This window comes from Paragemmobacter kunshanensis (assembly GCF_011059185.1).
Classification (GTDB): domain Bacteria; phylum Pseudomonadota; class Alphaproteobacteria; order Rhodobacterales; family Rhodobacteraceae; genus Paragemmobacter; species Paragemmobacter kunshanensis.
Window position 1 is genome coordinate 106,049 of record NZ_JAALFE010000010.1, and the last position, 53,010, is coordinate 159,058.

The 53,010-nt window shown below is 65.6% G+C and carries 54 protein-coding genes (1 of these 54 running past the window's edge); 24 read left to right on the forward strand and 30 right to left on the reverse strand.

The window, feature by feature from the left end; all coding sequences use genetic code 11:
* From G5V65_RS11790 to G5V65_RS11825, 9 genes are all read left to right on the forward strand, one after another.
* A protein-coding gene (locus tag G5V65_RS11790; protein WP_165050272.1) for a polyamine ABC transporter substrate-binding protein crosses the window boundary here: on the forward strand, positions 1 to 944 show its 3' portion. The gene continues 160 nt to the left of window position 1, outside the view; 944 of the gene's 1,104 nt are visible here — the last part of the coding sequence; its start codon lies beyond the left edge, outside the window; it ends in the stop codon at positions 942 to 944.
* A 2-nt stretch (positions 945 to 946) separates the two neighbouring features.
* Positions 947 to 2,044, forward strand: a complete 1,098-nt coding sequence (locus G5V65_RS11795) for an ABC transporter ATP-binding protein (RefSeq protein ID WP_165050274.1) — start codon at positions 947 to 949, stop codon at positions 2,042 to 2,044.
* A gap of 4 nt (positions 2,045 to 2,048) precedes the next feature.
* Entirely contained in the window at positions 2,049 to 2,549 is a 501-nt protein-coding gene (locus G5V65_RS22830; protein WP_343162844.1) for an ABC transporter permease, read from the forward strand.
* Positions 2,549 to 2,968 carry an ABC transporter permease gene (locus G5V65_RS22835; protein WP_343162845.1) on the forward strand — a complete coding sequence of 140 codons (420 nt, stop codon included), beginning with the start codon at positions 2,549 to 2,551 and terminating at the stop codon, positions 2,966 to 2,968. Before G5V65_RS22830 ends, G5V65_RS22835 begins: the two co-directional genes overlap by 1 nt.
* A complete protein-coding gene (locus G5V65_RS11805) occupies positions 2,965 to 3,804 on the forward strand; it encodes an ABC transporter permease subunit (RefSeq protein ID WP_165050277.1) in 840 nt (279 codons plus the stop codon). The genes G5V65_RS22835 and G5V65_RS11805 overlap by 4 nt, the downstream gene beginning before the upstream one ends.
* Positions 3,797 to 4,666: a dimethylsulfonioproprionate lyase family protein gene (locus G5V65_RS11810; protein WP_165050280.1), complete on the forward strand. Its 870-nt coding sequence runs from the start codon at positions 3,797 to 3,799 to the stop codon at positions 4,664 to 4,666. Before G5V65_RS11805 ends, G5V65_RS11810 begins: the two co-directional genes overlap by 8 nt.
* 130 nt (positions 4,667 to 4,796) lie before the next feature.
* A complete protein-coding gene (locus G5V65_RS11815) occupies positions 4,797 to 5,156 on the forward strand; it encodes a cupin domain-containing protein (RefSeq protein ID WP_165050282.1) in 360 nt (119 codons plus the stop codon).
* A 469-nt stretch (positions 5,157 to 5,625) separates the two neighbouring features.
* Complete coding sequence (locus G5V65_RS11820) at positions 5,626 to 6,075, forward strand: hypothetical protein (protein ID WP_165050284.1); 450 nt, start codon at positions 5,626 to 5,628, stop codon at positions 6,073 to 6,075.
* 145 nt (positions 6,076 to 6,220) lie between these two features.
* Positions 6,221 to 7,282: a YeeE/YedE family protein gene (locus G5V65_RS11825; RefSeq protein ID WP_165050287.1), complete on the forward strand. Its 1,062-nt coding sequence runs from the start codon at positions 6,221 to 6,223 to the stop codon at positions 7,280 to 7,282.
* A 3-nt stretch (positions 7,283 to 7,285) separates the two neighbouring features.
* On the opposite strand, the gene G5V65_RS11830 is transcribed toward G5V65_RS11825, so the two are convergent.
* From G5V65_RS11830 to G5V65_RS11890, 13 genes are all read right to left on the reverse strand, one after another.
* Positions 7,286 to 8,233 (reverse strand): MBL fold metallo-hydrolase, encoded by a 948-nt coding sequence (locus tag G5V65_RS11830; RefSeq protein ID WP_394352239.1) that lies wholly within the window; start codon positions 8,231 to 8,233, stop codon positions 7,286 to 7,288.
* A 5-nt stretch (positions 8,234 to 8,238) separates the two neighbouring features.
* The gene (locus G5V65_RS11835) at positions 8,239 to 9,144 is read right to left on the reverse strand and encodes an MBL fold metallo-hydrolase (protein ID WP_165050291.1); all 906 of its coding nucleotides are present in this window, start codon (positions 9,142 to 9,144) and stop codon (positions 8,239 to 8,241) included.
* Between the two features lie 68 nt (positions 9,145 to 9,212).
* Complete coding sequence (locus G5V65_RS11840) at positions 9,213 to 10,478, reverse strand: NAD(P)/FAD-dependent oxidoreductase (protein ID WP_165050293.1); 1,266 nt, start codon at positions 10,476 to 10,478, stop codon at positions 9,213 to 9,215.
* 60 nt (positions 10,479 to 10,538) lie between these two features.
* Positions 10,539 to 11,243, reverse strand: a complete 705-nt coding sequence (locus G5V65_RS11845; protein ID WP_165050295.1) for a c-type cytochrome — start codon at positions 11,241 to 11,243, stop codon at positions 10,539 to 10,541.
* Between the two features lie 5 nt (positions 11,244 to 11,248).
* Positions 11,249 to 12,388, reverse strand: a complete 1,140-nt coding sequence (locus tag G5V65_RS11850; protein ID WP_165050297.1) for a c-type cytochrome — start codon at positions 12,386 to 12,388, stop codon at positions 11,249 to 11,251.
* On the reverse strand, positions 12,372 to 13,667 hold the full coding sequence (soxC, locus tag G5V65_RS11855; RefSeq protein ID WP_394352238.1) for a sulfite dehydrogenase: 1,296 nt from the start codon (positions 13,665 to 13,667) through the stop codon (positions 12,372 to 12,374). Before soxC ends, G5V65_RS11850 begins: the two co-directional genes overlap by 17 nt.
* A 25-nt stretch (positions 13,668 to 13,692) precedes the next feature.
* Positions 13,693 to 15,387, reverse strand: a complete 1,695-nt coding sequence (gene soxB / locus G5V65_RS11860; RefSeq protein ID WP_165050300.1) for a thiosulfohydrolase SoxB — start codon at positions 15,385 to 15,387, stop codon at positions 13,693 to 13,695.
* Positions 15,388 to 15,509: 122 nt separating this feature from the next.
* Positions 15,510 to 16,373: a sulfur oxidation c-type cytochrome SoxA gene (gene soxA, locus G5V65_RS11865; RefSeq protein ID WP_165050302.1), complete on the reverse strand. Its 864-nt coding sequence runs from the start codon at positions 16,371 to 16,373 to the stop codon at positions 15,510 to 15,512.
* A gap of 28 nt (positions 16,374 to 16,401) precedes the next feature.
* Positions 16,402 to 16,731, reverse strand: coding sequence for a thiosulfate oxidation carrier complex protein SoxZ (gene soxZ / locus G5V65_RS11870; protein WP_165050304.1), 330 nt, complete (start codon positions 16,729 to 16,731; stop codon positions 16,402 to 16,404).
* Between the two features lie 23 nt (positions 16,732 to 16,754).
* Positions 16,755 to 17,174 (reverse strand): thiosulfate oxidation carrier protein SoxY, encoded by a 420-nt coding sequence (gene soxY / locus G5V65_RS11875; protein WP_165050306.1) that lies wholly within the window; start codon positions 17,172 to 17,174, stop codon positions 16,755 to 16,757.
* A 29-nt stretch (positions 17,175 to 17,203) separates the two neighbouring features.
* Positions 17,204 to 17,677, reverse strand: coding sequence for a sulfur oxidation c-type cytochrome SoxX (gene soxX / locus G5V65_RS11880; RefSeq protein ID WP_165050308.1), 474 nt, complete (start codon positions 17,675 to 17,677; stop codon positions 17,204 to 17,206).
* A gap of 102 nt (positions 17,678 to 17,779) precedes the next feature.
* On the reverse strand, positions 17,780 to 18,355 hold the full coding sequence (locus tag G5V65_RS11885) for a SoxW family protein (protein WP_165050311.1): 576 nt from the start codon (positions 18,353 to 18,355) through the stop codon (positions 17,780 to 17,782).
* Positions 18,356 to 18,371: 16 nt separating this feature from the next.
* A complete protein-coding gene (locus G5V65_RS11890) occupies positions 18,372 to 19,109 on the reverse strand; it encodes a cytochrome c biogenesis CcdA family protein (RefSeq protein WP_165050312.1) in 738 nt (245 codons plus the stop codon).
* A gap of 66 nt (positions 19,110 to 19,175) precedes the next feature.
* On the opposite strand from G5V65_RS11890, the gene G5V65_RS11895 reads away from it, so the two are divergent.
* The 3 genes from G5V65_RS11895 to G5V65_RS11905 all read left to right on the forward strand — a co-directional run bounded on the left by G5V65_RS11895 (position 19,176) and on the right by G5V65_RS11905 (position 21,174).
* Complete coding sequence (locus G5V65_RS11895; RefSeq protein WP_241250540.1) at positions 19,176 to 19,616, forward strand: thioredoxin family protein; 441 nt, start codon at positions 19,176 to 19,178, stop codon at positions 19,614 to 19,616.
* A gap of 128 nt (positions 19,617 to 19,744) precedes the next feature.
* Positions 19,745 to 20,077, forward strand: a complete 333-nt coding sequence (locus G5V65_RS11900) for an ArsR/SmtB family transcription factor (RefSeq protein ID WP_165050314.1) — start codon at positions 19,745 to 19,747, stop codon at positions 20,075 to 20,077.
* Between the two features lie 53 nt (positions 20,078 to 20,130).
* On the forward strand, positions 20,131 to 21,174 hold the full coding sequence (locus G5V65_RS11905) for a YeeE/YedE family protein (RefSeq protein ID WP_165050316.1): 1,044 nt from the start codon (positions 20,131 to 20,133) through the stop codon (positions 21,172 to 21,174).
* Between the two features lie 20 nt (positions 21,175 to 21,194).
* On the opposite strand, the gene G5V65_RS11910 is transcribed toward G5V65_RS11905, so the two are convergent.
* Both G5V65_RS11910 and G5V65_RS11915 read right to left on the reverse strand, forming a co-directional pair.
* The gene (locus G5V65_RS11910) at positions 21,195 to 21,893 is read right to left on the reverse strand and encodes a hypothetical protein (RefSeq protein ID WP_165050318.1); all 699 of its coding nucleotides are present in this window, start codon (positions 21,891 to 21,893) and stop codon (positions 21,195 to 21,197) included.
* 2 nt (positions 21,894 to 21,895) lie between these two features.
* Positions 21,896 to 22,621 carry a cobalamin B12-binding domain-containing protein gene (locus G5V65_RS11915; protein ID WP_165050321.1) on the reverse strand — a complete coding sequence of 242 codons (726 nt, stop codon included), beginning with the start codon at positions 22,619 to 22,621 and terminating at the stop codon, positions 21,896 to 21,898.
* Positions 22,622 to 22,843: 222 nt separating this feature from the next.
* On the opposite strand from G5V65_RS11915, the gene G5V65_RS11920 reads away from it, so the two are divergent.
* Positions 22,844 to 23,077: a hypothetical protein gene (locus tag G5V65_RS11920; RefSeq protein ID WP_165050323.1), complete on the forward strand. Its 234-nt coding sequence runs from the start codon at positions 22,844 to 22,846 to the stop codon at positions 23,075 to 23,077.
* 24 nt (positions 23,078 to 23,101) lie between these two features.
* Here the strand turns inward: G5V65_RS11920 and G5V65_RS11925 are convergent, their stop codons facing one another.
* From G5V65_RS11925 to G5V65_RS11965, 9 genes are all read right to left on the reverse strand, one after another.
* Positions 23,102 to 24,328, reverse strand: a complete 1,227-nt coding sequence (locus G5V65_RS11925) for a flavin-containing monooxygenase (RefSeq protein ID WP_165050325.1) — start codon at positions 24,326 to 24,328, stop codon at positions 23,102 to 23,104.
* 112 nt (positions 24,329 to 24,440) lie between these two features.
* Positions 24,441 to 25,382, reverse strand: coding sequence for an ABC transporter permease (locus G5V65_RS11930; RefSeq protein WP_165050328.1), 942 nt, complete (start codon positions 25,380 to 25,382; stop codon positions 24,441 to 24,443).
* Positions 25,379 to 26,428 (reverse strand): ABC transporter permease, encoded by a 1,050-nt coding sequence (locus G5V65_RS11935; protein ID WP_165050330.1) that lies wholly within the window; start codon positions 26,426 to 26,428, stop codon positions 25,379 to 25,381. Before G5V65_RS11935 ends, G5V65_RS11930 begins: the two co-directional genes overlap by 4 nt.
* Positions 26,418 to 27,935 (reverse strand): ABC transporter ATP-binding protein, encoded by a 1,518-nt coding sequence (locus G5V65_RS11940; RefSeq protein ID WP_165050332.1) that lies wholly within the window; start codon positions 27,933 to 27,935, stop codon positions 26,418 to 26,420. The genes G5V65_RS11935 and G5V65_RS11940 overlap by 11 nt, the downstream gene beginning before the upstream one ends.
* Positions 27,932 to 29,230 carry an amidase family protein gene (locus G5V65_RS11945; protein ID WP_165050334.1) on the reverse strand — a complete coding sequence of 433 codons (1,299 nt, stop codon included), beginning with the start codon at positions 29,228 to 29,230 and terminating at the stop codon, positions 27,932 to 27,934. The genes G5V65_RS11940 and G5V65_RS11945 overlap by 4 nt, the downstream gene beginning before the upstream one ends.
* Positions 29,231 to 29,251: 21 nt before the next feature.
* Positions 29,252 to 30,235, reverse strand: coding sequence for a BMP family protein (locus G5V65_RS11950; protein ID WP_165050336.1), 984 nt, complete (start codon positions 30,233 to 30,235; stop codon positions 29,252 to 29,254).
* A 32-nt stretch (positions 30,236 to 30,267) separates the two neighbouring features.
* Positions 30,268 to 31,560, reverse strand: a complete 1,293-nt coding sequence (locus G5V65_RS11955) for an amidohydrolase family protein (RefSeq protein ID WP_165050338.1) — start codon at positions 31,558 to 31,560, stop codon at positions 30,268 to 30,270.
* 315 nt (positions 31,561 to 31,875) lie between these two features.
* Positions 31,876 to 32,565 carry a GntR family transcriptional regulator gene (locus tag G5V65_RS11960; RefSeq protein ID WP_165050340.1) on the reverse strand — a complete coding sequence of 230 codons (690 nt, stop codon included), beginning with the start codon at positions 32,563 to 32,565 and terminating at the stop codon, positions 31,876 to 31,878.
* A complete protein-coding gene (locus tag G5V65_RS11965) occupies positions 32,562 to 33,908 on the reverse strand; it encodes a formimidoylglutamate deiminase (RefSeq protein ID WP_165050342.1) in 1,347 nt (448 codons plus the stop codon). Before G5V65_RS11965 ends, G5V65_RS11960 begins: the two co-directional genes overlap by 4 nt.
* Positions 33,909 to 33,986: 78 nt before the next feature.
* Here G5V65_RS11965 and hutI point away from each other — a divergent pair, with 78 nt between their 5' ends.
* Genes hutI through hutU form a run of 3 tightly spaced genes read left to right on the forward strand, consistent with a single transcriptional unit; the run spans position 33,987 to position 38,382 of the window.
* Positions 33,987 to 35,168, forward strand: a complete 1,182-nt coding sequence (gene hutI / locus G5V65_RS11970) for an imidazolonepropionase (RefSeq protein WP_394352240.1) — start codon at positions 33,987 to 33,989, stop codon at positions 35,166 to 35,168.
* Complete coding sequence (gene hutH / locus G5V65_RS11975; protein ID WP_165050347.1) at positions 35,158 to 36,687, forward strand: histidine ammonia-lyase; 1,530 nt, start codon at positions 35,158 to 35,160, stop codon at positions 36,685 to 36,687. Before hutI ends, hutH begins: the two co-directional genes overlap by 11 nt.
* Before the next feature lie 12 nt (positions 36,688 to 36,699).
* Positions 36,700 to 38,382, forward strand: coding sequence for a urocanate hydratase (hutU, locus tag G5V65_RS11980; RefSeq protein ID WP_165050349.1), 1,683 nt, complete (start codon positions 36,700 to 36,702; stop codon positions 38,380 to 38,382).
* A 36-nt stretch (positions 38,383 to 38,418) separates the two neighbouring features.
* Here the strand turns inward: hutU and G5V65_RS11985 are convergent, their stop codons facing one another.
* Entirely contained in the window at positions 38,419 to 39,372 is a 954-nt protein-coding gene (locus G5V65_RS11985) for a PHP domain-containing protein (protein ID WP_165050351.1), read from the reverse strand.
* A 396-nt stretch (positions 39,373 to 39,768) separates the two neighbouring features.
* On the opposite strand from G5V65_RS11985, the gene G5V65_RS11990 reads away from it, so the two are divergent.
* Positions 39,769 to 40,053, forward strand: a complete 285-nt coding sequence (locus G5V65_RS11990) for an ArsR/SmtB family transcription factor (RefSeq protein WP_241250549.1) — start codon at positions 39,769 to 39,771, stop codon at positions 40,051 to 40,053.
* On the opposite strand, the gene G5V65_RS11995 is transcribed toward G5V65_RS11990, so the two are convergent.
* The 3 genes from G5V65_RS11995 to G5V65_RS12005 are packed head-to-tail and all read right to left on the reverse strand — an operon-like array spanning position 40,054 to position 43,252.
* Positions 40,054 to 40,791 (reverse strand): SDR family oxidoreductase, encoded by a 738-nt coding sequence (locus tag G5V65_RS11995; protein ID WP_165050355.1) that lies wholly within the window; start codon positions 40,789 to 40,791, stop codon positions 40,054 to 40,056.
* On the reverse strand, positions 40,788 to 42,503 hold the full coding sequence (locus G5V65_RS12000) for a glycosyltransferase family 4 protein (RefSeq protein ID WP_165050357.1): 1,716 nt from the start codon (positions 42,501 to 42,503) through the stop codon (positions 40,788 to 40,790). The genes G5V65_RS11995 and G5V65_RS12000 overlap by 4 nt, the downstream gene beginning before the upstream one ends.
* On the reverse strand, positions 42,452 to 43,252 hold the full coding sequence (locus G5V65_RS12005) for a hypothetical protein (RefSeq protein WP_165050360.1): 801 nt from the start codon (positions 43,250 to 43,252) through the stop codon (positions 42,452 to 42,454). Before G5V65_RS12005 ends, G5V65_RS12000 begins: the two co-directional genes overlap by 52 nt.
* A gap of 143 nt (positions 43,253 to 43,395) precedes the next feature.
* Here G5V65_RS12005 and G5V65_RS12010 point away from each other — a divergent pair, with 143 nt between their 5' ends.
* The 4 genes from G5V65_RS12010 (at position 43,396) to G5V65_RS12025 (ending at position 47,868) form a co-directional block, all read left to right on the forward strand.
* Positions 43,396 to 45,285 (forward strand): glycosyltransferase family 2 protein, encoded by a 1,890-nt coding sequence (locus tag G5V65_RS12010; RefSeq protein WP_241250541.1) that lies wholly within the window; start codon positions 43,396 to 43,398, stop codon positions 45,283 to 45,285.
* A complete protein-coding gene (locus G5V65_RS12015) occupies positions 45,282 to 46,220 on the forward strand; it encodes a glycosyltransferase family 2 protein (RefSeq protein WP_165050361.1) in 939 nt (312 codons plus the stop codon). Before G5V65_RS12010 ends, G5V65_RS12015 begins: the two co-directional genes overlap by 4 nt.
* 103 nt (positions 46,221 to 46,323) lie before the next feature.
* A complete protein-coding gene (locus G5V65_RS12020) occupies positions 46,324 to 47,139 on the forward strand; it encodes a hypothetical protein (protein WP_165050363.1) in 816 nt (271 codons plus the stop codon).
* A 6-nt stretch (positions 47,140 to 47,145) separates the two neighbouring features.
* A complete protein-coding gene (locus tag G5V65_RS12025; protein ID WP_165050365.1) occupies positions 47,146 to 47,868 on the forward strand; it encodes an FkbM family methyltransferase in 723 nt (240 codons plus the stop codon).
* A gap of 3 nt (positions 47,869 to 47,871) precedes the next feature.
* Here the strand turns inward: G5V65_RS12025 and G5V65_RS12030 are convergent, their stop codons facing one another.
* Positions 47,872 to 48,756 (reverse strand): hypothetical protein, encoded by an 885-nt coding sequence (locus G5V65_RS12030; protein WP_165050367.1) that lies wholly within the window; start codon positions 48,754 to 48,756, stop codon positions 47,872 to 47,874.
* On the reverse strand, positions 48,756 to 50,873 hold the full coding sequence (locus G5V65_RS12035; protein ID WP_165050369.1) for a glycosyltransferase 61 family protein: 2,118 nt from the start codon (positions 50,871 to 50,873) through the stop codon (positions 48,756 to 48,758). Before G5V65_RS12035 ends, G5V65_RS12030 begins: the two co-directional genes overlap by 1 nt.
* Positions 50,874 to 51,155: 282 nt before the next feature.
* On the opposite strand from G5V65_RS12035, the gene G5V65_RS12040 reads away from it, so the two are divergent.
* The 3 genes from G5V65_RS12040 to G5V65_RS12050 all read left to right on the forward strand — a co-directional run bounded on the left by G5V65_RS12040 (position 51,156) and on the right by G5V65_RS12050 (position 52,910).
* A complete protein-coding gene (locus G5V65_RS12040) occupies positions 51,156 to 51,353 on the forward strand; it encodes a hypothetical protein (RefSeq protein ID WP_165050372.1) in 198 nt (65 codons plus the stop codon).
* On the forward strand, positions 51,350 to 52,477 hold the full coding sequence (locus G5V65_RS12045; RefSeq protein WP_165050374.1) for an extracellular solute-binding protein: 1,128 nt from the start codon (positions 51,350 to 51,352) through the stop codon (positions 52,475 to 52,477). Before G5V65_RS12040 ends, G5V65_RS12045 begins: the two co-directional genes overlap by 4 nt.
* A 181-nt stretch (positions 52,478 to 52,658) precedes the next feature.
* Positions 52,659 to 52,910, forward strand: a complete 252-nt coding sequence (locus G5V65_RS12050; RefSeq protein WP_165050376.1) for an ATP-binding cassette domain-containing protein — start codon at positions 52,659 to 52,661, stop codon at positions 52,908 to 52,910.
* Positions 52,911 to 53,010 lie beyond the last annotated feature (100 nt).

The window sequence follows — 53,010 nt, forward strand, 5'->3', positions numbered from 1 at the left end:
TCGGCGTGGTCTACGACCTTTACGCCAGCGCCGAAGAGATGCAGGCCAAGATGCTGGCAGGCTCCACAGGCTATGATGTCGTCGTCATGGCGGGCCTGTCGCTGCCGCAATTCGTGACGGCGGGCGTCTATCAGAAACTGGATCGCAGCCGCCTTTCGGGCTGGTCCAACCTTGATCCTGCCATCCTGAAGATCGTCGAAGGCTTCGATCCGGGCAACGAATACGGCGTTCCCTACATGTGGGGATCGGTCGGCATCACCTATAACCTCGACATGGTGCGCGAACGCCTGCCCGACGCCAACCTTGCCTCTCTCGACACGCTGTTCAAACCGGAAAACGCCGCCAAACTGGCCGATTGCGGGATCTCCATCCTCGACAGCCCCACCGATATCGGCTTCATGGTCCTCAGCTATCTGGGCATTGATCCCAACACCGCAGGCCCCGCCGAATATGCCAGGATGGCCGAGGCTTTCGCCCCCATCCGCGACTATATCGCCACCTTCGACAACGCCAATTACCTGACCGCCATCCCCAATGGCGAACTCTGCGCCATCAACAACTGGTCGGGCGATTACGGCGTGGCAAAGGCGCGCGCCGCCGAAGCCGGGATCGAGATGGACCTTGCCTATTTCGTGCCCGAAACCGGCGCCCCGGCATGGTTCGATCTGCTCTGCCTGCCCTCGGACGCCCCCAATACCGACAATGCCTATGCCTTTGTCGATTACCTTCTGCGCCCCGAGGTGATCGCCGCCTGCACCAACTACACGGGCTATGCCAATGCCAACAAGGCGGCAACGCCGCTGGTCGACCCCTCCATCGCAGGCGATCCCGCCGTCTATCCCGATGAGGCGACGCTGGCGCGCATGTATACCCCCGCGGCCCAGACCGAAGAACAGGACCGCGAGATCACCCGCATCTGGGCCACCATCAAGTCCGGCGGCTGATCATGACCGGGGCCAGCGCGCCGTTCCTCAGGATCGAGGGCGTTTCAAAGACCTTCGGCACCTTTCAGGCGGTGCGCGACGTGTCGCTGACCATCACCAAGGGCGAAATCTTCGCCCTTCTCGGCGGCTCTGGCTGCGGAAAGACCACCCTCCTTCGGATGCTGGCCGGGTTCGAGGAACCCAGCGCGGGCCGCATCTTCCTCGATGGGCAGGACATGACGGGCGTCCCCCCCTGGGAACGCCCCGTCCACATGATGTTTCAAAGCTATGCGCTCTTTCCCCATATGACGGTGGAAAAGAACGTGGGCTACGGGCTGAAGCACGAACGCATGTCCGCCCCCGAACGGGCCGACCGCGTGCGCGCCATGCTGGATCTGGTGCAACTCACCCCCTTCGCCCAACGCAAGCCGCATCAGATCTCGGGTGGCCAGCGCCAGCGCGTGGCCCTTGCCCGCGCCCTTGCCCGCCAGCCAAAGCTTCTGCTTCTGGACGAACCTCTCGCCGCGCTGGACAAGAAACTGCGCGAACATACCCAGTTCGAACTGATGTCGATCCAGGAACGGACGGGCGTCACCTTCATTGTCGTGACCCATGACCAGGAAGAGGCGATGACCCTGGCTGATCGCATCGCCGTCATGGATCGTGGCCAGGTGCAGCAGGTCGGCCCCCCCGGCGAGGTTTACGAACATCCCGCCTCGCGTTTTGTGGCGAACTTCCTCGGCTCCATCACCCAGTTCGAGGCGACGGTGACCGCCGTCAACGGCACCCGCGCGCGCCTCTCCGTTCCCGCCTTCGCGGCCGAGGTCGAAACCGGCACCCTGCCCGGCCTTGCCGTGGGGGAAAAGCTGACCCTCGGCCTGCGCCCGGAAAAGGTGGCGCTTCAGCGCGACCCTCCCGATGCGGCGAATGTCCTGTCGGGCGAGGTGAAGGATCTGGCCTATTTCGGCAAGGACAGCCTCTATCGCGTCATCCTGCCGGGCGGTGGCCTGATGTCGGTGCATGCCGTGAACGCCCGGCGCGGCGGCGATGCCCGCCCCGACTGGCATGATCGCGTCTGGCTCAGCTTCGAGCCCGCCGCCGCCATCCTGCTGCGGGAGTGACGCGATGCAAACCCGCCTGTCGCGCTGGTTCAACGGCAAGGGATGGTCAGACCTGATCATCGGGCTGCCCTATCTCTGGCTCGTGCTGTTCTTCCTGTTGCCCTTCGTGATCGTCCTTGCCATGAGCGTGGCCACCCGCACTCCGACGGCCCCGCCCTTCGGCTATGGCGGCGAGAATCCGCTTGTGAATTTCAATGGTTACGCCCGTCTCTTCACGGACGATCTTTACATCCGCTCCTTCCTCACCTCACTGGGCAATGCCGCCGTCGCAACGATCCTCTGCCTGCTGATCGGCTATCCGATGGCGCTTGGCCTGACCCGCGTCTCGAAGGGCTGGCGCAACATCCTTCTGATGCTGGTGATCCTGCCCTTCTGGACCTCGTTCCTTCTGCGCGTCTATGCCTGGATGGGGATGATGGGCAAGAACAGCTGGTTCAACCAGATGCTCACCAGCGCCTGGAACTGGATCACGCCAGAAGGCTGGGCCGCACCTCTCTGCCGCTGATGCATTCGAACTTCGCCGTCGTGCTGGTCATGGTCTATACCTACCTGCCCTTCATGATCCTGCCGCTCTATGCCAGCCTCGAACGGCTTGACCCGACGCTGGATGAGGCGGCGATGGACCTTGGCACCCGCCCCTTCGGCGTCTTCCGCGACGTGACGCTGCCGCAATCCATCCCCGGCATCGTGGCGGGCGGGCTTCTGGTCTTCATCCCCGCTGCCGGGGAACTGGTGATCCCCTCGCTTGTCGGCGATGCGGCAAGCCCGATGATCGGGCGCGTCATCTCGGACGAATTCACCTCGGCGCGGGATTGGCCCATGGCCTCCTCCGTCGCGGTGGCGCTGCTGCTGATCATGGTCATCCCCACCATGCTCTACAGCCGCTATCAGGCCAAGGCCGACGGGGCAGAGGCAAAGCCATGAACCGTCGCCCCTGGTTTCTCTTCACCGTCCTCTGCTTCGGCTTCGCCTTCTTCTACGTGCCGATCCTGTCGATGATCGTCTATTCCTTCAACGAAAGCCGCCTTGCCACCGTCTGGGGCGGCTTCTCGACGAAATGGTATGTCTCGCTTCTGTCCAACCGCCAGGTCGGGGCGGCGCTGGTCCTGTCGCTCAAGATCGCCGTCATCTCTGCCTCTATCGCCACGATCCTCGGCACGCTTGCCGGCATCGCACTGGCGCGCTTCACCCGCTTCCGGGGCCGCCTGCTCTTCTCGGGCCTCGTCACCGCCCCGCTTGTCATGCCCGAGGTGATCACCGGCATCTCCTCGCTCATGCTCTTCATCCTGATGGCCGACTGGATCGGCTGGCCCGGCCAGCGCGGATTTACCACCATAACGCTGGCGCATATCACCTTTTCCATGGTCTTCGTCACCACCATCGTCCAGGCCCGGATGATCCAGTCCGACCGCGCGATCGAAGAGGCCGCGATGGACCTCGGCTCGCGCCCCTGGCAGGTGATGTGGGACATCACCCTTCCCACGATCTTCCCCGCCATCCTTTCGGGCTGGCTTCTGGCCTTCACCATCTCGCTCGATGATGTGGTGATCACCTCCTTCACCACCGGCCCCGGCAACACCACCCTGCCGCTGCTGATCTGGTCCAAGGTCAAGCTGGGCGTCACCCCCGATATCAACGCGCTGGCCACGCTCACCGTGCTGGCCGTCGGCACCGGCGTCGTGATTGCGGGCATCATCCTCAACCGCGCCGAACGCCGCCGCGTTCTGGACGAACGCATGGCCTACCGTTCCAATGACTGACCGCCCCGAAACCCTGCTCGACCTTCCCCTCGGCACGCCCGGGGCCGGGCGGATCCGCTATGGTGCCGCCATGGCCCTGTATCAGCAGGGCAAGCTTTCCCCCGCGGAACTGGAGGCATGGCGCATCGCCGCCGCCTCCGACAGCCGCCCCGCCGATGAGGTGCTGGCCGCCCATGGCCTGCCCGCCCCACCCCGACAAAGCCCGGACGCCGCCGCCACCCTCTCTCGCCTGATGGAGGAGGCGGGCGCCTATCTCGCCCCGCTGCATTGCCCCGGCGCGGCCGAACTGCGCCGCGTGCTGGCCCGCCGCAGCCCCGCTGCCCTGCAGCCAGCCGCGCAGGGCCTGCCCGTCGTCACGGCCCATCTCGCCGCCGCCCTTGCCGCGCTGGCGGCCACGCACCCGGCCCTGTCAGCCGCCATTGCCGCTTCCGCCCCGCATCTTGGCTGGCGCGTCTATGACAGATACCCCCCCGAAGAGATCGGCATCGCCTTTGCCACGGGCCATGCCTTCTGCCCGCTGCTCGGCCCCGATGCCCCCTTCGCCGAGGAGACGGCCGAATTCGGCCTCTTCCTCATCGCGCCCCATGTGCTTTACCGCGATCACTGCCATGCCGCGCCCGAACTCTACCTGCCGCTGACCGGCCCGCATGGCTGGCGCTTCGGCCCCGACCGGCCCCTGATCGTGAAGCCTGCGCATCGCCCGGTCTGGAACGATCCGCACCGCCCCCATCTCACCAAGGTCGGCCCGACCCCCTTCCTCGGCTTCTACGGCTGGACGGGCGACATCGACGAACCGGCCCGCGTCCTGCCCGCCACCGACTGGCCGCAGCTCGAAGCCCTGCGCCTGATGGCCGAACCATGATCCGCCCCGTCCCCCGATGCCCCCCCGCCCTGCGTCTACGGACGAGCATTCCTGGCCGTCCCGATACCCCCTTCAAGGGCCGCGCCGTCCATCGCGCGACCCGCTTCTTCTGACAGAAAGGCCCGATCCCATGTCCTTCACCAAAGACGAACGCCGCATCGCCAACATCAAGGAGGCCGCCTTCACCCCCTTCGTCTATCCCGATGGCGTGGCCCTCGGGGACGAGATCCTGCAACTCGACAGTGACAAGCCGCTCGGCGAAGGTTTCCACGTCTATCGCATGCCCGCCGGGATGCGCACCCGCACGCATATCCACAACGGCCATGAACAGTTCCTCATCCTCGAAGGCGAACTGATCGAAGATGACGGCACCGTCTTCCGGCCCGGTGATCTGGTCTTCTACCGCGACGGCACCGAACACAATTCCTACACCCCGAACGGATGCCTCCTTGCCGTCCATATCGTCGGCCCCGAAACGCCGACCGAATGACCGCCGAATCGCGCTGCGAATCGCCCTGCCCTGCATCGGGGCGGGGCGCCAAGTTTTGATCCATTTTTTCAATATCTTGTTAACGATTCCTAGCTTTCCGGATTGAGGACGCGGGATCGTTTCCAGAACGTCCAAAGACCCGCCGCAGAACAGGAATTGGCCACAACCTCCGCGCGGCACCTCTCCCTAATCGGTTGCGATGTGTCCGAATTGTGGTAACAATTTGACTCAAGGCGAGCCCATTCGCCGCCCGCATGTCGGCCTCGCGCCGGATCGGGAAAGCCGGATCGCAGATGGTGGGGGCCATCCGCAAGACCGGCCAGGGCGCAGGACGGAAGGCCCAAGCTGCCAGGGTGTGTGTTATGTGTGTTCGTGTTTCGCAAGCCGTCTTCGACGGCGGGTCAGTCCCCCACGGGACAATCGCCCGAAAGTCATCCCAGCGCGCCTCTCGCCGCGAAGGGGGTGCCGCATGGGCCTGATGCTTCCCACACAGGGCCCCTCTGCCTTTGTCGCCGCCACCCCTGCGCTTGAAAATGTCCAGGCGGTCGAGGCCGTGATGCTCTCGCAGGGTCTGCGCCTGCGCGTCGGTCCCCGTCCCGACGATCTCTGCCCGGTCGAGGAACTGTCGATCGGCGAACCCGTCTGGGATCTCGCCAGCCAGCGCCTGATCGACATCGAGGCGATGTCCTGCGCCACGCTCGATACCGCGCGCCTGGCCGAACTCGGCCTGCGGGCGCAAACGCTGCCGATGCAGGGGGGCCTCGGCTATCTCGCCCTGTCCTCCACCCGCCTTGCCGCCACGCCGCTGCGTCCACAGCCGGAGACAGGCCCGATCGTGTTCTTCCGGTTCTGGCCCGAAGCCCGGCTCGTGGCCGAAATCGAAGGCCGCGCCGTCCTGTTCCGCCACAGCCTTCTGTGACTGGGGGCCGGATCGCGTGATCCTGCCCTGCCACAGGGCATAAGGATCCCCGTCTGATCTGGATCAGAGACAGCAACCCGGATTTCCGCAAGACTGGCAAGGTCGGCGCGATTGGCATGCCGCCGCCTGATCAGGGGATTGCCGGATGGATCTGACCTATCTGCTCGACCATGTCGACGAAGCCCTTCTCGGCGCGCTGCTGGGGCTGTTCGTGGGGGGCGTGTTCGGTATCGCGGCCCAAAGGTCTTCCTTCTGTCTCAGGGCGGCGACCGTGGAATTCGCCCGTGGCCAGCTTGGCCCCCGCACGGCCGTCTGGCTGCTTGCCTTCTCGACGGCCGTGATCTGGGTTCAGGCGGCGCGGCTGGCCGGGCTCTTTGCCCCGGAAGAGGCACGCATGATGGCGGTCACCGGATCCTGGTCCGGGGCCATCATCGGCGGGCTGATGTTCGGCGCGGGCATGGTGCTGGCGCGCGGCTGCTCGGGGCGCCTGCTGGTGCTTGCCGCAACAGGCAACCTGCGCTCGGTCATCTCGGGCCTGGTCTTCGCCGTGACAGCCCAGATGGCGCTGCATGGCTGGCTTTCCCCTTTGCGCAACTGGCTGGCCGGGCTGTGGACAACCCCGAACGGCCGCAACATCGACATGCTCGCCACTCTTGGCCTGCCGGACGGGATGGGGCTTGTCCTCGGGCTGGCCACGGCAGGAATGGCACTCTGGCTGGCGGCCCGCCACGCCATCGGCTGGGTGCAACTCGTCTTCGCCTCGGGCGTGGGCTTTGCCATCGCGCTCGGCTGGGTGCTGACCTTCAGCCTCTCTCAGCAGGCCTTCGATCCCGTCACCGTGACATCCGCCACCTTTTCGGGTCCCTCCGCCAATACGCTGATGTTCTTCCTGACCGAAAGCCCGGACCTGGATTTCGACATCGGCCTGGTGCCCGGCGTCTTTCTCGGGGCCTTCATCGCCGCCGCCCTGTCGCGCCAGCTTCGGTTTCAGGGCTTTGACGGCGAAAGCCAGATGCGCCGGTCGCTGACAGGGGCCGTGCTGATGGGCTTCGGGGCGATGCTGGCGGGCGGCTGCGCCATCGGCGCGGGTGTCACCGGCGGCTCGATCTTCGTGGCCACCGCCTGGATCGCGCTGCTCTGCATGTGGATCGGCGCGGTGATCACCGATTTCCTTGTCGATCAGGCAGGCCGCACCGTGGCGGCCTGATCCCTATTCGAATTCCATCTCGGCAAAGACCACACCGGCATTCTTCGTGGCCAGTTCCTCGAAGGTGTCCAGATGCGCCCAGGCCGACTGGTCCACGTAATAGGCCCCGGCCAGATCGCCGCCCGCGTCCAGATGCGCGCCGATCTTCGCCCGCAGATCCACCAGATAATCATGCGTGTAACGCGTCACCTGCGCCAGGTTCGTGGGATGCCCATGGCCGGGGATCACGTAAGTCGGGGCAAGCGGCGCGAAAGCCGTCTCCCATGTCTCGATCCAGCAACTGGTGCAGGTGCCTTCAAAGATCGGCGGCATGCGCTCGTGAAAGGCGATGTCGCCTGCGATCATCATCGACCAGGCCGGTATCCAGACCTGCGTATCCCCGGGCGAATGCGCAGGCCCCAGATGCAGCACCTCGACTGTGACACCCCCCATCTCCACCACCTTGCGGTCGGTGAAGGTCTCGCTCGGCAGGGCGATCACCGTGCCCTCGGCATTCGGCCCGGCATAGCGCTGCAGCGCCGCCAGATCCTGCGCCGACCCATCGGCGAATTCCGCCGCCGCCTCTTCATGGGCAAGGATCGGCACGCCCTGCGCCGCCCAATAGCCATTGCCCAGCATGGAATGGCCCTGCCCGTTCTCGTTGATCACCAGCCGGACAGGCTGCGCAGTCACCGCCCGGATCTCGGCATGCAGCGCCTCGGCCAGCTTCCAGCTCGCCCCGGAATTCACCACGATCACCCCGTCCCCCGTCACGATGAAGGACAGGTTGTTGTTATGTCCCGCATTCTCCATCGTCGGCGGCGCCGTGGCCCCGATGGCGGAAAAGACATGCGGGATCACCTCGACAGGTTTCGAATAAAGCACCGATTGCGGATACTGGTCCGCGATATCCTCTGACGCGGACAGGGGCATTCCTGCCCAGGTGGCGGCCATCAGCCAGGCAAGGCGCATCCGCATCACGCCTCCACGAAGCGATAGCCGCTTTCCGCCCGCTCCACCCGCCCGATCCCGCCGCCCGGCAGGTGATAGCCGATCATCGGCATCCCCCCCTCGGCCAGCCGCTCCAGCAAGGCGACCCGCGTCGCCGCCGCCATCGCCCCATCCTGATCAGAGCCCGAGGCCCAGTCCGGCCGCTCGAAGGCCACGTGATGATTGCCGATGGCATCGCCCACGACCATCGCCCCCCCGGCCCCGATCTCCCAGGCCAGATGTCCGGGCGTATGACCCGGCGTCAGCCGCGCGATGATCCCCGGCAGCACCTCGTCGCCATCCGCGACAAGCCGCACCACATCGGCAATCACCGCAAGCCGCCGCGCCGCGCCGACGGCGAAACTCGCCCGCGCCTCGCCGATGCTGTCCACCGTGGCCGGGTCCATCCAGTAGTCGAATTCCGCCTGCCCCATCACGAATTCCGCCGCCGGAAAGACCGGCTCGTCGAATTCATCCAGCAGACCCCACAGATGATCGGGATGCCCATGGGTGAACAGCACATGCGTCACCTCCTCTTCGCTGATCGCCAGCACCTCCATCGCCTCGGCCAGCTTTCCCGCGCTCGGCTGGAAATCCGGGCCTGATCCCACGTCGAACAGCACGACATTCGCGCCATCGCGCAGCAGCGACACATTGCAGGGCGGCGTCAGCTGATCCGTGGGCAGGCCATATCTGGCGACGATCTCCGCCATCTCGTCCTGCGGCATCCCCCCCAGGATGAAATCCCCCGGCAGGACCAGCGATCCGTCCGACAGCGTGTCGATCTGCACCCCGCCCAGCGTCAGCGTCGATCCCGCCCAAAGCCGCCGGGGAAGCATCGGCCCCGCGGCCGTGGCCAGCGCGGCAGTCAGGATATGGCGTCGTGTCAGCATCTTCTTGTCCGTCTCTGCGAAAGGTGCGGGCATCCCGCCAGGATGCCCGCCAGTCTGGGAGGAACGCGTCAGCCGAACATGTCGGCGGTGATCCCGGCATACCAGCCGAGGGATTCCTCGTAGGTTGCCTTGCGCAGCGCGGCATCCTCGCCCGTCGCGCTGATGAAACTGTCGACCGAGGCGATCTTTTCCGGCGTCGGCTCATAGGATGCGCCGACCTTCACCCCATCCTCGGGCGCGATCAGCGACCAGCAGGTATTGGTGTATTTCGCAGGGAAAGCCTTCGATCCCGTCAGTTCCGCCCGGATCGTCATCACAGCCACCTTGGCCTGGCTGTTGGCGGCAAAGCCCGATTTCGGCATGTCGCCCTGCGCGCTGGAATCGCCCAGCACATAGACATTCTCATCCGCCTTGGACTTCATGCTGTCGGGATGCACGGGCGCCCAGCCGCTGTCATCGGTCACCCCGGCGATCTGGGCGATCTTGCCCGCGATCTGGCCCGGGATCACGTTGCAGCAATCCACCTTCTGCACCTCGCCATCGACGACGATCTCCATCGTCTCGGGGCGCACCTCGACCGCGGCACCCCCGAATTCGGGGCCGACCCATTCCACCATGCCGTCATAATGCAGCCCCCAGCCTTCCTCGAACAGCGCCTGCTTGGAATACTTGTCCTTGGGATCAAGGATCAGGATCTTCGCCGTCGGGTTCTTCTGCTTCAGGACATGCGCCACCATGCTGATCCGCTCATAGGGGCCGGGCGGGCAGCGATAGGGATTGGGCGGCGCGACCATGGCGAAGGTGCCGCCCTCGGGCATCGCCTCCACCATCGCCTTCAGAAGCTGCGTCTGCGGCCCGGCCTTGTAGGCATGGGGCATGATCTCGGCATGCGCATCGACCGACCAGCCGGGAACCGAGCCCTCCTTGAAATCTATCCCCGGCGACAGGATCAGCCGATCATAGGGCAGCACCTGCCCCCCGGCCAGCGTCACCGTCCGCGCGGCCCGGTCCACGCCCGTGGCCATGTCGTTGATGACCGTCACCCCGCCCGCGGCCACCTTGTCATAGCCGTGCTGCAGGCTTTCGAATTCCCGGAACCCGCCGATATAGAGGTTGGAGAAGAAGCAGGTCGTGTAGATCGGATTTGCCTCGACCAGCGTCACATCCAGCGCGCCTGCGCTGTCCTTGGCAAGGTAGCGTGCCGCCGTGGCCCCGCCGGCACCGCCCCCGATGATCACCACCCGGGGCTTTGCCTGCCCCCAGACCATGGGCGCAGACAGGGCTGCCCCCGCCGCAAGGGTCGTTCCGATGAAAAGACGTCTGTTCAGTTTCATGCGCGTGTCCTCCCTGATTGCGAATGATCCGGACCCGGTTTCTCCGGGCCTCGCGGCTTGTCACTTCAGCGTGGCGAAATAGGCAGCCAGGGCTGCAATCTCGTCATTCGACAGGCGCCCCGCCATCATCTGCATCACCGGATGGGGGCGCAGCCTGTCCTTGTAGGCATGCATGGCGACGACGAAATCCTCTTCCGGCCAGCCAGTCACCGACGGGATGCCCTGATCCGATCCATCCGCCTGATGGCAGGTCGTGCATTCCGACGACAGGTAGGCGCCGTAATCCGGATCCCCCTGAATGGCGAGGATCGCGGGATCCACCGCATGATCCGTCATGATCGCCGTCGGCTCCGCCTCGGGGATGTCGCGCGGCTTGTCCGACCATTCGCGGATATAGGCCAGAAGCGCCAACCGCGCCTCGGGATCCGCCATGCCGCGATAATTCATCCGCGTGCCGGAAACCAGGGCCTTGGGATTGTGGACATAGGCATCCAGCGTCTCCAGCGTCCAGGTCAGCCCATCCGCCCCCATCCGCGCCATCGACTTGGAATAGGTGAAATCCTCAAGCGCCCCGGCCCGACGCCCGAACAGCCCGTTCAACCGCGGCCCGACCCGGTTCTTCGCCCCTTCCCCGATCTGGTGGCAGGCGGAACATTGCTTCTTGAACAGCGCCTCGCCCCGTTCGGCATCCCCGATCTCCTCCGCCCCCGCCGCCACGGCAGCAAGGGCGAAGAGGGCCAGCAGCGATGGAAACCGGCCCCCCATCCCCGTCACTCCGCGAAAGTCGCCAGATAGGCGATGATCGCATCGCGTTCCTCGGGCTTCTTCAGGCCCGCGAAGGTCATCTTCGTGCCCTTCATGAAGGCCTTGGGGTTCTCGAGGAAGGCATGCAGGCTTGCCGCATCCCAGACCAGCCCGCCCGCCGCCATTTCCGCCAGCGGTTTGGAATACTTGAACCCGTCCACCGTTCCGGCCGCCCGGTCGATCATCCCGTTCAGCACCGGCCCCGTCGCGTTCTTCGCGCCGTCACCCACCTTGTGGCAGGCCGCGCATTTCTTGAAGACCTTCTCGCCCGCCGCGATCAGCTCCGGATCAGCCCCCGCCTCCTCGACCACGGCCTCCTCGACCACGGCCTCCTCCGCCACGGCTTCCGGCTCGGCCGCGGGCTCTTCCACGACCGCCTCGCCTTCCGCCGCCACGGCGACAACCTCAGCCCCGCCTTCCGTCGCCACCGCGGCGCGCAGGTCCGGCAGGCTGCCCGCCGGACGCCCGTCCGGATCTTCCGGCGTCACGTTCAGATCAACCGCGCGCTTGGTGATCTTTGGCACACCTTCCGCGCAACCCGTCATGCAGGGCTCGCCCTTGAACAGCACATATTCCGTCTCGGGGCGGTCATCGGGATAGAAGCCGTCATTGTTGGGCAGGACGATCTCGGTGAAATTCTCGTTCGTCAGGACGAAATCCTCGTCCACCAACCCGTTGGAATACAGAAGGAAGGCGGTGATCGCATAGGTCTCGTCCACGCTCACCGTCTGGGCCGAACCGAAGGGCATCGACCGATGCACATAATCCCAGACCGTCGAAAGATGCGGCCAGTAGCTGCCGATGGTCTTCACCGGGCGCGGATCGGTCAGCGACCCCTCGCCCCCGGCCAGCACCGGCCAGCTGTCCAGCCCTTCGGCGAATTCCCCATGGCAAGAGGCGCATTTGTCAGCAAACACCTCTTCCCCGGTCAGCACATCCCCCGACCCGGGCTTCAGCCCCTGCCCGTCCGGCAGCACGGACACGTCCCAGGCGGCAATCTCTTCGGGCAGCGCCGCCCGGCCCAGCCCCAGCGTTTCGGCCATGACCGGGCCCGTGGTCAGGAAAAGCGCGCAGGAGGCCAGCAGAAGCTTACGCGATCTCGACATTCTCGACCTCCCCATCCGCCTTGACCCACCAGGTCTGGATGCCGTTGTTGTGATAGACATTGTTCAGGCCGCGGATTTCGCGCAGGGCCTGCTTGGTGGGCTGCACATAGCCCGTCTCGTCCACCGCCCGCGATTGCAGGAACAGCTCCGACCCGTCCCAGTCGATATCCAGATGGAACCGCGTCAGCGCCTTCTTCTTGGCATCGCCCGAGATGCGCGCCGTCTGCCAGTTGCGCCCGCCATCCAGCGACACATCCACCCGGTTAATCGCCCCGTTGCCCGACCAGGCCAGTCCGCTGATCACCAGCGGCCCCTTGCCATGCCGGATCGGCACCTGCGGGCTGGGCGAGGTGATGACCGATTTCGCATCCATCACCCAGGTCCATTTCCGCGCCCGGCCATCGGGCATCAGATCGGTATACTTCGACGTCTCTTCCCGGCTTTCCACCGCGCGGTCATAAACCCCGATCCGGCGCAGCCACTTCACCCACATGTTGCCTTCCCAGCCCGGCACGACCAGCCGGACAGGATAGCCATGTTCCTTGCGCAGCGCCTCGCCATTGGCAAAGAAGGCGACCATCACATCGTCCAGCGCCTTTTCCATCGGGATGGACCGCCCGTTCGAAGACGCATCCGCCCCCTCGACATAGACCCATTTCCCTTCCGTCTGCACCCCGGCCTCGGCCAAGAGGTCGCGCAGCATGACGCCGGTATATTCCATGTTGTGGATCATGCCTTGGGTGTACTGGCAGCCCTCAAGCTGCGCGCCACCCCATTCCATGCCCCCATTCGCCGCGCATTCGCAGAAGGCCGTCGTCACATGGCGCGGGAAGCGGGTCAGATCCTCATAGGTAAAGACCAGCGGCCGATCAACCAGCCCGTTGATCATCAGCCGGTAATCCTGCTTCGACAATTCGATGGCGCCGGAATGGTGCCGTTCAAAGGCGCAGCCCTGCGGCGTGATCGTGCCTTCCAGCGCATGGATCGGCGTGAAGTTGATCGACGAAACCGGGCTTTCCGTCAGCCATTCCACATTGCGCCGCGTGACATGGGATTCAAACCGGATCGGCATGCCATAGGGCGCCGCATCCACCGCATCCCCGAACGAGGATGCCCAGTCCTGCACCTCGGTGATCAGCGGATCGGGCCCTTCCGCCCGCGCCGCCCCGGCCCCCGCCACCAGCCCGGCCCCGGCCAGGGCCGAGTTGCGCAGGAAACCCCGGCGCGACGGGCCGCGCCCCTCTTTCGTCGTCTCTTCAGACATGCGTTCGTCAGTCATTGGCGCACGGTCCTTTTCGCTGATCTCAAATGCCGGTCACGGTGACCGAATCTCGCGGTTCCACCTTCACGGTGCCAAGCTTGCGGATATGGGCCTCGACCACGTCCCAGATCTGCGGCCCTTCGGTGCCTTCGTTCACGCTGGCCCAACCGGCCACCGTGTAGGATTTCGCGGCATCAATCGCCTCGCCCGTATCGGTCAGCGTCAGGTTGCCGATGCGCTTGCCGATCTCCTGCGTGACGTCGATGGAAAACCCAAGGCCGCCCACCCGCACCATGTCGCCGCCCTGCTGGTAATAGGGGTCGGGGTTGAACAGGTTGTCGGCCACGTCCTCAAGGATTGTCCGCAGCGTCTCGCCCGTCATCTCGGTCCGGTAGCAGGCGCCATAGGTCATCGAGGTGACGTTGTGGATATCCTCGCGCGTGATCGCATCGCCTGGCATCAGCGATGCCCCCCAGCGCACCCCGGGCGACATGGCGATCTGCGCATCGCGTTCCGACCGGATCGCATCGCAGATCAGATCATCCCAGGTCCCTTGGAAATTGCCGCGCCGGTAAAGCAGGCTTTCCGTCGTGCCGATCTTCTCTTCCATCTGCTCTTTGAACGGCGCGCGTTCCGTCTCGATCATCGCGGCCATGTCGGCATCCGGCGTGATCACGTCTGCAAAGATGGGGATCAGCTTGTGCCTGAAGCCCATCATCCGCCCGTCCCGCACATCCAGATCGACCCGGCTCACGAATTTCCCGTGGCTGCCCGAGGCGATCAGGATCGTCTCGCCCACCAGAACCGGCTCGGGGATCGCGTCATGGGTATGGCCGGTCAGGATCACGTCGATCCCCTTCACCCGCCCCGCCATCTTGCGGTCCACGTCGAACCCGTTATGCGACAGGCAGACCACCAGATCGACACCCTCGGCGCGAACCTCGTCCACCATCTCCTGCATGCGCTCTTCGCGGATGCCGAAGCTGTATTCGGGGAACATCCATTTCGGGTTCGCGATGGGCATATAGGGGAAGGCCTGCCCGATCACCGCGATCCGCACGCCGCCGCGTTCAAAGATCGTATAGGGCTCGAAGGCCGGCTCATCCCATTCCGCGTCGAAGATATTCGCGCCAAGGAACGGGAATTTCAGCTGTGTCTCGACGATCTCCTTCACTCGCTCGGTGCCATAGGTCCATTCCCAATGGCTCGTCATCGCCTCGACGCCCAGCGCATTCATCACATTCACCATGTCCTGACCCTTGGTCAGGAAACTGCTCATCGACCCGTGCCAGGTATCCCCTCCATCCAGGATCAGCGCCTCGGGCCGCGCCGCGCGGATGGATTTCACCACCCTCGCCACCCGATCCATCCCGCCCATGCGGCCATAGGTCTTGCCCAGCGCGGTGAAGTCCTCGTAGGTCAGCGCATAGGCCTCGGGCGAGGCCGGGGTCAGCTTGAACATCTCGATGAAGTCGCGGCCCACCACATGCGGCGGCTTGCCCTTCGCATCGCCCACGCCGATGTTCCATTCCGGCTCGCGGAACCAGATCGGCTTCAACTGGGCGTGGATGTCGGTGACATGCACCAGCGTGACATTCCCGAAATCCTCGAAGGCCAGAAGCTGGTCCTCGGTCAGCGCCTGCTGCGCCGCCAGCTTCGACCAGTTGCCGAACCCCGATATCCCCAGGATGGCCGAAGCCGCCACCGATGCCTGCAGGAATTCGCGCCGCGTGATCATCCGTCTGTCTCCTCTGGGCATGCGTCCACGCATCGCGCCTATGGCGCGTCCGTGCTGCCCGATTGTCCCGAAAACCCGCGCCCCTGGATCACACCCGGGGCGCGCGGCAATGCCTCAAGCGGTCAGTGACGAACCGACACGCCTTCCACGCTCAGCCCGTTCCCGCGCGACGCGACATACAGTTCCAACGCCTTGAACTCGTCCGAATCCGGCTTGAACGTCTCGGCCCGCGTGTCGCGGACACAGCCCACAAAGCGCTGCTGTGCCGAAAGAATCCCCGCATCCTTCAGTCGATAGACCGGGAACCCGTTGATCTGACCCTGCGACAGGTGATCGGCCCGGATCATCTGGCCCTGATTGTCCTCGTGGCAATTCGCGCAAGACATCTCAAGCTGGCCAAAGCGGGTGTAATAGATCTCCTTGCCCTTTTCCCAGAACGGGGCCGCGGCGCCGTCGATGGCCACATTCACCACCTCGCCCCGCGACTGCATGGAGATCAGCGCCAGCATGTCCTTCATCTTGTCGCTGGTCATGCCCCAGGCCTCAAGGCCCATCCGCTCGGTCACGCATTCGTTGACATAGTTCTCGACCGTCATCAGCGCGCCCGTCCCGGCATCGACGCGCGGCGTCACAGCGCGCAGGCCCTTCATCGACTCGGGCCCTTCATGGCAACCGGCGCAGCTTTCGCCCTTGGCCCCGATCTCCTGGTTCCACAGATCCATCCCCCGGTCGACAAAGACCATCCCGGGATTGTCGAAATCGTCCCGCTGCAGATCGCGCGTCTCATCCTCGCGGTAATGCCAGCCGGAATAGATCGTATCCATCACATCCTTCAGATGATCCGGCGCCGTCGTCGTCGTCACGAACTCGATCGCGCCATCGTCGGTCTCGACGACCAGCGTATCCTCGACCGGGTCGGCAAGGGCCGTGCCCGCAAGGGCAAGGCCAAGGGCCGTGGCGGCCAATCCTGATTTGGTTGCTCGCATGCGCTTGTCCTCCCTGTCGGCGCTGCGGTCAGGCGACGGCGATGGGCTTCACGTCTTCGTAGACGGAGCCATCATCATCATACCAGGTGAACTTGAATTCACCGGCCGCATCCACCTTGGCGTCGAACTCGAAATAGGGGTTCGTCGACACCGCCGGATCAATCGCCACATCCACCACATTGACCCCGTTCAGGTCGCAGGTGAAGCGGTTGATGATCGACCGCGGGATCAGCTTGCCCTCGGCGTCCTTGCGCTGCCCGGATTCCATCTTGTGGCTGATCAGGGCCTTGATCGTGACCACCTCGCCCGCGGCTGCGGATTTCGGCACTTTCACGCGGGGTTTTGCATCATCTGCCATGGTATATCTCCCTCTCCCTGATCTCAGCCGCCGCAGCCGCCGATGGTGACCTTCACGGTCGCCTGCGCCTGCACGATCGACCCGTCGGCCATCTTGGCCATGGCGATCACATCCTGCGTCTTGGCCAGGCGGATGCGCGTCGCCGCGCGCTGGCTGCCTGCCGCCGGCCCGAAGGTGAAGGTCGCCACCGCAGGCTCGGGGTTGCCCGCCGCCAGCAGCAGGATCGCCACCGCGCCGGGGGCATCCACCTCGACCGGAACCGTATTGCCGTTCTCGGCGATCTCGGGCGTCGTCAGCGTGATGCCGCCCGCCCCCGCCGCCGCGCCACCCGTGAAGGCCGCCGTCAGTTCCTCGACCGTGGCCGCCGCACTCAGCCCCGGAAAGGCCGCCGCGGCGATCCCGCCAAGGCCAACCCAAAGGGCGTTCCGTCTGGAAAGGTTCATCGTCATCTCCTTGGCTCTCCTCTGGGCCGTCATTCCTTAAGGGTCATCAGAAAGGCCACCACATCCTCGATCTGCTGCGCCGTCAGGATCGGCGGCAGGTCTCCCTCGGGCGCCTTGCCCGAATAGGCGGCGCCGGGGCGGATGAAGCCTTCGGTCTTGTAGAAGGCGGGCATGAAGCTGCCCTCGAAGGTCATCTTCGCATTGGCGACGATGCCGCGCAGCTGCGCCTCGGACCAGCGGTCCGCCACCCCGTCCAGCGGCGGCGCGATGGTGCCGGGGAATTGCACATTCGGGATGCCGTTCACCTGATGGCAGGCAACGCAATTGCCCAGCGCATTGGTGGTCATCACCTTGGCGCCCTCCTCAGGATTGCCCGGCATGCCCGAAAGCGAAGCCTCGATCGCCCCCTCGACGAAGGCCACATCCTTGGGTGCCGTCTCAGACATTGCCGGCACCGCCGCGGCAAAAGCCGCCACCGCCGCCAGCCAAAGCCGACCAGTCATTGCGATCCTCCCTGATCTCTCCCTGCCCTCACGATAACAACGGGATGCGACGGCATGCAACAGAAATATATGTATCTGTGAATATTCCTATATATAGGCTATTCAATCACTTGCGCCCTGCTGTTCCAGGGCCATCTGCTCGGCGACGAATTTCTGGAAATGCTCGCCCGACTCATAGCCATGGTCGCGGACCCATGTCAGCAGCGCCGCCGTCGTCCCCTTGCCAAAGGCCCCCGGCATCATCGCGACCGAGGCATCGGCCGCCGTCGCGCCCTCGGCCACCTCTTCGGGCAGGAAGATCAGCGTGGGCGTGAACATCACGCCCCAGCGCACGGCCATCTCCTTCTCGCTCAGTGCGGTGCCGTCGAAATCGGTCACCTCCACATCGCCGAACAGGTTCAACTGCACCACGAAATAGCTCTCGCGGATCAGCGCATCGACCTTTGGGTCGGGAAAAATCTCTTCATGCATCTTGGTGCAATAGATGCAGCCCCGCTGCTCCACCGTGATCAGCAGGCGCTTGCCCTCGGCATTGGCCTCGGCCAGATCCTCGCGCAGATCCTTGAAGGTCTCGCGCAGCCAGTCGGGCTTGTGCAGCCCGTCATCGCCCAGTTCCACCGCCATCGCGGGCAGCGCCGAAAGCACCAGCGCCGCCATCATCCCTGCAAGCCGCGTCATCGCATCCTCCCCTTCGTCATCTCAAGGTGCCAGACCAGTCGAAATTGCGGATCATCCAATCCGCGATCAGGTTCACCGAATTGGTGGCGATCAGGATGCCGAAGACGATCAGCATCACCCCCATCGCCTTTTCCACATGCCCCATCAGCGCCCGATGCCGCGCCACCCAGGCCAGGAACGGCCCTGCAAAGGCCGCCGCCAGCACGAAGGGCAAGGTCATGCCCAGCCCATAGACCAAAAGCAGCGCCCCCCCGCGCCACAAGTCACCCATGCCGCTGGCCACCATCAGGATTGCCGCCAGCGCAGGCCCCACGCAGGGCGTCCAGCCGAAACCGAAGGCCAGCCCCATCACATAGGCCCCGATCAGCGTGCGCGGCTTGGCTTCCGTCTGCACCCGCGCCTCGCGGTAGAACAGCGCGATTCTCAGCACGCCCAGGAAATGCAACCCGAACAGGATCAGCACCCCGCCCGCCACCCAGGACAGCACTTCCTTCCATTGCAGGAACACCCGCCCCAGCGCCGTGGCCCCCAGCCCCAGAAGCACGAAGATCGACGTCACCCCCAGCGCAAAGGCCACCGCCTGCACCACAAGCCGCCGCTGCGCGCCCGGCGCGATCGTGCCCCCGTCGCGCAATTCCTTGACCGAAAGCCCCGCCATATAGGACAGATAGAAGGGCACCATCGGCAGGATGCAGGGCGAAAGAAAAGACAAAAGCCCGGCCAGCGCCGCACCCGTGAAGGAAACTTCCAGCATCGCTCCCTCCCCGAAGCGCTGCCTTGCCCAAATGGCAAAGTTACATTAGAATATTACTATCTTTATATGGGCGTCAACATGGGCAACCGCCTTCCCCCGCCGTCATCGGTTCCCTTCCCTGGCTCTGCCGGGGCCTCTCGCGGGCATATCCTCCGCGCCGCGCTTGTCGCGCTGGCCCTGCTTCTGGCCTGGGCCGCGCCGATGGCACAGGCGCAGGGCCTGCAACTGGCCATGGTGGAACAGCCGGGCTGCATCTACTGCGCCCGCTGGCACGCGGAAGTCGGCCCCGAATACCCGCTGACCGCCGAAGGCATCGCCGCCCCTCTGCTGCAACTCCAACTGCGCGAACCGCTTCCCGACGGCGTCACGCTCCGCGCCCCGCCCGTCTTCACCCCCACCTTCATCCTGCTGCGCGACGGAACCGAACTCTCGCGCATCGAAGGCTATCCGGGCGAAGATTTCTTCTGGCCCCTGCTGGCGCAGATGATCGCCGCCGCCGGGAACTGATGCATCCCGGTTCCAGCCCGCCCCGCCATGTCCGGCAGCCGCACGAAAATGTTGTGATCGCCCGCCAATAGGTTCATCTAGGCGGCAGAACAGACGGGGACAGCACACTGGATCTGAGCGCCGCAGACATGGACAAGGCCGTGACATCCCCCAGCCTCGCCGAACTCGTGGCCGAGGCAGAGACCGCCGCGAATTTTCTCAAGGCGCTCGGCCATGACGGCCGCCTGACGATCCTGTGCCACCTGCATGGCGGCCCGAAAAGCGTCACCGAACTTGAAAACCTGCTCTCCGCGCGTCAGGCTGTCGTCAGCCAGCAACTCGCCCGCCTGCGCCTCGAGGGGCTCGTCAGCGCGCGGCGCGAAGGGCAGGCCATCTTCTACTCTCTCCTTGACCCCAAGGTCGCGGAGATGATCCAACTGCTTTGCCGCCTGTTCGGCCACCCGGCACAAGATCGGGACTGACAGGATCGCATCCCCGCAGGTTGCGCCGCGGGTCAGGAAAGGGAGGAAGGACGATGGAGTCTCTGCCCATCGGAATGCTGGCGGCCCTCGTCGGGCTGGTCGGCGGGCTGGTCATGGGGCTGGCCGCCCGCCTGGGGGATTTCTGCACCCTCGGCGCGCTGGAAAGCGCCGTCTATGCCCAGGATCAGCGCCGCCTCCGGCTTTGGGGGATCGTGCTGGCCGTGGCCATCCTGGGCACGCAGATCGGCGCGATGACGGGGCTGATCGACCTTGGCGCCAGCTTCTACCACAGCCTGCAATGGAATCCGCTCGGCTCCATCATCGGCGGGCTGGTCTTCGGCTATGGCATGGCCCTGGCCGGCAATTGCGGCTTCGGCGCGCTGGTCCGCTTCGGCGGCGGCGACCTGCGCTCGCTGGTGGTGGTCGTCGTCATGGGCATCTTCGGCTTCATCGCGCTTTCCGGCCCGCTGGCCCCGCTGCGCACGGCGCTCTTTCCCCAGCCCGATGCCACCGGCCCGCAGGGCATCCTGCATGATCTGGGCAGGCTTGGCATCCCGCCCCTTGCCGCCACGCTGGCCATCGCCGCGCTCGCCGCCTTCTGGGCCCTGTCCCATCGCGGCCTGCGCCAGAACCCCCGGATGATCGCCTGGGGCGTGGCGGCGGGCCTTGCCGTGGTCTGGTGCTTTGCCGGCACGACCTGGCTTTACGAATCAAGCCTTGGCGCGGTCTCGGTCGAAGGCCCCTCCTTCACCGCCCCCGTCGGGCGCACGCTGATCTTCCTGATGACCTCCACCGCGGGCGGCATCACCTTCTCGGTCGGCTCCGTCGTGGGCGTCATGGCCGGGGCGCTGATCGGCTCCATGATCCGCGGCATGTTCCGCTGGGAGGCCTGCGAAGACCCGCGCGAACTGGGCCGGCAGGTGGGCGGCGCGGTGCTGATGGGCATCGGCGGCGTGGTCGCGATGGGCTGCTCGGTCGGTCAGGGCGTCACGGGCTTTGCCACCCTCGCCTGGTCCGGCCCCGTCACGCTGGTGGCCATCGCCATCGGGGCCGTCATCGGCCTGCGCCAGCTGATCTCGGGCTTCCAGCCCGAGTGATCGGGCCATTCGGCAACCGGCTATTCGGCCACCGGGGCCTGCAGGATCTGATCCAACTCCTCGACGCTGATCCCCAGGATCTCGGCCGCGTGGCGATAATCCTCGCGCGCCTGCCCCACCGCCTCCAGCGCGCAGCGCCGCCGCAGGCGCTGCACGAAGGCGGCAAGGATCACCTCAAGCGGTGACTTGCCCACCTGCCGCGCCGCCTCTTCCACGGACGAGGCTTCCATTTCCCGCCGATAGCGATCCTGGATCATCGCAAGTCGCGCCTCATAGTCCCGCACCAGCGTCTGCTGCGCGGCCTGAAACTGCCGCTGGATCCGGCTTTCAGGCGCCAGATCCCTTCCCAGCAGAAGGCGCACCCCCTGCCCCGCCCCGCCAAAGCGGACGGTCCGCAGCAGAAAGGGCATGGGCAGCCCCGCCCCCCCCACAAGATTGACATGCCGCCCCCCGCCAATCTCGGCGGCAGAGTCCGGCGCGACCGGGGTCAGCACATCTTCCAGCAGGCTCCGCGCCTTTTCGGCGCTGTCGGAAAACACGATGGCATCAAAGGGTTGCCCCACCCAGCCCAGCAAACCGGCCGCCTGTGCCCCGTGAATCTCCTGCACCCTGCCGGCACGGTCCAGCTCGATCACCAGATCGGCCAGCCCGTCCATCAGTCGGGCAATCTGCCCGGCGGCCAGCCGCTCGGTGTAATGCCCGGTCTCTGCGCGTCCCATCGTCAATTCGCCTTTCCAGGCCGGACGCGCCCTCCTTTCAGAAAGGATGTCGCCACGGCCAAGTCGCATGTCACCAGATCTGCGCCAAGAAACCGATAGGCTTCCTGCGCCGCCGTCAGGGCGGCACCGCCGACCATGATCGAAACACCCGCATGGCAGGACGCAGCCCTGATCCCGTCGATCCAGTCCCGCGCCTCTGCCAGCAACTCGTCATGGCCAAACGACAGGCCCACAACATCGAAAACCTCGGTCGCCACATGACCAAGCCACCGCTCCGGCGTTGCGCCGATCTCCAGCGTCACATCGCAGCCCGCCGCCACAAGCTCGCGCCGCACAAGACGCGGGCCAAGCAGATGCTCCTCACCCTCCGGGACCAGAAGCAGGACACGTCCGCCGCCGAACCTATCCTTGCGCCCTTCAAAGCGCAACAACCGCTCCAGACCGACGAAAAGCGCCACGCCACCGTCGAAATCCAGTTCGCCCCGCTGCCAGCGCCTCTGCGCAATGGCGGCGGCGGCGGCCACGATCTGGCCCAGATCCTCGCCGTCCCGCCCCAGCCCCGAAATGCCCGACAGGTCCTGCTGCATCCCCGGCTCCAGCCGGCACAGCACCTCGACCAGCGCCTCGACCTGCGCCTCGCCCGGCACGGACTCGACAAATGATCCAAGCCCGCTTTCGAAAAGGCCGCCCAGAAGATCCCGGGCTTCGCGGTCACACCGGCTTCGCACAGTCTCCTCCCAGATACCGTCCGCACTGATGGCGCGACGTTAGGCGGTCCATCCGGCGGCTTCAAGACCCGTAAACAACCCTGCCAAGGGCGCGGAATCGCCCGGCGGGCGCCCCGCGTCGCGCCTCCGTCCGACGGATGGGTGGATCATCCTTTCGGCTGTATAAATTCGCCTGCCGGTAGACCGTTTTCCTTGTCAGCAGAACTCAGGGAGGAAATGACCATGCCTCAGCATATCCCCAGCGAATGCGACACCGTCGTCCGGATGCTGGGAATCGCCTTTCTCGGCCTTCACCTTCCGCTTGCATGTGTCGGCATCGCCCATTTCATCGGCGGCTACACCGATCCCGGCGCACTCGTGCTGGCGGCCCTGTTCGGCACGCTCCTTGCGGCGGTGATGACGCTGGGCAGCATGTGGCGGCTCATCGTGCCGCATTTCCAGAACCGGATGGCCTGATCCGCCCCTGCCGCCGCTGGCGCTTCAGCCACGCCCGGCGATATGGCCCGCCAGATGGTCTGCATCATGCCAGACGCCCCAGATGAAGGGCGACGCCCGGCGTGAAAGCCATGGCAGGCCCAGGAAATACAGCCCCGGCACCTCGGAGATGCCCTTGTCATGGCGCGGGCGGCCCTTGTCGTCGAAGACGTCGATGCCGATCCAGCCGAAATCCAGCACATAGCCCGTCGCCCAGATCACCGCGCCCACCCCCGCCGCCTTCAGGTCCAGCGACAGGATGGGATCGGTCACGCAATCCGGCACCGGCTCGAACACCCGCGCTTCGGGCTCCTCGGGCAGATCCAGCCCCTCGCGCGCCACATGGGCATCAGCCTCGTCCAGCACCGACAGGTAATTCGCATCCCCCCGCGCGATGTTCGCAGCCAGATCCGGCGCGAAATGCAGCACGCCCCCCTCGCAGCGATCCGTCCGTCCGACCAGCTTCATCCCCCGGTTGCCCAGATTGCGGAAATCCACCGTCTGCCCGCCTTCCGCGCCGCTGACCGCGATGGTCACATGCTCCATCCCCGGCTCGACCGCCCGCGCATCCCACTTGCCCAGCGCCCCCAGCCACCAGACGAAATCCCGCCCCCGATAGGCGCGCGGCGGCCGGTCATGCGGCCCCACGGACAGATAGACCTCGCGCCCCGACCGCAGCAGTTCATCCGCAATCTGCGCCCCCGAAGACCCCGCCCCTACCACCAGCACAGCCCCCTCCGGCAACTGGCCCGGATTGCGGTAATGGTTGGAATGGATCTGCATCACGCCCGCGCTGTCCGGGATCATCGCCGGAAAGACCGGCTTCTGGAACGGCCCCGTCGCCGCCACCACATTCCGCGCCTCGATCACCCCGCCATCCGCCAGCGTGGCGCGAAATCCCCCCTCGGGCCGCTGCACCAGCTGCCGCACCTCGACGCCACAGCGCACCGGCATCTTCTCCCGCTCGGCCAGCGTTTCGAAATAGCGCACGATCCGGTCCTTCGGCGCAAAGGCATCCGGGTCCATGTCATCGAAGGTCATCGCCGGAAAGCGATCATGCCAGGCCGGGCCATTGGCCACCAGCGAATCCCAGCGCTCCGTCCGCCAGCGCTCGGCGATGCGGTGGCGCTCCACCACCAGATGGTCCATCCCCCGCCGCCCCAGATGCGCGCTCATGGCAAGCCCCGCCTGCCCGCCCCCGATCACCAGCGTATCGACCGTCTCAACCGCCATTGCCGCACTCCCTTTCGCATCGGGCGCAAGGCCCCCCCCTTTGCTCTATGTGAGACATTGGTTAGGCGAAACATGCATTTCTCTCGGCATTGGTTAGGTTGCGCCTAATCCCTCAGCGCTCTCCCCGCCGATAGGGCTGCATCAGCGCCTCGGGCACCCGCGCCCGCCGCGCCACAAGGATCAGCGCCACAATCGACAGCACATAGGGCGCCATCAGGAACAGCTGATAGGGCACCCCCTCCACCACCGTCTGCAGACGCAACTGAAACGCATCGAACAGCGCAAACAGCAGCGCCCCCAGCAGCGCCTTGCCCGGCCGCCAGGACGCGAACACCACCAGCGCAATGCAGATCCATCCCCGCCCCTGCACCATGCCGGGGAAAAAGCTGTTGAAGGCCGCCGTCGTCAGGAACGCCCCCCCCAGCGCCATGATCCCCGATCCCACCATCACCGCCCAGATGCGGATGCGCACCGGGTTCAACCCCTGCGCCTCCACCGCATGCGGGTTCTCCCCCGTCATCCGCAGCGCAAGGCCCATCGGCGTGCGCGCCAGCATCCAGGCCACCAGCCCCACAAGGATCAACGCCACATAGGTGGGCGGCGTCTGGGTGAACACCACATCGCCCAGGAACGGGATCGCCGACAGGCCGGGGATCGGCCAGGGCTGGAACGGCTCGATCGTGGGCGGCAGGTCACCGACCTGCACCCACAACCGGTAAAGGTAGTAAGCCAGCGCCGAAGCCAGCAGCGTGATCCCCAGCCCCGACACATGCTGCGACAGGCCCAGGGGCACCGTCAGCATCGCATGCAGCCAGCCCATCGCCATCCCCGCCAGCACCGCCATCGCCAGCCCCGCCCACAGATCGCCCCCCCAATAGACCGTCAGCCAGCCGACCATGGCCCCCATGGTCATGATCCCTTCGATCCCAAGGTTCAGAACCCCCGCGCGTTCACAGATCAGCGCCCCCAGCACGCCAAAGATCAAGGGCGTCGCGATCCGCAGCACCGCCGCCCAAAGGCTCGCCGTCGTCAGGATATCGAGGGCTTCCATCATCGCCGCACCCGCCAGGTTGTGAACAAAAGCGCCACCAGCATCGCCAGCAACGCCACCGCCATGATCACATCGGCGATGAAGCTTGGCACCCCCGTCGCCCGGCTCATCGCATCCGCGCCGACGAAGACCGTCGCCACAAAGACCGACGCCGCCACCACGCCCAGCGGATGCAGCGCCGCCAGCATCGCCACCACGATCCCGGCATAGCCGAAGCCCGGCGACATGGTGGTGGTGACATAGCCCACCGGCCCCAGCACCTCGATCGCGCCCGCCAGCCCCGCCAAACCGCCGGACAACAGCGCCACCTTCACCAGCGTCGCCGTGATCGGCACCCCCGCAAAGGCCGCCGCACGCGGGTTCAGCCCCGCCGCCCGCGTTTCCGCCCCGAACACCGTCCGCGCCTGCACCAGCCAGACCAGCAGCACCACGACAACCGCCAGCACGATCCCCACATGCAGCCGCGATCTCGGCACCAGGTCGGGCAAGCGCAGCCCCGCCGCCACCGGCACCGATTGCGGCCAGCCGAAGGCCATCGGATCCTTCAGCACCCCCTCCACCATCAGCCCGACAATGAGCAGCACGATGAAATTCAGAAGCAGCGTCGTCACCACCTCATCGACGCCAAACCGCAGCCGCAGCACCGCAGGCACCAGCAGAAGCACCGCCCCCGCCGCCATCCCCGCCGCTGCCAGCGCCGCCCAGGCCAGGGGCAAGGGCCAGCCCGCCAGCGCCGAATGCCCCAGCGCCGCCGCCGCCAGCGCCCCCATGTAGAACTGCCCCTCCCCCCCGATGTTCCACAGCCGCGCCCGGAACGCGACCGCCGCCGCCAGACCCGTCAGGATCAGCGGCGAGGCGCGGGTAAAGGTCTCCGTCACCGCCAGCCGCGATCCGAAGGCCCCGCGCAGCATCTCGCCATAGGCCAGCCAGGGGCTGACCCCCGCCATGGCGATCAGCCCCGCGCACAGCACCAGCGCCGCCAGCACCGCGATCAGCGGCGCAAGGATCAGCGCCGGAAGCGACACGTCCTCGCGCCGTTCAAACCGCATCGCGCGTCTCCCAGACCCCGGCCATCATCAGCCCCAGCCGCCGCGCATCCACCTCCTCGGCGGCAATCGGTTCCGACAGCCGCCCCTTGGAAATTGCCTGCAACCTGTCCGACAATCCCACCGCCTCCTCCAGATCTTCCGATATCAGCAGGATCGCCGCCCCCTCGGAGCGTGCCATCAGCAATTCCTGATGCACCGCCGCAATGGCCCCCTCATCCAGCCCCCGCGTCGGCTGATTGGCCAGCAGGAAGCGCGGCCCCGCCGCCAGATTGCGCCCAAGGATCAGCTTCTGCATGTTCCCGCCCGACAAGAGCCTTGTCCGCGTCGCAGGCCCCGCGCCGCGAATGTCGAACCGCGCAATCAGCCCCGCCGCATGCGCCTCGGCCGCCCGCCGCCGCACGAAGCCCCAGCGGGAAAAGTCGCGCACCCGCTCCAGCACCGCGTTTTCCCAGACGGCCAGATCCCCCACCACGCCCTCGGCATGGCGATCCTCCGGCACCCGCCCGATGCCCATACGCACCGCCGCGCGCGGGGTGATCCGCGCGATGTCGCGCCCGTCAAAGGTGATGGTCCCGGCATCCAGCCGCGCCAGCCCCGAAAGCACCCGCCCCAGCATCGCCTGCCCGTTGCCGGAAACCCCGACGATCCCCAGAATCTCGCCCGTCCGCACCTCGAAATCCACGGCGTCCAGCGCCATGCCCCCGCCCGCCGATGCCGACAGCCCCTTTGCCACCACCACCGGCGCCCCCGCCGCATGCGCCTCGCGCTTCGGTCGTGCCACGGCACGGCCCACCATCAGTTCCGCCAGTTCGGCGGGGTTCGTCTCTGCCGTCGCCCGCTCTGCCACGACCCTGCCCCCGCGCAGCACGACGACCCGGTCCGATGCCCCCATCACCTCATGCAGCTTGTGGCTGATGAAGATGATCGACAGCCCCCCCTGCGCCATGCCCCGCAGGATGCGGAACAACTGCTCTGCCTCGGGCCGGGCCAGCACCGCCGTCGGTTCATCCAGGATCAGGATCCGCGCATCGCGATACAGCGCCTTCAGGATCTCCACCCGCTGCCGCTCGCCCACCGAAAGATCACCCACCCGCGCCTCCGGGTCCACCGGCAGCCCGAAGGTGGCCGATAGCTGCATAAGCTTTCGGGCGGCCCCGTCGCGGTCAGACCCCACCTTCCAAAGCGGCTCGGACCCGATGACGATGTTTTCCAGCACCGTCAGATTGCCCGCCAGCGTGAAATGCTGATGCACCATCCCCACGCCCGCGGCGATGGCCGCGCGCGGCTTTCCGGGCGGCAAGGGTCTGCCCTCCACCCGCACCTCGCCCGCATCCGCCGCATAATGGCCGAACAGGATGTTCATCAGCGTCGTCTTGCCCGCGCCATTCTCGCCCAGCAGGGCCAGCACCTCTCCCTTTTTCAGGGACAGGGTCACGTCGTCATTCGCCACCAGCGCGCCAAAGCGCTTGGTGATCCCCTCCAGTTCCAGAACCGCCCCACCGCTCATGGATGCCCCGCGATATCGAAAGGATAGGCAACAGGCGGCAGCGCCGCCGCCAACCGCGCGCCCAGCGCCAAAAGCGCCCGGTCGCATCCCACACGGCCCGCGATCTGCACCCCCACCGGAATGCCCCCGCCCGCCAAGGGGATCACCAGCGCCGGATAGCCCGCCGCATTGGCCAGCGCCGCCCCCGGCGCGACCTTCCCCATCTGCGCGAAATGCGCCGCCACATCGCGCGCGGTCATGTCAAAGGCCCCCACCTCCGGCACCCCCCGCGCCAACACGGGCGAGATCACCGCATCCACCCCGGCCATCCAGCCCTCCCATTCCGCCGTCAGCACCGCCATCTCGCGGCTGGCCGCGAACAGATCCGCCGCCCCCATCGCGCGGCCCTCCTCCAGCACAGCCGCCGCAATCGGCGTCAACTCTTCCCCCGACACACCCAGAAACCCCATCCACTCTGCCAAAGATGCCGTCAGCACCCGCCGCGCCACGACCCCCGCCCGCGCCGCCATCACAGCCGGAAACGCGCGCTCCTCCACCGCCAGCCCCAGACCTTCGGCCAGCCGCGCCACGGCCCTTGCCCCCTCGGCCTGCACCGCATCGCAGCCCTCGGGCACCATCACCCCCACGCGCCCCGCAGCGAAACCCCGCCCACCGGCCCCATCCTCTGCCACCGCATCAAACGCCGTGACAACATCCCGCACCGACCGCGCCAACACCAGCTCGCTCGCCAGCCCCATCAGCCAGTTCCCCTGATCCGGCCCCATCGGCACCGCGCCCCGGCTGGGCTTCAACCCCACCAGCCCGCAACAGGCCGCAGGCACCCGGATCGACCCCGCCGCATCCGTCGCATGCGCAATCGCCACGATCCCCGCCGCCACCGCAGCCGCCGCCCCGCCCGAAGACCCGCCGGACGACAGCGCACCATCCCACGGATTCACGCAAGGATCAGATGTCAAAGCCAACCCGAATTCCGGCACCGTGGTCAGCCCTAAAGGCACCAGCCCCGCCGCCCGGAACCGCGCGAACAGGTCACTATCCGCCCCCTGATCCACCCGCCGCCGCGCCAGCGCCGCAGATCCCGCGACCGGCGACAGCCCCGCCGCCCCCGACCCCAGATCCTTCCCCAGAAACGGCACCCCGGCAAAGGGCCCCGACAAAGGCCCCAAGGCCCCCGCCCGCCCCATCCCCGGCTCCAGCCGGCAGATCGCGCCGAACCCCCGCGCCGCCGCCGCCTCCAGCGCGGCCTCCATCACCCCGGACGCCGAAACGGCGCCCGAGGCGATGGCCCCTGCCAAGGATGTCGCGTCCTGCAACGCTTACGCAGGCTCGTTCGCGTCGATCGGCACCTCGAAGGCACCCGAAGCAATCGCGGCCTTCTTCTCCTCCATCGCCGGAACGGCATCGGCGGGAACCTCTTCCGCCACATAGATCAACTCGTTCCCGCCATATTTCATGAAGGAATATTCGGTGTAATCGCGGCCCACCGGCTTGCCCGCCACCACATCGGCCACGATGGCATCAATCGTGGGGCGATAATTCCAGATCGCATTGGCAAAGACCGTCCCCGGATAGCGCGGCGTATAGTCGATCAGCGACCCGATCGCCTTCACCCCCCGCTCGGCCGCGCCATCCGCCGTCCCGATGCGTTCCCCGAACAGGATATCCGCCCCGCCGTCGATCTGCGCCACCGCCGCTTCCTTGGCCTTGGCCGGATCGAACCACGCCCCGATGAAGCCGTTCAGGAACTTCGCCTCCGGGTTCACCTCCTTCACGCCCATGCGGAAGGCGTTGATCAGCAGGTTCACTTCCGGGATCGGATAGCCACCGACCGACCCGAAGGTCCCGGTCTTCGACATCTTGCCCGCCAGCATCCCCGCCAGATAGGCCGCCTCATGGTTGCGCGTGCCGAAGACGCCGAAATTGTCGCCCTCCGGCCCGCCCGACGACCCCATCAGGAAGGCCGTCTCGGGGTAATCCGCCGCCACCGCGCGGGCCTCTGCCTCCACCGCATAGCTTTCGCCCCAGATCAGCTTGGCCCCGCCTTCCGCATATTCCCGCATCGCGCGGGGATAGTCGGTCGCGGCCACCCCTTCCGAGAATTCGTATTCGATCAGCCCATCCGCCGCCGCCGCCTGCATCGCGGCATGGATGCGCGAATTCCAGGCGTTTTCCACCGGCGAGGCATGGACCCCCGCCACCTTGATCGCCGTCTGGGCATTCACCCGGCGGATATAGGCCGGCAGCGCCAGCGTGGCCGCAGCCCCCATCAGGATCGTACGCCGTGTTGTCGTAAATCGCATTTCCTTACTCCCCGTTGGTTTTGTTGTTGATGTCAGTCTTCCGCAATCGGCGCGTAATCGGCGGGGTCCAGCCCCGCCGGACGCCCCGGCAGATCCAGCCGCGCCAGTCGCGGCGCGGTCTCGGCAATCACCCGGCCCGCCCGGATCACCGCCAGCCGCGTGGCCTTCATGCGCACCGCCTCGATCGGGTCGCGCGCCTGCAGCAGCACCATGTTGGCAGCCCCGCCCACCCGCAGCGTCGGATCGGGCAGCCCCATCGCCAGATGCCCGTTCACCGTCACCGAAGTAAACGCCCACCCCATCGCCTCACGCGATGTCATCGGCGCGGCATGTATCCCCATATGCGCCACCTCCAGCATGTCCGCCGATCCCAGCGGATACCAAGGATCCATCGTGCAATCCTGCCCGAAGGCCACATTGACCCCCGCCGCGCGCAGTTCCGGCACCCGCGTCATCCCCCGCCGCTTGGGGTAAGTGTCCGACCGCCCCTGCAACGTGATGTTGATCAACGGGTTCGGCACGATATGCAGCCCCGCCTCGGCGATCAGCGGGATCAGCTTGGAGGCATAGTAATTGTCCATCGAATGCATGCTGGTGCAGTGCGACCCCACCACCCGCCCCTGCAGGCCCAACCGCACGGTTTCTGCCGCCAGCGTCTCGATATGGCGGCTCATCGGATCGTCGCTCTCGTCGCAATGCAGATCGACCGGCAGCCCCCGCTCTGCCGCGATCTCGCACAGCGCGCGCACAGACTCCGCCCCCGCCTGCATGGTGCGTTCGAAATGCGGGATGCCGCCCACCACATCCACGCCCATGTCCAGCGCCCGGATCAGGTTCCGATGCGCCGTCGGATCCCGGTAAAGCCCGTCCTGCGGAAAGGCCACCAGTTGCAGGTCGATATAGCCCGCCACCTCGCGCCGAACCTCCAGCAGCGCCTCCACCGCCGTCAGCCTGTCATCGCAGACATCGACATGCGTCCGGATCGACAACAACCCCTGCGACACGGCAAGATCACAATAGCGCAGCGCGCGTTCCTTCACCGCCTCCGGGGTCAGCAGAGGCTTCAACTCCCCCCAAAGCGCGATCCCCTCCAGCAGCGTGCCGGACCGGTTCAGTCGCGGCAGGCCAAGCGAGAGCGTGGCATCCATGTGGAAATGCGGGTCGGCAAAGGGCGGCGCCACCAGCCGCCCGCCCGCCTCGATCACCCGGCCGGCCTCGGCCTCGATCCGGGGGGCGATCTCCACGATCTTCCCGTCCCTCACGGCGATGTCGACCGGGCTTCGTCCCTCGGGCAGCCGCCCTGCCCTGACCAACAGATCCAGCATGCCCATCCCCGTCCTCACGCCCCCGTCGCCATTCCGACCGCCGCCCCGGCAACCACACCCTGCGCTGCAGCCTAAAGGCTGGCCCGGCCCGTTGCATGACCTAGCGTTAGCAGGATTTACTTGATGGTCAAAAATTATTCTGCCGCCTCATTGCTGGGCATCGCAGGGGCACCCCTGATGCGAAGCCGGGCAGCAAAGGGCAGCACCCCGCCGCGCCCAAGCCTGGTTCACATGTCATAATGAATTGCTTGTCCGGCGCTCGCTGCGTGCATACGCCCTGCTGCACTGCCCATCTGCACCGGGCGCTGCACGGGTCTACAGCATCGTCCGCAGCCGGTAACCCGGCCCATGCAGCAGCCGGACAAATGTGATCGGCGCCTCTCCGGACCATGTCACACGCTCGGTAACAAAAACTGGATCCCCCGTCCGGATGCCCAGCGCAAGCGCCTCCTCCGGGCTGGCCGCTTCGGCGGAAAATGCAATATCACCAATGGTATAGGCGACGTTCTGCACCAGCCATTCATTGGCGCTGATATGCCGGAAATCGGGCAGTTCCCCCCCCGGCAGCACGGCCGGATTAAGCCAGCGCACCTCATGCGCAAAGGGCCTGCCCCCCGCCAGATGCAGCGTTTCCAGAAAAAGCAGATCAACCCCCTCCGCCAACCCCATCCGCAGCGCCGCAGCCAAGGGAACAGGGTCCATCCGCTCGGCCAGAACGCGCTGGGAATAACGTTCACCCCGCGCCTCAACCTCTTGCCGGATAATGGGAATTTCCAGCGTCGCCTTGCGGACCGGCAATACCGCCACGCGCGTGCCGGCCTTCCGCCGCCGCTCCAGCAGCCCGCTTTCCGCCACCTCCCGCAGCGCCCGGTTCACCGTCGCCCGCGCCACCCCGAACTCCACCGCCAGGGCCTCTTCCCCCGGGATCACCGCCCCCGGTGGCCAGACCCGCGCCCGGATGCGGCGCAGCACCTCGTCCCTGACCGCCTCCCAACCTGCCATCACGCCCTCTCCCGCAGCCCCGACATCACCGCACGAAACCGTTGCGCAACACGCTCCCGCGCCACGTGCCGGCCCTCTGTCACGACATGCCGACCAGCCGACCAGACCTCGCGCACCAACCCATCATGTCCTGCAAAAACAAAGGCATCCAGGATCTCATCCCCATCCCTTCCGGCCAGATGAAGGCTGTCCATATCCAGCGCAACGAGGTCTGCCACCGCCCCTTCGGCGATGCGGCCAGAGGTCCGCCCCGCGGCCATCGCGCCCCCGGCCACCGCGCCCTCCCACAGCACGCGCCCGGTCGAGCGCCCGGCCTCGGCCAGCAGCGCCCGGCCCCGGTCACGCAGCCTTTGCGAATACTCGAACAGCCGCAATTCCTCGGCCAGGCTGATCCGCACATTCGAATCCGACCCCACCCCCCAACGCCCGCCGGCCGCTGCAAAGCGCACCCCGTCAAAGATGCCATCCCCCAGATTCGCCTCGGTGATCGGACAAAGCCCCGCCACCGCGCCAGACCGCGCCAGGGCAAGCGTCTCTGCCTCCGTCATCTGCGTGCAATGGATCGGGCACCACCGCCCGTCCACAGCAAAGTTCGCCAGCAACCACTCCACGGGCCGCGCCCCCATGGCGGCAGAAACCTCTTCAACTTCGGCCACTTGCTCTGCCAGATGAATGTGGATGGGCGCGCCCGGGGCGATCCCCTCGGCCAGGCGCAATCCGGCCATGTCCACCGCGCGAAGCGAATGCGGCGCCACCCCTGTCACGCCATCGGCAAGCCGGGCAACGGCCCGCGCCGCCCCCTCCCATAGGTGCTGAAACCGCTCGGGATCATTCCCGAACCGCGCCTGGCCCTGGGTCAGCGCGCGCCCGTCACACCCGCCGCGTTGATACAGCACAGGCAGCAGCGTCAGCCCGAAACCGGTTTCTTCCGCCGCGTTGACGATCCGTTCAGACATTTCTGCCAGGTTGGCGTACGGCACGCCCGCAGGCTGGTGATGCAGATAATGGAACTCCGCAACCGCGGCGTAACCGGCCTCTGCCATCTCCACCATCACCTGCGCGGCAATCGCCTCCACATCATCGGGCGTCAAACGGTCCAGAAAGCGATACATCAGGCTCCGCCAGGTCCAGAAACTGTCCTGCCCCGCGCCGCGCCGCTCTGTCATGCCCGCCATCGCGCGCTGAAAGGCGTGGGAATGCAGGTTCACCGGCGCTGGCAACAGGCATCCGACGCGCCGCCCCCCATCGGCGGGCCCCACGGCGACGATACGCCCGGCCTCGATCCGCACCCCCACATCCGACGCCCACCCCCCCGGCAGCAATGCGCGCTCTGCATGGATCTGCATCTCCGTCCCTCGCTTGACAGGTCATTATGTATAGACATAATAACGCAAAGCTCAGACATAAGGCAAGGCGCAATGGCGATTCTCCTGACCGGCCTCACCGCCGCCACGATGCGCGGCGGATACGGCCTGATCCCGGATGCAGCCCTTCTGATCGAAGGCGAAAGCATCGCCTGGATCGGCCCGAGGATTGAGGCGCCAAAGGCGCAAACCATTGATTGCGGTGGAAAGCTCCTTACCCCGGGCCTGATCGACGCGCATACCCATCTCGTCTTCGCAGGCAATCGCGCCGCCGAGTTCGAGCTGCGCCTTCAGGGTGCAAGCTACGAAGAGATTGCCCGTGCCGGGGGGGGCATCCTGTCCACCGTCACCTCCTCCCGCGCGGCCAGCGAAGATGATCTGGTCGCCCAGTCCCTGCCCCGCCTCGACGCGATGATCGCGCAGGGCACCACCACGATAGAGATCAAGTCCGGCTACGGCCTGACAATCGAAGACGAACTCAAGATGCTCCGCGCCGCCCGCCGCCTTGGCCGGATGCGGCCTGTCACGATCACCACAACCCACCTGGCCGCGCATGCCATCCCACCGGAATACAAGGAAAATCCGGACGCCTATATCGAGGGTGTCGCCATCCCCTCGCTGCGTGCCGCCCATGCCGAAGGGCTGATCGACGCGGTCGATGCCTTCTGCGAAACCATCGCATTCAGTCCCGCGCAGGTCGACCGGCTCTTCACTGCCGCCCGGGCCCTTGGCCTGCGGGTCAAGCTTCACGCCGAACAACTGTCAAACCTCGGGGGCGCCCAACTCGCCGCCCGCCATGCCGCCCTTTCGGCGGATCATCTTGAACATCTATCGCCCGAAGGTGTGGCCGACATGGCCCGTGCGGGCACGGTCGCCACCATCCTGCCCGGGGCCTACTATACCCTGCGCGACACGACGCCACCGCCCATCGCAGCCCTTCGTGCGGCCCATGTCCCCATGGCCGTCGCCACCGACTGTAATCCCGGGTCCTCTCCCATGACATCCTTGCCGCTTGCCATGAACATGGCCTGCACCCTCTTCCGGATGACACCGGAAGAAGCGTTGCTGGGCACCACGGCCCATGCCGCCCGCGCGCTTGGCCTTGCCGACCGGGGCACCCTCGTGCCGGGCCAACGCGCAGACCTCTGTCTCTGGAATGCCCAGCATCCCGCCGAACTCTCCTATCGCATCGGGGCAGAAGCCCTGCACAGATCCATTATCGGAGGCCGCCTTGACGCCTGAACTCCTCACCCCCGGCGCCACGACACTGACCCAGCTTGAGCGCCTTTATCGGGATGAACTTCCGGCAAAGCTTCATCCCTCGGCGCGCGCGGGGGTCGATACTGCTGCCGCCCGGATCGCCGTCGCCGCGGCCGGCGATACCGCTGTCTATGGCGTCAATACGGGCTTCGGGAAACTCGCCTCGCTCAAGATCGCGGCAAAGGATACCGCAACGCTGCAGCGCAACCTGATCCTGTCCCATTGCTGTGGCGTGGGCGACCCGATGCCCCGCAACGTCGCCCGCCTGATGATGGCACTGAAACTGCTTTCACTCGGCCGCGGGGCCTCTGGCGTGCGCTGGGAGGTTATCGCCCTGCTCGAGGCGATGCTGGAGAATGGCATTACCCCCGTCATCCCTGCCCAGGGTTCCGTCGGCGCCTCGGGCGATCTTGCCCCCCTCGCCCATATGACCGCTGCCATGATCGGTGCGGGCGAAGCAGAGGTCGGCGGAAAGATCCTTCCCTCCGCCGCGGCCCTTGCCGCGCGGGGGCTCAGCCCTGTCACGCTCGGCCCGAAAGAGGGGTTGGCCCTGATCAACGGCACCCAGTTCTCAACCGCTTATGCGCTGGCGGGCCTCTTCGATGCCTGGCGCAATGCGCAGGGGGCGCTCGTCATCTCGGCCATGTCGACCGATGCGATCATGGGCTCCACCGCCCCCCTTCACCCCCAGATCCACGCGCTTCGCGGCCATGCGGGCCAGATCGAGGCCGCAAGCACCCTGCGCGCCCTGCTTGATGGTTCCGAAATCCGTGAAAGCCACCGAGAAGGCGATACCCGCGTGCAGGATCCCTATTGCATCCGCTGCCAGCCGCAGGTCACCGGCGCCGCCATGGACATTCTGCGTCAGGCTGCGCAAACTATTGAAATCGAAGCGAATGCCGCAACAGACAACCCGCTGGTGCTGGCCGATGGCCAGATCGTTTCGGGCGGGAATTTCCACGCCGAACCTGTGGGTTTCGCCGCCGACATGATCGCGCTGGCCATCAGCGAGATCGGCGCGATCGCCCAGCGCCGCGTCGCCCTGATGGTGGATCCGACGCTGTCCTTCGACCTGCCGCCCTTCCTGACCCCGAACCCGGGCCTGAATTCCGGCCTGATGATCGCCGAAGTCACCACCGCGGCGCTGATGAGCGAGAACAAGCACCTCGCCCACCCCACGGTTACCGACTCCACCCCCACCTCCGCCAATCAGGAAGATCATGTCAGCATGGCCGCCCATGGCGCGCGCCGCCTGATACGTATGAATGCCAACCTGTCGCGCATCCTTGGGGTTGAGGCGCTCTGCGCCGCCCAGGGCATAGAATTCCGCGCGCCCCTGCACACGTCGCCGCCCCTCGAAAAGGCTGTCGCCCGCCTCCGGCAGGACGTCGCGACACTGGGCGAGGATCGCTATCTCGCCCCTGATATCGAAGCCGCCGCGCAACTTGTGGCCCATGGCGATCTCGCCTCGGCCACGTCCATCCAGCTTCCCACGCTCTGAAGGGACACCCACATGAACAAGCGCCACAACCTCCGCGACATCTACCCGCCGACCGGCCCGGAAATCACCGCCAAAAGCTGGCTGACCGAGGCGCCGATGCGCATGCTGATGAACAACCTGCATCCCGACGTGGCCGAAAACCCGCACGAGCTGGTGGTCTATGGCGGCATCGGCCGCGCCGCCCGGACGTGGGAGGATTTCGACCGCATCGTCGCCACGCTGAAAACCCTGAACGACGACGAAACGCTGCTGGTGCAATCCGGCAAACCCGTCGGCGTCTTCCGCACCCACAAGGACGCCCCGCGCGTCCTGATCGCCAACTCCAACCTCGTCCCCCATTGGGCGACATGGGATCATTTCAACGAGTTGGATAAGCGCGGGCTGGCCATGTATGGCCAGATGACCGCCGGATCGTGGATCTACATCGGCACCCAGGGCATCGTGCAAGGCACCTTCGAGACCTTCGCCGAAGCGGGCCGTCAGCATTACGGCGGCGACCTGAAGGGCCGCTGGATCCTCACGGGCGGCCTCGGCGGCATGGGCGGCGCGCAGCCGCTGGCCGCCGTCATGGCCGGGGCCTGCTGCCTTGCCGTCGAAGTGGACGAAACCCGCATCGATTTCCGCATCCGCACCCGCTATCTCGACGCCAAGGCGCAGACGCTGGACGAAGCCCTCGCCCTCATTGCCGACTGGACCGCGAAAGGCGAGGCGAAATCCGTGGGCCTTCTCGGCAATGCCGCCGAGATCTTCCCCGAACTGGTCGCCCGCATGAAGGCAGGCGGCCCCCGCCCCGATATCGTCACCGACCAGACCTCGGCCCATGATCCGCTGCATGGCTACTGCCCCGCAGGCTGGACCACCGCCGAATGGCGCGCGAAACAGGAAACCGCCCCCAAGGAGGTGGAGAAGGCCGCCCGCACCTCCATGCGCGCCCATGTCGCCGCGATGGTCGATTTCTGGAATGCGGGCGTCCCGACGCTGGATTACGGCAACAATATCAGACAGGTCGCGCAGGATGAGGGGCTGGAGAACGCCTTCGCCTTCCCCGGCTTTGTCCCCGCCTATATCCGCCCCCTCTTCTGCCGCGGCATCGGCCCCTTCCGCTGGTGTGCGCTGTCGGGCGATCCGGCGGACATCCATGCCACCGACGCGGCCATGAAGCGGCTCTTCCCCGAAAACGCCCATCTCCACCGCTGGCTCGATATGGCGCAGGAACGCATCGCCTTCCAGGGCCTGCCCGCCCGCATCTGCTGGATCGGGCTGGGCGACCGCCACCGCGCGGGGCTGATGTTCAACGACATGGTGAAGTCGGGCGAGTTGAAGGCCCCCGTCGTCATCGGCCGCGACCACCTCGATTCCGGCTCCGTCGCCTCTCCCAACCGGGAAACCGAGGCGATGAAGGACGGCTCCGACGCCGTCTCCGACTGGCCGCTGCTGAACGCGCTCCTGAACACCGCCTCCGGCGCGACATGGGTGTCGCTGCATCACGGCGGGGGCGTGGGCATGGGCTTCTCGCAGCATTCCGGGATGGTGATCGTGGCGGACGGCACCGAAGACGCTGCGCGTCGGCTGAACAACGTCCTGTGGAACGACCCAGCAACAGGCGTCATGCGCCATGCCGATGCGGGCTATGACATCGCGCTGGATCATGCCCGCGCGATGGACCTGCGCCTGCCGGGAATTCTGGGGAACTGAAACAGAAAGGGGGGCGCAAAGCCCCCCCATGCGCCCTCAGGTCCGGGGATTGCCGCCATCCACCTCGCGCCAGAACGGGTTGGACCAGGCCCGCTTGCCCGCTGCGTCGATCACCGTGACCCGCAGCCACGGGCTGTTCAGAAGGCGCGCCAGTGGCACCTCTGTCCGCGTCATGGAATGCCCATGCACCCCCTTGGCCCCTGTCCCCCAGCCCTGCACGATGACCGATGACACGGCAGAGCTTTCGACGACCACCCTGTCGCCCTCGATCCGCACATCCCGCAATTCCGGGCCCTGGCTGGAATAGAAATCCCCCCGCTTCAGCGCCGCCAGCAGGGCTTCGGGTTCGTTCCTCTCGGCCTTGACCATGACCCAACCGCCGAAGTGATCCGGCTCGCTGAAATGCGCGTCATCCGTGGCGATCATCGACAGGCGTCGCCCTTCGGTAAGAAGCAGGTCGGCGATGGCAAAACCATCAGCCCGGTCGCATCCGGTGGCACAGCCGTGATTGTAGATCTCTACGGCATGCGCCGCCGTGACCGAACGCGCGTCTGCCAGGGTCAGCCCCGACCATTGCGGATGGGCTATTGCGACAAAGGCCCCGGCAGCAACGGCCCGTTCGGCGATCTGGGCAGCAGTTTCCTGATCCGCGCGCGGCACGAAATCGGGGCTGTTCGACGGCGCGAAATCTGGCGGCAGGCCAACGGCCAGAACATGCCACAACTCGCCATTCGCCATGGCCCCCGAATGCAGTTCTGCGCCCAGGATCGTAGTGAAACCCTCTGTCCGAAAAGGCACGGTATCGACGATGGGATAGCCCCACATGCCCACGAAATGATCCGTCAGGGCAAGGAAATCATACCCCTCGGCACGATAGCGGCGGCACACTTCTTCGGGTGCAAGCACGCCATCCGATCTGGTGGAATGGGTATGCAGGTTCCCGCGCCAGAAACGCCCGGCAGCGGTGAAGGCGGAAAGCGGTCTTGTCATGCGGTTCACCCGGATTGAGTCGACCAGACCCTAGCCCAGCTTTGCCGGATCCGCAGGCATTTCAGCGACACGCCGTCACGCGCCCTGGTCGCCCCCTGCCCGGAGATGGCGGGAAAGGCCCGCCTCAACGGGGATAGGCTGCGGTTGAAAGGCCAAAAAACACGCCGGTCGGCCCAAAATCACGGGAAAACGGGCTTTAAATCACGAAACTGTGCCCCATTTTCCGCAAGAAGACGGTCTGATCGCGTTGCAGCCTCCAGCACTGTCGCACATCTGATGATTACGTGTTAAGCCACCCCAATGGGAACGGAGCAGGATATGCAGATGCATGTGACGCGCGCTGGCGCAGAACCCGTCGACTCAAAGGACGGCTGCGCAGAGCTTGCCGTCGATGAAATGATGGTCCGCGCCACCGCAGCCGCAGCTTTCCTGAAGGCGCTGTCGCATGAGGGCCGGTTGATGATCCTCTGCCATCTGTCCTCGGGCGAGAAATCCGTGACGGAACTCGAACGTCTGCTGGATTCCCGCCAGGCCGCCGTAAGCCAGCAACTGGCGCGGTTGCGTCTCGAAGGGCTGGTGAATTGCCGCCGCGAAGGCAAGGCGATCTTCTATTCGATCCAGGATCCGAAGGTCAGCCGGACCATCGCACTGGTCTATGACATGTTCTGCCGCGAAGCGTGATCAGCCGCGGCCGATGAACGGCATGTCGCGCGCCATGATCGTCAGGAACGGGATATTGGCCGAAAGCGGCAGATTTCCCATGTGAACCACGGCATCCGCCACATGGGCCACGTCCATCACCGGCTCCACGCGGATCGACCCGTCGGCCTGTGGCACCCCTTTCGTGAAGGCCTGTGCCATGTCGGTCAGGGCATTGCCGATGTCGATCTGCCCACAGGCGATGTCGAAGGGTCGCCCGTCCAGGGCAAGCGTCTTTGTCAGACCGGTGATGGCATGTTTCGATATGGTGTAGGGTGCCGAACCCGGCCTTGGCGCATGGGCCGAGATGGATCCGTTGTTGATGATCCGTCCGCCCTGGGGCTGCTGCCGCCGCATCAGGCCGAAAGCAGCCCTTGCGCAAAGAAACATGCCCGTGATGTTCACCTCGGCAAGGCGCTGCCAATCCTCGACGGCAATCTCGTCGATGGGTGCGGCCTTGAGAGACAGGCCAGCATTGTTGAACAGCAGGTCGAGACGCCCCCATTCCCGCTCGATCCCGGCGAAGGCGCGGTCCACATCGGCAGGCAGGCTGACATCCCCGGGCAGGACAAGGGCCATCGGGTTTCCCTGCGCGGTTTCCTCCAACGCCTCTGCCCGTCGCCCCATCATTGCGACGCGCCAGCCCTGTGCCAGAAAGGCCCGTGCCGTGGCGCGCCCAATGCCGCTGCCCGCCCCTGTGATCATTACCGTCCTGGTCATGCGGGTACCTCCTCCAGTCCGGCATAGCCATATTTCATCAGCCACAAGAGGCATCGTTCCACACGCAGTATGGGATAGCCAAGGTGCTGTGCAAGCTCTGCCGCCGATGCATGGCCCCGCATTTCCAGCGCCACAGCTGTTGCCTGCACATGATCGGCGGTTTCGAAGACGCGTCGGGTTGCCATATAGTCGCGCAGGGCGAAGGCTTCGGTCACAGGAAGGATGTCCGATCCAAGCCAGGCAAACCGCGCCCCCTGTGCCAATTGGCGCGTCGGAAAGGATGCGAACAGCGTCATGGGCGACGGGGCGACCGGCAGCTCCGATGCCGCGATAGTCGGGTGGCGCGCGCTGTCGGCCGAGCGGCGCATGGCGTCCAACTCGCCGAACAGTGCCTGCATGCGCGGCACGATCACCGACCAGTCGAAATGCCGCCGCGCCCTTTCGCGCCCGGCTTTCCCCATCCGGGCGCGCAATTCCGGGCTTGTCATCAGCGCCCGCACCCCTTCTGCCATCCGCCTGACATCCAGCGCCGTCACCGCGGATATCTGGCCCAGGAACTGGATATAGCTGTCGGTGCCCCCGTGGTAGCGCAATCCGGTCGAGGTGACATGTTCGCTTCGCGCAGCTGTGCTTGGGACCAGGATACCAGAGGCATCGTCGACAGTGTCGCGAATGCCGTCCCAATCCGCAGCCACGACGGGCAAGCCGGCCGCCATCGCCTCGACCGGGGCGATGCCAAAGCTTTCCTGAAGGTTGTCGATCGGGAACAGGAACATCTCGGCGGCAGACAGCGCGGCCAGGCGGCGCGCAGGGCCGGCATGCGGGACATGATGCAGGCCCACATCCGGCATGAAGCGATCGGCCGTCGACATGAAGACCCGGCGCGAATAGTCGTCGGGAAAATTGCCGTAAAGGATGAGGTGCAGCTTGCGGTCGGCCCCCTGCCGGGCTTGCTGAAGGGCAAGATAGACAGGCAGTGGATCAAATTTCTCGTGCGGGCTTAGCCGCGCCACCACAAGGGCGACACTGTCCTCGGGCGCAATGCCCAGTTCCATCCTGAGCGCGGCACCTGACGCCGGATCGGGCTGGAATTCGGCGCAGTCGATTCCCAGGGGAATGACGGGCAATTGCGGGCGGGGCGGAAGGCGGCCACCGAAGCGGCGAGAGAGGAAGGCATCTATCATGTCCATCTGCGCGGACAGGGCCGAACGGACCGCGCGCGAAGTGCAGATCACCGCATCCCACTCCGCCTGCGGCGCAGTGCGCAGATGGAATGCTCCCTCCATGACAGCTTTGGTCGACATGGTATGGGTCATGCCGCAGATCGAATAGGCCGTTTCGCCCCACAGGCTGCGCCGCCAGGCCTCGGTCGCGAAATTGGGGCCGGAGAAGAACATCGTTCCCACCGGCGCAATGGCCCTTGCATCGTCCAGCCGCTCGACCCGGACAGGCAGATCAGGGCGAAGCGAGGCCACCAGATCGCGAAAGGCGCGGCCGTCGCTCGGCCCATGGGTCAGTGCAACGCATTCCGGCATCCTTCCGTGCCGGATCCAGCCGCGCAGGAAACTGTCCCCGGCCATGCGACGCCCATTCACGCCGCGCGACGGATCAAACCCATCCGGTGCGAACCAGATGGCGGCATTGGCCAGCACGGGATCCGTCATGTCCGCCTCTGCGTCATCCAGAGCCACGGCGTCGGTGTCGATCGCCATTCCCAGAGCAGAAGCAGCCGGTCCAGATCGCCGAGCCGGTCCGTCCAGCCCGGCAAGGCCTGATCATCCAGCTTGCGTTCGATCCGCCGGATCTCGTGCGTCGGCGAGAACCGCCGGACCAGCAGATCGAGACGCCCTTCCTTCATGCCCTCATGCACTTCCACAAGGATATCGGCCCGTCGCAGTGCCGGTGCGGCTGCGGGATCGAGAAGCTGCTCCTCGGCGCCTTCGGTATCGCAGATCACCACTGTCCTGTCGGTGATCAGCCGGTTCAGTTCGTCATGCGTGACCGTGCCACCGACGAGAACCCGGTCCTGCACCCCGTTGGCCTGCGCAAGCTGGGTGCAGGCAGATTGCGCCTGATCGTCACTGTCGCGCGCCAGAATGCGCGCCTTCGGCATGCGCAGGGCAAGACCCACGGCATAATAGCCTTCGGCCGAGCCGATATCGACAACCGTGTCATAACCACCTGCGACGATCTCCTCGATCACCGGGGCAAGGCAGGCCTCGTAGCAGCCGATCAGGCGGGGATTGCGCGATCCTTCCGAACTGCGCAGGGGATAGGCCATCCCCTTGAAGGGGCCCGACAGGATCCTGTCGCCGGAACGTTCCTGCAGCAGGTTCTCAAGGAAATGCGCCCGCCACATTGCCAGATGCCGCAGCGCCATGTTCAGCTTTTGCGCTGTCGGCTCTCCTTCAAGCAGCTTGCCGATCTTGCGCTGCGCATTCCTGTTGACCTGCGATGGCATCCTTGCCCCCCGGAAACTCGATACACAGCCATGCTAGTTTGCCGCATGCCGACGGTCCAGCCCGGCCATGGCCACGCAGGACGCTTGACGCAAGACATGGCCTCGGGGCATCAGAGGCATGTGCCAATTCGTAAGGGTCGATCATGACGTCGGAAGCCAGGGTCAGGAAGCCACGCGGGGCATCCGACCTGTGGGGAACCGTGCCCTTCCGCCAGAAGCCGCATGCCAGCCCGCATGGACAGGTCACCGCCGTTTCGATGATGAAGGACGAAGGCCCCTTCGTGCTGGAATGGGTGGCCCATCACATCGCCATCGGATTTACCGATCTGGTCGTCTATACGAATGATTGTTCCGACGGCACGGATGACATGCTGATCCGGCTTGAGGAACTGGGCCTTGCACATCACCGCCGCAACGTCATCCCCGAAGGGCTGCGTCCCCAGCCCAGCGCCCTGAACCACGCGCAGGAGGAACCGGTCGTCTGCAAATCCGACTGGGTGATGGTCTTCGATGCGGATGAATTCCTGTCGATCCGCTATGGCGACGGCACGCTGGACGATCTGATCGCCGCAGCCAAGGCGCAGGATGCGAACGGGATCGTCGTGACCTGGCGCATCTTCGGTTCAGGCGGCGTGGTGGACTGGTCACGAGCGCCGGTGACCGAGCAGTATCTTTGTGCCGCACCGCCCATGTGGAACAAGGGCTGGGGCGTGAAGACGCTGTTCACCTTCGATCCGGACTACTGGAAACTGGGCATCCACCGCCCGAAGATGAAGAACCGCCACATCGACACGCCCTTTCCCGACAGTGTGAAATGGCTGAACGGATCCGGGCGCGAGATGGAGGATTACTTCAAGTTCCGGGGCTGGCGATCCATCACGCGGACGGTGGGCTATGACTGGGTGCAGTTGAACCATTACGCCGTGAAGTCGGTCGACAGCTACGCGATCCGCAAGATGCGCGGCAACGTCAACAACAAGAAGGACAAGTACAACTCCGACTACTGGGCGCTGCAGGACAGGAACGAAGTGCGTGATGAAACGATGCTGCGCTATTCCTCGGCGCGCGATGCGGTGCTTCGGGAATTGCTGGCGGATCCGGTGTTGCACCGCCTGCATCATGCCGCCCTTGACCGCGCGGAAGGCCGGCTTGCGGAACTGAAGCAGACAGAGGCCTACCATCAGCTTGTGGCCGATCTTGCAAAGGCGTCCGCCATTCCGATCACCGAGATCACGGCCAAGCCCCCGCAGGCCCGCGACAAGGAAAAGATCGCGGCGCTGATGTCCGACGTGGAAAAGCGCCGCAATGCCAAGGCGAAGGAAGATCGCAAGTCCGCACCTGCCGAACCGAAGCCACAGGTCGTTCCCATGGGCAGCTACATCTCTGGCCCGAAGGACATGTCGGGCAATCCGCCGATGGGCTGGAAGATGAATCACACGGTCGAAGTGCCGCTTGATCCGCGTATCTTCGTGCCTTCGGCGCTGCAGGTGATCGAGGCTGGAAAGTTCGAACGCGGCATCGCCCGCCGCATTCCGAGCGTTCTGCCGAAAGGTGCCGTCTTTCTGGATCTGGGCGCAGGCTGCGGCTTCCTGTCCTGCCATCTGGCCAAGGTCCGCCCGGACCTGACCCTTGTCCTGCAAGAGGACGACCCGGCCCTTCAGGCCGTCGCGCGCGACATCATCGAACGCAACGGGATTTCCCGGTCAGAGCGGTTCCGCCTGCTGGACAGCCAGATCGGGGAAGCAGAGCCGGGCGCCGCCTTTCGCGCCCTGATGCGGGATATCCAGCCGGGTGCCCTGCTGATCGGCCATCCCGGCCTGACGCCGGACATGCTTGCCGATTGGGCAAGGGATGCCGGCGCGCCTCCCGTCCAGATATTCCTGAGCGGCCGCTGGATGGAACGCTGGCAGGATGACATCGCGCCTGTCGAGGCGGCCTTTGCCGGGATCGGGCTGACCGGTCCGCAATTCGGGTTCGATCCGGCCCTGACGCGGGCCTATGCCCCGACCCAGACCGCGAAGGAAAAGGCATGACACATGTGATCGTCGCCTGCATGCGGGACGAGGCGCTGTTTCTGGTGGAATGGCTGGCGCATCATCTGGCGCTGGGCTTTGACCGGATCACCGTCTACACCAATGACTGTTCCGACGGCACCGGTGCATTGTTGCGCCTGATTGCCAAGCAAGAGCCTGTCGACTGGTATGACAATCCCGGCCCCTATGAAGCCGCGGGGTCGATCCAGAAGACCGCGCTTGCCCATGCCTTTGCCCTGCCCCATGTGCAGGCGGCCGAATGGGTGATGCATATTGACGCCGACGAATACCTCAATGTCACGACGGGCGACCGGTCGGTGCGTGCCCTGACCGGCCTTTTTCCGCAGGCAGAGTCGATCGGGGTCCAGTGGCGCCATTTCGGACGCGGCGAGGTCGCGCGCTGGACCGGCGGCAGCGTGACGGACCAGTTCACCTGGGCCGAGGCGGTGCCCGCCACGCCGGAGTCCGGCCGTCTGGTGAACTTCAAGTCGATCTTCCGGCCTGGATCCTTTCTGCGGATGGATGTCCATACTCCGAAATTTCCGAAGGGCGGGCGCATGCCTGTTGCCCTGAACACCGAAGGCCAGCCCCTGCCCGTCGATGCGATGCTGCAGGAGCGCGGTTCGGGATATGCGGCGGCGGCCGGACAATGCACCTGGGCGAATGCCTGCCTGCATCACCACCATGTCAAATCCGATGACCTGCATCGCCTGAAACATGCGCGCGGCGATGCCAATGGGCGCAACAACCGCAAGCGCCGGATCGGCAGCGGCTTTTACAGGCAGGTCAACCTGAACGAGGTGCAGGATCACTCCATCGCGCATTACCGCGCGGCCCGTGAGGCCATCGAGGCCCGTATCCGGGCCATCCCCGGGGTGCGCGACCTTGAGCAGGCAGCCTTTGACCGTTTCCAGGCGCTTTTTCAGCAGGAATGACACGCCCTGCCCTTTTGAATGCGGAAACGTGGACAGGACGGGTGGTTTCGGGCAAGGTTCGGGCAAACAAGACGACCCGGTTTCCCGGGCATAGTGAGGCATGATGTCAGTACCCCAACGCCGCCCCGTCGCATCCCTCTGGATCGGCGAAAAGCTTCATTACCTGAACCAGATCTGCCTGCTGTCGCATGTCCGCAACGGGCATCCGACGATCCTTTACTGCACGCATGACGTGTCGAATGTCCCCGCCGGGGTCGAGGTGCGCAAGGCGACCGACATCATGAAGATCGACATGGACATCGTGTCGCAAACGTCGGAATCCTTTCTGTCGAACGTGTTCCGCTACAAGATGATCAAGGCGATAGATGCGGTCTGGATCGACTGCGACGCCTACTGCCACAAGCCCTTTCCCGATGAGATGGACAATATCTTTGCAGGGCACGGCTTTCGCGGCGCGCTGAATTGCGGCGTGGTCTACATCCCGCCAAAGGGCGAACTGATCGACCGCTTGCTGGATTATTATGAGAACCTGCCCGAGGCCCCGGCCTGGTTCAACAAGCAGCAGCGCAAGAAGCTGGACAAGCAGGATCGCAGCCTTCCGCAGGCGGTGCGCATCTACAATGCCGAGCGCACGGCTTTCGGGCCGCAGGCCTTTACCTGGTTCGCGCAACAGACCGGGGATTACGAAAAGGCGCTGACGCCGGATTACCTTTATCCCGTGCCCTTCCAGTTGAACGATGTCTTCTACGATCCCTATGGCCGGGTCGAGGGGCATTTCACCGACAACACGCTGTCGGTGCATCTTTATACGAACGGGACAAAGCCCTGGTGGCGGCGCAATCCGCCGCTGGCGAATTCCTATGCCGCGCGGATGTGCGAGATCGAAGGGGTCGATCCCGCCGCCGCGCTGGAAGAGTAACGCGTCATGGCCGATCCGGATGACGAGGGGCTGGATGAGGGCACGCCCGCGGGCGATGCACAGAAATCCGCAGCCGAACTGAAGGCCGAGGCGCTGATCCGCAGGCAGAAGCGCAACCTGCGCAAGGCCCATGCCGAGGGATATCTTTCGGGCGTCGCGGCGATGCTGCGGCCCGGGGATCTTGCCCTTGATCTGGGGGCCAACATGGGGGTGGTCACGGAAATCCTTGCGCGGACCGGGGCGGATGTCATTGCCTTCGAGCCTGACCCCTGGGCCTTTGGAAAACTGACGGAACGCTTTGCGGAGCGGGCGAATGTCCGGCTGATCAATGCCGCTGTGGGCATCGGGGCGGGAACGGTGCGGCTGATGCGCGCCGCCAACTTTGGCGACAACCCGACCGGCGCCTCGGTCAAGAGCACGATCCTTGACGGCGGGCGGCAGATCGATTCCGACAATGCCGTCGATGTGCCGCTGGTGGATTTCCCCTCTTTCCTGCGCGAGACGCTGGCCGAGCGGGCCGAGATCGCCTTCGTGAAGATGGATATCGAAGGGGCGGAGCTGGATATCCTTGAGGCGATGCATCGCGACAGCATGTTCGACCGGATCCGGGTTCTGGTGGCGGAAACGCATGAACGCAAGTTCCGCGATCTGCGTGGCCGCTTCCGCGCCCTGCGCAAGGCCTTTGCGGAAAGCTACGATCCGAACCGGGTCAGCCTCGACTGGATCTGACGATCACTCCGCCGCCTCGGCGCGCTTGTCGATCTGGGCCAGCCGGCGGACGCCTGCATGCTTTTCCAGCATGTCCTTGGCGCGGCGGACCAGACCGTATTCCTTGACGATCTCCCAGGTGCGGTAGTGGACGGCAAAGATGTCGCGATCCTGCGGCAGGGGTTCCCCGCGCTTGCGCCCGCCAAGGATGTAGTGCTGCTCCTTGGGCAGGATGTTCCAGCCCAGCCCCGCCTTGCGGATGGCCAGCGGCAGGGTCATCTGATCGAGATAGGGCCGCTTGGCGGGAATGTCGGGATTGGCTTCCACGGCATCGGCCACCTGCATCCAGACTTCGGGGAAGCGCAGGCCCTCGCCGTTCAGGTGCCGTTCGGGAAAGGCGAAGAGGCCGGAACTGAAATAGGGCATCCGATCCTTGCCCTTGGTCTGGTTCATCAGGCGGATGCGTTCCTCGGGCAGGTCCAGCCCGACGGTTTCATAGATCCGCGGCCAGATATCCTGCCCCGCCCAGCCCATGGAGGCGGCGGGCGTCAGGCTGACATGGCCTTCGCGGATCAGGTTTTCGGGCTGGTTGGGGCGCAGGAAGAGGATGTCGGAATCCAGAAAGCAGGAATAGTCGCTGTCGCGTGGCTGCAGGGCGGCCAGCATCTTGTTGCCATGCGGATAAGGCGGATCGAAGCGGCCCATGGTCTGCATCGGCCGCACCTCGCAACCCATGCGGGCCAGCGCCTTGACGACCGAAGGGTCAAGCTCTGCCATCCGGTGCGCGGGGCAATAGCCGACCATCGCCACCTGCGGGCCAAAATTCTCGCGGATGGAGCCTGCCAGATAGCAGGCCATCAGCTGATATTTCGGCGGTTCGACGATGAAGAAGAAGGTCAGATCCGGCATCAGCTATCCTCTTCGTCGCCATGGCGTTCGCCCTGCCGCAAGGGGCGCATCTCACCGCCGCGCCGATCGGCGAATTCGGCCAGAAGGGCCGCCATCTCATCCGCCTTGGGCAGGCGGGGGCGGAAGGATTTGGTGACATAGCCGGTCGCGGCGAGGGCCTTGAACAGGGCCGGAAAATCAATCTCGCCCACAGAGCGGAAATCGACACGGCCCGCATCGCCCGAAACCCAATCCGTGCGGATCACGTCGATCACATCGGGTTCGATGCCACAGAAGGAACGGAACTGCAGCCGGTAATCGGCGGCATTGGCCTTTGATCGGCGCAGGATCATCGCCACGCGCGTGCCCGGATCCACGACAAAGGCCGCAAGGTGCAGCGCCGATCCATCAAGCGCGACGATCCGTTCCGCCGCGCGGTAGCGGGCGATCTGCACCTCGAGCGGGTGTTTTTCGGGATGAAAGATCTCATACCCCGCGCGGGCGAGGTTCTCTTCGATCACGGTTTCGCCAAGGATGCCGCCACGATTGGCCGCAAGGCGCGCGCGAGAGACGTAAAGTTTCTTTCCGCCTTCCGGCGCAACGGCGGCGCGCAGGCGGCCTTGCATGAAATCCCGATAGGCCGGGCTGCCTGCATAGCGTTCTGACCAGCCGAAGCCCAGTTCCGGCACAAAGAGGCGCTCCACCCGAAGCCCGGTGCCTGAGGTCCGGACCGGCTGGTTGATGCCCATCAGTCGATAGAAGCGGTCATGCCCTTCCATCGCCTTCTCGATCGCCCCCACCTCGCCCCGATAGGGCAGATAGAGGATGCTGTCGGGCGCCACGGGCAGGTGATCCAGCGCCCAGAGGCGGGCCGTCGATTCCACTAGGAAATGCCCGAAATGGCCCCGGAAATGCCCGCCGAACAGATGAACCCCCGGCAGATCGCGCAGGGTTTCGCCGGGCAGAAGGCTGGGCGCCGGCATCGGCTTTCGCGCCCGGATCCAGCCCTGCGACAGGGTGCAGTAGCTGCCATCGGCTTTCAGGATGCCCGAGGCGAGCTTGGCATCCCCTTCGCGTTCCGGCAGGAAACTGGCATTGGGAAGATCGAGGATCAGGCCCGCAAAGGGTTTGGGCCAGTCCGGGGTGCCGACGGTGATCTGGCCTTCCTCGGCCGTTGCAGGGGCGGCGGGCGGCGGGGGCGCATCGGCGGGCCGGGCAAGGCGGCGCGCCTCGCGCCGGGCGAAGCCGCTTTCGGGATTGGCCTTGCGCAACACGGCAAGCGCACCGGGCAGCAGGGCCAGATGCCCCCTCTCGCGCGCCTTGGCCACGAAATCGCGTTGCCATCCGATCTGTGCGCGTCTGGCCCGGAAGGCGCGCCAGAAGGCGGGCCAGTCGGGCGTGCCGCGCACGACACCCTCGATCAGTTCCTGCAGACCGCCGATCAGCTTGATGTTGCGGATCGCGCGATGCCCGGTATGGGCCACGGTGACATGGTTGACGCGCGGCCCCCGGATGCGCCGCGCATGGGCGCGATCCTCGGGGACGAAGGGATCGTAGACCAGCGTCACCTCGGCCTCGGTCGGGCCATCCCCGGCCGCATCCAGATAGGCGGGATCGGACCAGTCCCATTTGCGCGCGGCATAGCGGTATCGGCGTTCGAAAGGGACGATGCTGCGTGCCAGCGTGCTTTGCGGGCTGAAGGCAAGCACCGCCGCCCCCGGCACCATGGGCGCATAGGCCAGCGCAGCAAAGCCCCCCATGGAGGCCCCGACGAACACCACCCGCCGAAACCGCGAGAAGAGCCCCGCCTCTCGCAGGGCCGCGATCAGGGCGGGGGTATCGGGATTACGATACCAGTCCTTGCGCGTGGCCATGATCCCCAGAAGCGAGATCCCCGCCTTTTCCATCCGCCAGCGCAGCCAGGGCTGCGGCGGATCGTATTCGCCGATGGAGGAGAGGTTGTCGAAGGTGACGGCCAGCACATCCGAACCGGGCCGCGCTTCGAACCAGGCATCCACAAGACCGCCACGCAGCAGGAAAGCCTCGGCCCCGCCAACCTGAGACAGATCATCCATCACGGGCGGAACCGTCACATCCGTCTTGCGCGCAGGCTTCTGATCAGAGGCTTCGATGTTCATGCACCGTCTCGATGGATCGTCCGGGCGGGGATCTGGTTCACCGCAACACTCATTGCCATTCCTTGACCTGCACCATTCAACCGCGAGACAGAGGCGATCCCGATCCCGGGAGACTGGATCAGGCCCGGATGCAGGAAGGATAGAGGCCCGTCTTGCGGGGGTCAAACCTGACGCGCCCCCTGCCCTGCGCACGGCCGGGACTGTGGCGCTGAACCCGCACCCCGGCCCGGTGGCGGGCGCAACGGAAAGGTGCCGTGACGGGACGGGCTTGCAACCGCAGGCATGTTCGATCCCGCCCTGACGCGCAGTATGGTGGCATTTGCACGAAACATTGTCGCGCATGCCCGTGGTTTCACGAAATCATCTTTTGCGTCTTTCGCGAATCGTGTCACCAATACGCCCAAGATCGGCGATCAAGGCACGATCCGGGAACAGGCATGGCATCGCCCTGCCCGACCAAACAAAGGGGAGCTATCATGAAGAAACACACGTCGATGATTGACCGTCGGACCCTGCTGAAGGGCACGGCGCTGGGGATCGGGGCGCTGGCCGCGCCGGCGATCATTTCGCGCAAGGCGCTTGCCTCGTCGGGCGAGCTGAACTTCACCGGTTGGGCCGGCTATCCGCAATTCACCGAAAAGGCCTTCCCGGCCTTTGAAGCGGCGACCGGGATCAAGGTCAACTTCAAGGAACTGCCGGATCAGGACACCATGTTCGCCGAGGGCAAGGTCGCGCTGGAAGCAGGCGGAATCGACCTGATCGAGCCGACCATCGACCGCGTCGGCGCCTGGAACGACAACGGCCTTCTGGGCGCGTTCGACGAATCCAAGCTGGCCATGGCGAACTATCTGCCCGGTCTTGCCGATGGCGCCGCGGGCGAACGGTCGCGCAAGGATGGCGCGCTGCTTTATGTTCCGTCGGTCTGGGGCACGGAATCGCTGGTGGTGAGCGAGGCGGATGCCGTCCTGTCCGATCCGCCCTCGCTGGGCGACCTGTTCAATGCCGAAAACCAGGCCGTGGTGCGTCCGCATTCGGCGCTGGCGGCGATGGGCCGCTGGCTGGATGCGCAGGGCAAGCTGCCGCGTCCGTGGATGGACGGCTATACCGACATGGCCGCGATGGTGGAGCTTTGGGATATCGCCCTGGCCGAGGCCATCAAGGCCAAGGGCAATGTCGTGCAGTGGTGGTCGGGCGAGAACGAGGCCAATGCCGGCTTCACCGCCAATGGCGCGACGATTGGCCTGTGCTGGGATTCGACCGGCTTCAACCTGCGCAATGACGGCTACAAGTACATTGCCCCGGTGGAAGGCGCGATTGCCTGGCATCAGGGCTTTGTCCTGATGAAGAATGCGCAGAACGTGGATCAGGCGCATGAATTCGTGAAATGGATCTCGGGCCCGGAAGGGGCGGCGATCTGGGCGACGGCCTTCTCGGCCAACCCGGTGGGCAAGGGCGCGGCGGATCTGATGGATCCGGAAGTGTCGGCCTATTACAACGGCACCTTCAACGACGAGGCGCTGTCCAAGCTGTGGTGGTGGCCCGACCAGTCGGCGGAATTCCTCGCCAAGCGCGCGGAATATGCCGACAAGTACAAGGCCGCCTGATCAGGCCAGGACAACAGGTGACGCCGGGCCAAGGTCCGGCGTCATCGTTCTGGCAGGCAGGATCAGGCAGGGGACAGACCTTTCCCGCGGCAAGGGAAGCACGGATTGCGCCCGCAAACGGGCCGGCTGGCCTTGGCCAGCACATAACGAAAACAATGCCACGACAGGGGAACGCGACGCGATGAGCGCCGGAATAGAACTTGAGAATGTCTGCTGCGATTTTGGCAGTTTCCGCGCAGTGGACCATGCCAATGTGTCCATCAAGGCGGGGGAATTCTTTTCCTTTCTTGGCCCGTCGGGCTGTGGAAAGACGACGATCCTTCGCATGATCTCGGGCTTCATCGAGCCGACGCAGGGCGTGATCCGCATCGGCGGCAAGGACATGAACCGACATTCCCCAAGTGGCCTGCCGCTTGACTTCAAGATCGCCTGATTTTGCTCGCTGGGCAAGCGTTCTTCGCCCCGAGCGGTGTCTGTCGTCGCGCAAACGGCCGAAGTCGGGTGGATCAAGCCTCGAACCCGCAGCATTCTGG

What these genes read in the sequence shown, in the direction of transcription:
- G5V65_RS11930 (WP_165050328.1), bottom strand. Translation starts at nt 25,382, where the DNA reads ATGATGGAAGCCCTCGATATCCTGACGACGGCGAGCCTTTGGGCGGCG.
- soxA (WP_165050302.1), bottom strand. Translation starts at nt 16,373, where the DNA reads ATGCGAGCAACCAAATCAGGATTGGCCGCCACGGCCCTTGGCCTTGCC.
- G5V65_RS11805 (WP_165050277.1), top strand. Translation starts at nt 2,965, where the DNA reads ATGAACCGTCGCCCCTGGTTTCTCTTCACCGTCCTCTGCTTCGGCTTC.
- soxY (WP_165050306.1), bottom strand. Translation starts at nt 17,174, where the DNA reads ATGAACCTTTCCAGACGGAACGCCCTTTGGGTTGGCCTTGGCGGGATC.
- G5V65_RS22835 (WP_343162845.1), top strand. Translation starts at nt 2,549, where the DNA reads ATGCATTCGAACTTCGCCGTCGTGCTGGTCATGGTCTATACCTACCTG.
- G5V65_RS11825 (WP_165050287.1), top strand. Translation starts at nt 6,221, where the DNA reads ATGGATCTGACCTATCTGCTCGACCATGTCGACGAAGCCCTTCTCGGC.
- soxC (WP_394352238.1), bottom strand. Translation starts at nt 13,667, where the DNA reads ATGACTGACGAACGCATGTCTGAAGAGACGACGAAAGAGGGGCGCGGC.
- G5V65_RS11990 (WP_241250549.1), top strand. Translation starts at nt 39,769, where the DNA reads ATGATGGTCCGCGCCACCGCAGCCGCAGCTTTCCTGAAGGCGCTGTCG.
- G5V65_RS12045 (WP_165050374.1), top strand. Translation starts at nt 51,350, where the DNA reads ATGAAGAAACACACGTCGATGATTGACCGTCGGACCCTGCTGAAGGGC.
- G5V65_RS11910 (WP_165050318.1), bottom strand. Translation starts at nt 21,893, where the DNA reads ATGGGACGCGCAGAGACCGGGCATTACACCGAGCGGCTGGCCGCCGGG.
- G5V65_RS12020 (WP_165050363.1), top strand. Translation starts at nt 46,324, where the DNA reads ATGTCAGTACCCCAACGCCGCCCCGTCGCATCCCTCTGGATCGGCGAA.
- G5V65_RS11895 (WP_241250540.1), top strand. Translation starts at nt 19,176, where the DNA reads ATGGGCGTCAACATGGGCAACCGCCTTCCCCCGCCGTCATCGGTTCCC.
- G5V65_RS12010 (WP_241250541.1), top strand. Translation starts at nt 43,396, where the DNA reads ATGACGTCGGAAGCCAGGGTCAGGAAGCCACGCGGGGCATCCGACCTG.
- G5V65_RS11840 (WP_165050293.1), bottom strand. Translation starts at nt 10,478, where the DNA reads ATGAAACTGAACAGACGTCTTTTCATCGGAACGACCCTTGCGGCGGGG.
- G5V65_RS11995 (WP_165050355.1), bottom strand. Translation starts at nt 40,791, where the DNA reads ATGACCAGGACGGTAATGATCACAGGGGCGGGCAGCGGCATTGGGCGC.
- G5V65_RS11985 (WP_165050351.1), bottom strand. Translation starts at nt 39,372, where the DNA reads ATGACAAGACCGCTTTCCGCCTTCACCGCTGCCGGGCGTTTCTGGCGC.
- hutU (WP_165050349.1), top strand. Translation starts at nt 36,700, where the DNA reads ATGAACAAGCGCCACAACCTCCGCGACATCTACCCGCCGACCGGCCCG.
- soxB (WP_165050300.1), bottom strand. Translation starts at nt 15,387, where the DNA reads ATGATCACGCGGCGCGAATTCCTGCAGGCATCGGTGGCGGCTTCGGCC.
- G5V65_RS11890 (WP_165050312.1), bottom strand. Translation starts at nt 19,109, where the DNA reads ATGCTGGAAGTTTCCTTCACGGGTGCGGCGCTGGCCGGGCTTTTGTCT.
- G5V65_RS12040 (WP_165050372.1), top strand. Translation starts at nt 51,156, where the DNA reads ATGTTCGATCCCGCCCTGACGCGCAGTATGGTGGCATTTGCACGAAAC.
- G5V65_RS11850 (WP_165050297.1), bottom strand. Translation starts at nt 12,388, where the DNA reads ATGTCGAGATCGCGTAAGCTTCTGCTGGCCTCCTGCGCGCTTTTCCTG.
- G5V65_RS11905 (WP_165050316.1), top strand. Translation starts at nt 20,131, where the DNA reads ATGGAGTCTCTGCCCATCGGAATGCTGGCGGCCCTCGTCGGGCTGGTC.
- G5V65_RS12050 (WP_165050376.1), top strand. Translation starts at nt 52,659, where the DNA reads ATGAGCGCCGGAATAGAACTTGAGAATGTCTGCTGCGATTTTGGCAGT.
- G5V65_RS11965 (WP_165050342.1), bottom strand. Translation starts at nt 33,908, where the DNA reads ATGCAGATCCATGCAGAGCGCGCATTGCTGCCGGGGGGGTGGGCGTCG.
- soxX (WP_165050308.1), bottom strand. Translation starts at nt 17,677, where the DNA reads ATGACTGGTCGGCTTTGGCTGGCGGCGGTGGCGGCTTTTGCCGCGGCG.
- G5V65_RS12005 (WP_165050360.1), bottom strand. Translation starts at nt 43,252, where the DNA reads ATGCCATCGCAGGTCAACAGGAATGCGCAGCGCAAGATCGGCAAGCTG.
- G5V65_RS11810 (WP_165050280.1), top strand. Translation starts at nt 3,797, where the DNA reads ATGACTGACCGCCCCGAAACCCTGCTCGACCTTCCCCTCGGCACGCCC.
- G5V65_RS11830 (WP_394352239.1), bottom strand. Translation starts at nt 8,233, where the DNA reads ATGCGCCTTGCCTGGCTGATGGCCGCCACCTGGGCAGGAATGCCCCTG.
- G5V65_RS12015 (WP_165050361.1), top strand. Translation starts at nt 45,282, where the DNA reads ATGACACATGTGATCGTCGCCTGCATGCGGGACGAGGCGCTGTTTCTG.
- soxZ (WP_165050304.1), bottom strand. Translation starts at nt 16,731, where the DNA reads ATGGCAGATGATGCAAAACCCCGCGTGAAAGTGCCGAAATCCGCAGCC.
- G5V65_RS11815 (WP_165050282.1), top strand. Translation starts at nt 4,797, where the DNA reads ATGTCCTTCACCAAAGACGAACGCCGCATCGCCAACATCAAGGAGGCC.
- G5V65_RS11920 (WP_165050323.1), top strand. Translation starts at nt 22,844, where the DNA reads ATGCCTCAGCATATCCCCAGCGAATGCGACACCGTCGTCCGGATGCTG.
- G5V65_RS12000 (WP_165050357.1), bottom strand. Translation starts at nt 42,503, where the DNA reads ATGGCGATCGACACCGACGCCGTGGCTCTGGATGACGCAGAGGCGGAC.
- G5V65_RS11950 (WP_165050336.1), bottom strand. Translation starts at nt 30,235, where the DNA reads ATGCGATTTACGACAACACGGCGTACGATCCTGATGGGGGCTGCGGCC.
- G5V65_RS12025 (WP_165050365.1), top strand. Translation starts at nt 47,146, where the DNA reads ATGGCCGATCCGGATGACGAGGGGCTGGATGAGGGCACGCCCGCGGGC.
- G5V65_RS11900 (WP_165050314.1), top strand. Translation starts at nt 19,745, where the DNA reads ATGGACAAGGCCGTGACATCCCCCAGCCTCGCCGAACTCGTGGCCGAG.
- G5V65_RS11925 (WP_165050325.1), bottom strand. Translation starts at nt 24,328, where the DNA reads ATGGCGGTTGAGACGGTCGATACGCTGGTGATCGGGGGCGGGCAGGCG.
- G5V65_RS12030 (WP_165050367.1), bottom strand. Translation starts at nt 48,756, where the DNA reads ATGCCGGATCTGACCTTCTTCTTCATCGTCGAACCGCCGAAATATCAG.
- G5V65_RS11845 (WP_165050295.1), bottom strand. Translation starts at nt 11,243, where the DNA reads ATGGGGGGCCGGTTTCCATCGCTGCTGGCCCTCTTCGCCCTTGCTGCC.
- G5V65_RS11940 (WP_165050332.1), bottom strand. Translation starts at nt 27,935, where the DNA reads ATGAGCGGTGGGGCGGTTCTGGAACTGGAGGGGATCACCAAGCGCTTT.
- G5V65_RS11955 (WP_165050338.1), bottom strand. Translation starts at nt 31,560, where the DNA reads ATGCTGGATCTGTTGGTCAGGGCAGGGCGGCTGCCCGAGGGACGAAGC.
- G5V65_RS11885 (WP_165050311.1), bottom strand. Translation starts at nt 18,355, where the DNA reads ATGACGCGGCTTGCAGGGATGATGGCGGCGCTGGTGCTTTCGGCGCTG.
- G5V65_RS12035 (WP_165050369.1), bottom strand. Translation starts at nt 50,873, where the DNA reads ATGAACATCGAAGCCTCTGATCAGAAGCCTGCGCGCAAGACGGATGTG.
- G5V65_RS22830 (WP_343162844.1), top strand. Translation starts at nt 2,049, where the DNA reads ATGCAAACCCGCCTGTCGCGCTGGTTCAACGGCAAGGGATGGTCAGAC.
- G5V65_RS11835 (WP_165050291.1), bottom strand. Translation starts at nt 9,144, where the DNA reads ATGCTGACACGACGCCATATCCTGACTGCCGCGCTGGCCACGGCCGCG.
- G5V65_RS11935 (WP_165050330.1), bottom strand. Translation starts at nt 26,428, where the DNA reads ATGCGGTTTGAACGGCGCGAGGACGTGTCGCTTCCGGCGCTGATCCTT.
- G5V65_RS11795 (WP_165050274.1), top strand. Translation starts at nt 947, where the DNA reads ATGACCGGGGCCAGCGCGCCGTTCCTCAGGATCGAGGGCGTTTCAAAG.
- G5V65_RS11820 (WP_165050284.1), top strand. Translation starts at nt 5,626, where the DNA reads ATGGGCCTGATGCTTCCCACACAGGGCCCCTCTGCCTTTGTCGCCGCC.